The 57,671-nt window shown below is 36.5% G+C and carries 48 protein-coding genes and 1 other RNA gene (2 of these 49 only partly in view); 16 read left to right on the forward strand and 33 right to left on the reverse strand.

Annotated elements, in window-relative coordinates; translation table 11 throughout:
* From ESZ48_RS05530 to ESZ48_RS05595, 14 genes are all read right to left on the reverse strand, one after another.
* On the reverse strand, nt 1–182 hold the 5' portion of the coding sequence (locus ESZ48_RS05530; RefSeq protein WP_223266364.1) for a phosphatase PAP2 family protein. It extends 394 nt beyond the left edge of the window; only the first 182 of its 576 coding nucleotides appear in the window; its start codon is at nt 180–182; the stop codon falls past the left edge of the window.
* 323 nt (nt 183–505) lie between these two features.
* Nucleotides 506–1,387 (reverse strand): diacylglycerol/lipid kinase family protein, encoded by an 882-nt coding sequence (locus ESZ48_RS05535; RefSeq protein WP_129016330.1) that lies wholly within the window; start codon nt 1,385–1,387, stop codon nt 506–508.
* Between the two features lies 1 nt (nt 1,388).
* Nucleotides 1,389–3,365 carry an LTA synthase family protein gene (locus ESZ48_RS05540; protein WP_129016331.1) on the reverse strand — a complete coding sequence of 659 codons (1,977 nt, stop codon included), beginning with the start codon at nt 3,363–3,365 and terminating at the stop codon, nt 1,389–1,391.
* A 153-nt stretch (nt 3,366–3,518) separates the two neighbouring features.
* Entirely contained in the window at nt 3,519–4,775 is a 1,257-nt protein-coding gene (locus ESZ48_RS05545) for a sensor histidine kinase (RefSeq protein ID WP_129016332.1), read from the reverse strand.
* A 6-nt stretch (nt 4,776–4,781) separates the two neighbouring features.
* Complete coding sequence (locus tag ESZ48_RS05550; RefSeq protein WP_129016333.1) at nt 4,782–5,456, reverse strand: response regulator transcription factor; 675 nt, start codon at nt 5,454–5,456, stop codon at nt 4,782–4,784.
* A gap of 147 nt (nt 5,457–5,603) precedes the next feature.
* Nucleotides 5,604–8,603: an efflux RND transporter permease subunit gene (locus ESZ48_RS05555; RefSeq protein WP_129016334.1), complete on the reverse strand. Its 3,000-nt coding sequence runs from the start codon at nt 8,601–8,603 to the stop codon at nt 5,604–5,606.
* Entirely contained in the window at nt 8,600–9,520 is a 921-nt protein-coding gene (locus tag ESZ48_RS05560; protein WP_129016335.1) for an efflux RND transporter periplasmic adaptor subunit, read from the reverse strand. The genes ESZ48_RS05555 and ESZ48_RS05560 overlap by 4 nt, the downstream gene beginning before the upstream one ends.
* Before the next feature lie 6 nt (nt 9,521–9,526).
* Nucleotides 9,527–10,807: a TolC family protein gene (locus ESZ48_RS05565; RefSeq protein WP_129016336.1), complete on the reverse strand. Its 1,281-nt coding sequence runs from the start codon at nt 10,805–10,807 to the stop codon at nt 9,527–9,529.
* 787 nt (nt 10,808–11,594) lie between these two features.
* Nucleotides 11,595–12,143 carry a 1-acyl-sn-glycerol-3-phosphate acyltransferase gene (locus tag ESZ48_RS05570; RefSeq protein ID WP_129016337.1) on the reverse strand — a complete coding sequence of 183 codons (549 nt, stop codon included), beginning with the start codon at nt 12,141–12,143 and terminating at the stop codon, nt 11,595–11,597.
* 1 nt (nt 12,144) lies between these two features.
* A complete protein-coding gene (locus tag ESZ48_RS05575; RefSeq protein ID WP_223266365.1) occupies nt 12,145–13,227 on the reverse strand; it encodes an iron-containing alcohol dehydrogenase family protein in 1,083 nt (360 codons plus the stop codon).
* Nucleotides 13,224–13,955 (reverse strand): HAD family hydrolase, encoded by a 732-nt coding sequence (locus ESZ48_RS05580; RefSeq protein WP_129016338.1) that lies wholly within the window; start codon nt 13,953–13,955, stop codon nt 13,224–13,226. Before ESZ48_RS05580 ends, ESZ48_RS05575 begins: the two co-directional genes overlap by 4 nt.
* Nucleotides 13,946–14,674, reverse strand: a complete 729-nt coding sequence (gene kdsB, locus ESZ48_RS05585; RefSeq protein WP_129016339.1) for a 3-deoxy-manno-octulosonate cytidylyltransferase — start codon at nt 14,672–14,674, stop codon at nt 13,946–13,948. The genes ESZ48_RS05580 and kdsB overlap by 10 nt, the downstream gene beginning before the upstream one ends.
* A 46-nt stretch (nt 14,675–14,720) precedes the next feature.
* Complete coding sequence (locus ESZ48_RS05590; RefSeq protein ID WP_129016531.1) at nt 14,721–15,287, reverse strand: DUF4126 domain-containing protein; 567 nt, start codon at nt 15,285–15,287, stop codon at nt 14,721–14,723.
* A 115-nt stretch (nt 15,288–15,402) separates the two neighbouring features.
* Entirely contained in the window at nt 15,403–16,827 is a 1,425-nt protein-coding gene (locus ESZ48_RS05595) for an ATP-dependent DNA helicase (RefSeq protein WP_129016532.1), read from the reverse strand.
* 204 nt (nt 16,828–17,031) lie between these two features.
* On the opposite strand from ESZ48_RS05595, the gene ESZ48_RS05600 reads away from it, so the two are divergent.
* The 3 genes from ESZ48_RS05600 to ESZ48_RS05610 are packed head-to-tail and all read left to right on the forward strand — an operon-like array spanning nt 17,032 to nt 19,113.
* Entirely contained in the window at nt 17,032–17,757 is a 726-nt protein-coding gene (locus ESZ48_RS05600; RefSeq protein ID WP_129016340.1) for a hypothetical protein, read from the forward strand.
* Entirely contained in the window at nt 17,723–18,571 is an 849-nt protein-coding gene (locus ESZ48_RS05605) for a DUF3822 family protein (protein WP_129016341.1), read from the forward strand. The genes ESZ48_RS05600 and ESZ48_RS05605 overlap by 35 nt, the downstream gene beginning before the upstream one ends.
* Complete coding sequence (locus tag ESZ48_RS05610) at nt 18,571–19,113, forward strand: RsmD family RNA methyltransferase (RefSeq protein WP_129016342.1); 543 nt, start codon at nt 18,571–18,573, stop codon at nt 19,111–19,113. Before ESZ48_RS05605 ends, ESZ48_RS05610 begins: the two co-directional genes overlap by 1 nt.
* A gap of 270 nt (nt 19,114–19,383) precedes the next feature.
* On the opposite strand, the gene rnpB is transcribed toward ESZ48_RS05610, so the two are convergent.
* An RNA gene (gene rnpB / locus ESZ48_RS05615) (RNase P RNA component class A) lies at nt 19,384–19,719 on the reverse strand.
* 263 nt (nt 19,720–19,982) lie between these two features.
* On the opposite strand from rnpB, the gene dnaX reads away from it, so the two are divergent.
* From dnaX to miaE, 3 genes are all read left to right on the forward strand, one after another.
* The gene (gene dnaX, locus ESZ48_RS05620; RefSeq protein WP_129016343.1) at nt 19,983–21,713 is read left to right on the forward strand and encodes a DNA polymerase III subunit gamma/tau; all 1,731 of its coding nucleotides are present in this window, start codon (nt 19,983–19,985) and stop codon (nt 21,711–21,713) included.
* A 97-nt stretch (nt 21,714–21,810) separates the two neighbouring features.
* Nucleotides 21,811–22,371 carry a hypothetical protein gene (locus ESZ48_RS05625; protein WP_129016344.1) on the forward strand — a complete coding sequence of 187 codons (561 nt, stop codon included), beginning with the start codon at nt 21,811–21,813 and terminating at the stop codon, nt 22,369–22,371.
* Nucleotides 22,372–22,437: 66 nt separating this feature from the next.
* Nucleotides 22,438–23,019 carry a tRNA-(ms[2]io[6]A)-hydroxylase gene (gene miaE, locus ESZ48_RS05630; protein WP_129016345.1) on the forward strand — a complete coding sequence of 194 codons (582 nt, stop codon included), beginning with the start codon at nt 22,438–22,440 and terminating at the stop codon, nt 23,017–23,019.
* Nucleotides 23,020–23,118: 99 nt separating this feature from the next.
* Here the strand turns inward: miaE and ESZ48_RS05635 are convergent, their stop codons facing one another.
* The 4 genes from ESZ48_RS05635 to ESZ48_RS05650 form a co-directional block, all read right to left on the reverse strand.
* Complete coding sequence (locus tag ESZ48_RS05635; protein WP_129016346.1) at nt 23,119–23,646, reverse strand: outer membrane beta-barrel protein; 528 nt, start codon at nt 23,644–23,646, stop codon at nt 23,119–23,121.
* Between the two features lie 93 nt (nt 23,647–23,739).
* Nucleotides 23,740–24,648 (reverse strand): Ppx/GppA phosphatase family protein, encoded by a 909-nt coding sequence (locus ESZ48_RS05640; RefSeq protein ID WP_129016347.1) that lies wholly within the window; start codon nt 24,646–24,648, stop codon nt 23,740–23,742.
* Between the two features lie 3 nt (nt 24,649–24,651).
* Entirely contained in the window at nt 24,652–26,712 is a 2,061-nt protein-coding gene (ppk1, locus tag ESZ48_RS05645; RefSeq protein ID WP_129016348.1) for a polyphosphate kinase 1, read from the reverse strand.
* Between the two features lie 161 nt (nt 26,713–26,873).
* Nucleotides 26,874–27,359 (reverse strand): SixA phosphatase family protein, encoded by a 486-nt coding sequence (locus tag ESZ48_RS05650; protein ID WP_129016349.1) that lies wholly within the window; start codon nt 27,357–27,359, stop codon nt 26,874–26,876.
* A gap of 377 nt (nt 27,360–27,736) precedes the next feature.
* Between ESZ48_RS05650 and ESZ48_RS05655 the strand changes: the two genes are divergently transcribed.
* The 4 genes from ESZ48_RS05655 to ESZ48_RS05670 are packed head-to-tail and all read left to right on the forward strand — an operon-like array spanning nt 27,737 to nt 36,859.
* Nucleotides 27,737–28,228 carry a hypothetical protein gene (locus tag ESZ48_RS05655; RefSeq protein WP_129016350.1) on the forward strand — a complete coding sequence of 164 codons (492 nt, stop codon included), beginning with the start codon at nt 27,737–27,739 and terminating at the stop codon, nt 28,226–28,228.
* Between the two features lie 30 nt (nt 28,229–28,258).
* The gene (locus ESZ48_RS05660; protein ID WP_129016351.1) at nt 28,259–34,009 is read left to right on the forward strand and encodes an HYR-like domain-containing protein; all 5,751 of its coding nucleotides are present in this window, start codon (nt 28,259–28,261) and stop codon (nt 34,007–34,009) included.
* 10 nt (nt 34,010–34,019) lie between these two features.
* Complete coding sequence (locus ESZ48_RS05665) at nt 34,020–34,937, forward strand: PorP/SprF family type IX secretion system membrane protein (protein WP_129016352.1); 918 nt, start codon at nt 34,020–34,022, stop codon at nt 34,935–34,937.
* A gap of 11 nt (nt 34,938–34,948) precedes the next feature.
* Nucleotides 34,949–36,859, forward strand: coding sequence for an OmpA family protein (locus ESZ48_RS05670; RefSeq protein WP_129016353.1), 1,911 nt, complete (start codon nt 34,949–34,951; stop codon nt 36,857–36,859).
* A gap of 911 nt (nt 36,860–37,770) precedes the next feature.
* On the opposite strand, the gene ESZ48_RS05675 is transcribed toward ESZ48_RS05670, so the two are convergent.
* Complete coding sequence (locus ESZ48_RS05675) at nt 37,771–38,265, reverse strand: CAP domain-containing protein (RefSeq protein WP_129016354.1); 495 nt, start codon at nt 38,263–38,265, stop codon at nt 37,771–37,773.
* 384 nt (nt 38,266–38,649) lie between these two features.
* Entirely contained in the window at nt 38,650–39,297 is a 648-nt protein-coding gene (pdxH, locus tag ESZ48_RS05680) for a pyridoxamine 5'-phosphate oxidase (protein ID WP_129016355.1), read from the reverse strand.
* An 82-nt stretch (nt 39,298–39,379) separates the two neighbouring features.
* Here pdxH and ESZ48_RS05685 point away from each other — a divergent pair, with 82 nt between their 5' ends.
* Nucleotides 39,380–39,799: a hypothetical protein gene (locus ESZ48_RS05685; RefSeq protein ID WP_129016356.1), complete on the forward strand. Its 420-nt coding sequence runs from the start codon at nt 39,380–39,382 to the stop codon at nt 39,797–39,799.
* Here ESZ48_RS05685 and ESZ48_RS05690 read toward each other — a convergent pair.
* The 6 genes from ESZ48_RS05690 to rpsA all read right to left on the reverse strand — a co-directional run bounded on the left by ESZ48_RS05690 (nt 39,786) and on the right by rpsA (nt 45,101).
* Entirely contained in the window at nt 39,786–40,694 is a 909-nt protein-coding gene (locus ESZ48_RS05690; protein WP_129016357.1) for a ribonuclease Z, read from the reverse strand. The two genes, ESZ48_RS05685 and ESZ48_RS05690, sit on opposite strands and share 14 nt — an antisense overlap.
* A gap of 102 nt (nt 40,695–40,796) precedes the next feature.
* Nucleotides 40,797–41,129 carry a ribonuclease Z gene (locus ESZ48_RS05695; RefSeq protein WP_129016358.1) on the reverse strand — a complete coding sequence of 111 codons (333 nt, stop codon included), beginning with the start codon at nt 41,127–41,129 and terminating at the stop codon, nt 40,797–40,799.
* A 10-nt stretch (nt 41,130–41,139) separates the two neighbouring features.
* A complete protein-coding gene (locus ESZ48_RS05700; RefSeq protein WP_129016359.1) occupies nt 41,140–42,069 on the reverse strand; it encodes an aspartate carbamoyltransferase catalytic subunit in 930 nt (309 codons plus the stop codon).
* Nucleotides 42,070–42,195: 126 nt separating this feature from the next.
* Nucleotides 42,196–42,546: a hypothetical protein gene (locus ESZ48_RS05705; protein ID WP_129016360.1), complete on the reverse strand. Its 351-nt coding sequence runs from the start codon at nt 42,544–42,546 to the stop codon at nt 42,196–42,198.
* Nucleotides 42,547–42,548: 2 nt separating this feature from the next.
* The gene (pyrR, locus tag ESZ48_RS05710) at nt 42,549–43,088 is read right to left on the reverse strand and encodes a bifunctional pyr operon transcriptional regulator/uracil phosphoribosyltransferase PyrR (RefSeq protein ID WP_129016361.1); all 540 of its coding nucleotides are present in this window, start codon (nt 43,086–43,088) and stop codon (nt 42,549–42,551) included.
* Nucleotides 43,089–43,238: 150 nt separating this feature from the next.
* Entirely contained in the window at nt 43,239–45,101 is a 1,863-nt protein-coding gene (gene rpsA, locus ESZ48_RS05715; RefSeq protein WP_129016362.1) for a 30S ribosomal protein S1, read from the reverse strand.
* A gap of 293 nt (nt 45,102–45,394) precedes the next feature.
* Between rpsA and ESZ48_RS05720 the strand changes: the two genes are divergently transcribed.
* Entirely contained in the window at nt 45,395–45,772 is a 378-nt protein-coding gene (locus ESZ48_RS05720) for a LysM peptidoglycan-binding domain-containing protein (protein ID WP_190246202.1), read from the forward strand.
* 394 nt (nt 45,773–46,166) lie between these two features.
* On the opposite strand, the gene cmk is transcribed toward ESZ48_RS05720, so the two are convergent.
* The 3 genes from cmk to lon all read right to left on the reverse strand — a co-directional run bounded on the left by cmk (nt 46,167) and on the right by lon (nt 50,457).
* A complete protein-coding gene (gene cmk, locus ESZ48_RS05725) occupies nt 46,167–46,859 on the reverse strand; it encodes a (d)CMP kinase (protein ID WP_129016364.1) in 693 nt (230 codons plus the stop codon).
* Nucleotides 46,860–46,892: 33 nt separating this feature from the next.
* Nucleotides 46,893–47,912: a type IX secretion system protein PorQ gene (porQ, locus tag ESZ48_RS05730; protein WP_129016365.1), complete on the reverse strand. Its 1,020-nt coding sequence runs from the start codon at nt 47,910–47,912 to the stop codon at nt 46,893–46,895.
* A 94-nt stretch (nt 47,913–48,006) separates the two neighbouring features.
* A complete protein-coding gene (lon, locus tag ESZ48_RS05735; protein WP_129016366.1) occupies nt 48,007–50,457 on the reverse strand; it encodes an endopeptidase La in 2,451 nt (816 codons plus the stop codon).
* Between the two features lie 325 nt (nt 50,458–50,782).
* Between lon and ESZ48_RS05740 the strand changes: the two genes are divergently transcribed.
* From ESZ48_RS05740 to ESZ48_RS05755, 4 genes are read left to right on the forward strand one after another with little or no spacing between them, the layout of a single operon-like run.
* On the forward strand, nt 50,783–51,343 hold the full coding sequence (locus ESZ48_RS05740) for an RNA polymerase sigma factor (protein ID WP_129016367.1): 561 nt from the start codon (nt 50,783–50,785) through the stop codon (nt 51,341–51,343).
* 11 nt (nt 51,344–51,354) lie between these two features.
* Nucleotides 51,355–51,912, forward strand: a complete 558-nt coding sequence (locus ESZ48_RS05745) for a hypothetical protein (protein ID WP_129016368.1) — start codon at nt 51,355–51,357, stop codon at nt 51,910–51,912.
* Nucleotides 51,913–51,922: 10 nt separating this feature from the next.
* Nucleotides 51,923–53,005 carry a hypothetical protein gene (locus tag ESZ48_RS05750; protein ID WP_129016369.1) on the forward strand — a complete coding sequence of 361 codons (1,083 nt, stop codon included), beginning with the start codon at nt 51,923–51,925 and terminating at the stop codon, nt 53,003–53,005.
* A gap of 45 nt (nt 53,006–53,050) precedes the next feature.
* The gene (locus tag ESZ48_RS05755; RefSeq protein WP_129016370.1) at nt 53,051–53,764 is read left to right on the forward strand and encodes a head GIN domain-containing protein; all 714 of its coding nucleotides are present in this window, start codon (nt 53,051–53,053) and stop codon (nt 53,762–53,764) included.
* A gap of 64 nt (nt 53,765–53,828) precedes the next feature.
* Here ESZ48_RS05755 and ESZ48_RS05760 read toward each other — a convergent pair whose 3' ends face one another.
* From ESZ48_RS05760 to ESZ48_RS05770, 3 genes are all read right to left on the reverse strand, one after another.
* The gene (locus tag ESZ48_RS05760; protein WP_129016371.1) at nt 53,829–55,205 is read right to left on the reverse strand and encodes an MFS transporter; all 1,377 of its coding nucleotides are present in this window, start codon (nt 55,203–55,205) and stop codon (nt 53,829–53,831) included.
* Nucleotides 55,206–55,362: 157 nt separating this feature from the next.
* Nucleotides 55,363–56,181, reverse strand: coding sequence for a M48 family metallopeptidase (locus ESZ48_RS05765; protein WP_129016372.1), 819 nt, complete (start codon nt 56,179–56,181; stop codon nt 55,363–55,365).
* Nucleotides 56,182–56,285: 104 nt separating this feature from the next.
* Nucleotides 56,286–57,671: the 3' portion of a glycoside hydrolase family 31 protein gene (locus ESZ48_RS05770; RefSeq protein WP_129016373.1), read on the reverse strand. 1,020 nt of this gene lie beyond the right edge of the window; 1,386 of the gene's 2,406 nt are visible here — the last part of the coding sequence; the start codon falls outside the window, past its right edge — the gene reads right to left on this strand; its stop codon occupies nt 56,286–56,288.

Here is a 57,671-nt window from a genome sequence, read left to right on the forward strand (position 1 = left end):
CCTTTAATCAAAGTTATGGTAAGCGCTGCGGCAGGAACGACAATTAAGCCAATATCGCTAGTGGTTTCAATTCCTCGATTTTGTGCGTGGGATTCTTGAAAATTAAATAACAAGAAGAGGATTACAATTGGTAAACCAAACAAGTGCTTGAGCATGGTTTTAAGATCTAAAATTAATATCATTTTGAAGTGTTTCTCTAATTCGATAGCATTGTTGTCTTTTAAAAACTATTAAAAAACAATAAACGATTTTCAAGATACCGTCCCTATGGGACTTGGTTTTTATTAGTTATCCTTTGTTACAAAGACGTCATCCGTCTGGGATTTTATTAGCTCCAAAGAAGCGAAACATCTGTAAATCGGGCCATTCAGCTGATATATAGTTCCATCGGTGCAAAATCTAATCGGATAGGATTGACTCTATATACACCCTGCTTTTTTCTTATATCAAATATAGACTCGAAATCTAAAGTAAGTTTAAAGCGATTATATTACTTCGCAAATAATTAAACCAATACATTTAGAGAATCCTTTTTCAGAGACACTGTAATTGTAAACTCCTTTATTTTTGATAATTCGCCATCTATCTGCGATTCAAAAAAAGAACGATTTTTCTGAGTTAATGTCAATCTGTCTGTTTGATAGCATTTGACCTCCTTAAGCAGTTCCGGCCTTTTTAAAAGCATACAAAACCCAAAAAACGCCATTTTTAATCTGCTTATTCTTGGTACAATGATAACATCTAATAGCCCATCCTTTAATGATGCTTTTGGCGTAAGACTCATGGAATAGCCCATGACATTTGAGTTTGAAATAAAAATTAAAAAAGGATTAACCAGCTTAATGGTATCATCGATAGAAATGACAACTTCTTCCTTTCTATTATAGTCACGAAACGATTTGAAGCATGCCTGCACATAGTGCGGCAATGTTCTTTTTTGTGAAGCCTCGTAGTTTCCAATAACGCTGGCAGTGAATCCAAAACCTATATTACTAAAAAAGTAACGCTGATTCAAGCAGCCCACATCAATTTTTGTGCTTTGGTTGTTTTTGATGACAAACAGAGCCTTTTTTATGGATTTTGGAATGTTTAAATTAGATGCCAATCCATTTCCTGAACCGATAGGGACAATCCCCAAAGGTATGGTTGTACCAACTAAAGTAGAAGCCACTTCATTTATAGTTCCGTCTCCACCACAGGCCACAATAATATCCGCTTTTTGACGGATGGATTCTTCTGCGAGTTTGATGGCATGACCTTTATAGCCTGAAGATTTTATATTAATGTTATAATTTTCTGGTTCAAAATAATCCTGAAGATAGCATTCAGAAAAACTATGATGGCCAGAACCGGCGATTGGATTGAAAATGAAATGAATCTGTATCACCTTATTCAGTCTTAATTTTTAAGCCACCATTCCGATACAAATGATCGGCAACCTGATAGAATGAAATGCTTTCCTTTTCGAATTTTTCTTCGGAAGAAATTGTACTTAAACTATTATCTGAAGGATTCCAAGAATAGAAATTGGCATTCGCCTTTTCATCTAAAATCAAAATTTTATTATCCTTTAAATAACCTAGCTTTCTGTAGTTTCCAATAAACGCCCGTTCGTCTTCAGGTTGCATGGTTAAGATATCCTTTCCGAAGAGATTCGATTTATAATCCCAGCTCAAGATCGAAAACAAGGTTGGAAACATGTCAATTTGTGAAGCTAATTTGCCTAACTTCTCAGGCTTTTGATTTGGTAAATTGAAAATTAGCGCAGGAATATGATAGTTTTTAACATCCAAGTCCCATCGCCCTGCACTACTCGCACAATGGTCGCTCATAATCACAAAAACGGTGTTTTTGAACCATGGTTTTGCTTTTGCATTTTTTATAAATTCGTTAATGGCATCATCCGTATATTTTACAGCACCATTCCGTCCTGTTCCTGACGGAATATCAATATTGCCTTCTGGATAGGTATAAGGTTTGTGGTTTGAAGTGGTCATTATAAAGTCGAAAAACAGTTTTCCAGATTCGTGTGCTTTGTCTGCTTCCTTAATCACTTTATTATAAATATCCGTATCGCAAACGCCCCAAGCATTCTCAAAAGTCACCTCGTTATCTTCAATATTGGTGCGTGTGGTTGTGATGCTTTTATCCAATAAAAATCCTCGTCCCCTATCGATGATATTAAAACCGTTCCCACCAAAATAAGTGTTCATATTGTCAAAATAACCATCGCCTCCATAAAAGAAATTGCGCTCGTAACCTTGTTGTTTAAACACTTCACCAATAGTGAACAACCCTTGATTGTTTTTTCGTTTTACGATACTGCGTCCTGGTGTTGGCGGAATGGATAAGGTGATTGCTTCCATGCCTCTTACGGTTCGTGTTCCTGTGGCATATAGGTTTTCAAAAAACAAGCTATTATTGGCCAGAGAATCCAATGTTGGAGTGATGTTGTTCTCATTACCAAAAGTCTTTAAAAAATCACCACTTAAACTTTCGATACAAATAAAAATGACGTTCGGCTTCATCGGCTGAGAAACAGAATCTGAATTTACAATCGATCTATAAATAGCATCTTCAGTTGGATTTACAAATGTATTTTTCACATCGGATAAACTTGATTTAACAGTTTGAAAAGCCTCTTCTTTCGGAATAGATTTATAGAAGTCATTATAGGATAATTCATTGTTTCTGAAGGCTGAAAAGAAGGAATAGATGCCCGATTTCGCCAGTTCATTGTTGAATCGATTTTTTGAGAATTCAGCTTGGTTATTTGTAACAAAAAACATACTTAGCGCCACAATGACAGTCCAAGGCGTTGCTGCGAGTAATTTGGGTTTAAATGTCGTTTCACTTGTAAATACTTTCCGAAAAAAGCCTAATTTATAGATTACAAAAATACTTGTAAGCACTAATAAAACCATAGCAGAAAGAAGTACAGGCAAAGGATAAGATTCATTAATGTTCTTTACAACTTCATAGGAATAAATTAAATAATCTACAGCTATAAAATTATAACGTCTTTGAAACTCATCCCAAAATGTAAACTCCCCAAAAAATGAAAAGAACAGAATAAGAACGCCTATTGAGAATCCAAAATAGGTGATAATTCTATCGGCTATGGAGCCATAGAAATGCTTAGGGATAAGTAATAGATAGATAAGATATGGGATGGCAAAAAATGAAATGGTGGCCAAATCAAATAAAAAACCTATTAAGAAAGTATTTCCTAATACAAACAATCCTGTATCGACTTCAGGAAAATTCCAAATCAGGAAACTTAGTCTTACTATAAAAGAAAGAATTAAAAACAGGCCGATATAGGCTTTAAGTAACGCAAAACGCGTTGGAAAAATTTTAGACATTAATCAGTGAGTTCTATATTAATCTATCCCAAAATTAGTATGCGATTCTAAAGAAATCTTAAAGTCTAAAAGTGGCTGTTCTGAAAAAACAAAACTTCCAAATCTGAAACAGATTTGGACGCCTTCATCAAATATTAATCTATAACTAATATTTTAATTGCTGTTTTTAAAATCAATATTAAAAATATGCCGATGACCTTCAAAATGATAGGACATTTTAAATCCATAGAGGTCACATATTTTTCTTACGATTGCCAATCCCAAGCCAGTAGACCTATTGTTGGTATCTTCGCGATAAAACCTGAGATGTAGTTTCTCTGGATGGATTAGTGATGACTCACCCGAATTTGAAACTTTTAAGAACTGTTTTTCTGTGAGAATGGAAATACTACTGTTTTTAGAACTATGCTTGATGGCATTGGAGACTAAATTATTAATAAGAATATCTGCAAGAAATGGATCCATCTTTATAAAGAGTTCATCGTTTGAAATATGTGCGATGTTATGAAGATCCAATTCCTTATAATCTTCTATTTTTTCATCAATAAGCTCGGTTAAAGAAATAGTTTCCATTCTGACATATTGGTTGTTGTCAATTTTGGTAAGCGTCGTAATTTTCTTATTAAGTTGTTTTAATCGTTGGAGGTCTTTTTGAATGGAAGTAATTTGCTCAAACTGTAAATCGTTTATCGCATGCTCATTGATGATATTGTCAATTTTGGCTTGAATAATCGCGAGTGGTGTTTGAATTTCATGAGAAATGTTTTCTGTGAATTGTTTTAAGTTCTCATAATCAACCTTCACTTTACTTGTTAAAAATTCAATTTGATCTTTTAAATCAGAGAACTCCAACACATCACTGTCTGTTAATAACAAAGCCTCTTTTGAGGTTAATGAAAACTTTTTCATCGCTTCCAAATTATCGAAAAATGGTTGCCATATTTTAAGATTTCGAGCCGTATTGAAGTAGAAAAGAAAAATAAATGCCAATACAAAAAGACTGATATTTGAAATTACGATGGCCAATAAAATAGAGCCTGACTCAACAACTAAGGTTCTTATAGTAATATGATAGTAGTCATCATGTATTTTTTTATAAGTTGAGAGTTCACGAAAGAGTTCCATTTCGTCTTGAGAAGGGTCATAAATAAGGGTGTCTTTCAGGATTTCGGGCCTCAACTTTTTCACCTTTTTAATCTCACTAACAGGAGGCAGTGAATAGACTATTTTGTGATTTTCCAGTGCATCACTAACACGTGCTTCTGTAGAATACAACTCTTCTTCTATCTCCTCTTGAAGCAAATTTTTAGTGTAAAAATAAAGCACTATGGAACTAAAAATCGTGAGAATGAGCCCAGTTAAGAGAAAGTTCTTGGAGGTTTTGCTTATGAGTTTGGTCTTTTTTCTCACTTTTATTTAATCTTCAATAAATTTATATCCGCTGCCATAGGCCGTTTTTATATACTTGGCACCTTCCGCAGTTAACTTCTTTCGTAAATTATTGATATGAACGTAAATAAAATCAAAATTATCCAGCAAATCGCTATGATCACCCCACAGATGTTCTGCTATGATTTCCTTTGAGAGCACACGGCCTTTGTTTGAAATAAAAAACACCAATAAATCATATTCTTTTTTAGTAAGCAATATTGATTTACCATTAACATAAGCCGTTCTTGATTTGGTGTCAATGCTTATTTCATGGAATTCGATAAGATCTTTTCCACCAAATTTTCCGCGACGAAGCACAGCAGTTATCCGAGAATTAAGTTCTGCAAGATGAAATGGCTTTGTCATATAATCGTCTGCCCCTAAATCCAGGCCTTCTAACTTATCATTTAATGAATTATTTGCCGAAATAATAATTACACCAGCACTCTTCTTTTCTTTCTTTAGAATTTTTAAAATATCGAGACCACTACCTGAAATAAGGTTAATGTCTAAAATAATAATATCGTAGTCGTAAATATAAATTTTATCAGAAGCTTCGTGATAATCAGAAGCAACCTCACAAATATTTCCATCTCGAGTTAAATATTGGGCGATGGATTGCTGCAAATCAATTTCGTCTTCAGCTATTAAATATTTCATCTTTTAAATTTAAGCAATAAAATTAAATGGGGATTCTAAATTTAATCTAAAGTAGACTTATATCATGATAGCTGATCCGTCATTGAATCCAGAGTTTTCTAAGCGACATCATAACGATAAGACATTTCTCCACTTATTCACAGGTCATTATTCTTTTATAATTTTTAAAATTGTAGGCAAGACTATAAGCAATAATGGCAAAGCAAATACCAATCCGCCAATTACCGCAATCGCTAAAGGTTGATGTAATTGTGCGCCTGCACCAATGCCCAATGCTAACGGAGTTAATGCCATAATCGCGGCAAAAGCGGTCATTAATTTAGGCCTCAATCGTGCAGCAATCGCGTATTCAATTTTTTCAATATGTGATAAGGATGCATCACTTTCTTGATATTGTCTATAAGTGAAGATTGAGTTCTCACCAATAATCCCAACAATCATAATAATGCCCGTATAACTTCCAACATTCAAGGGTGTTCCTGTTAAAAAAAGACCCAATAAAGAGCCTGCACCCCCTAACACAGCAATCACGATGATGGCCAACGCGATTTTTATCTTTCTGAACAAAAACAATATGACAATAAATACAAGCAAAATTGCCGAAATTAAAATCATCATCAATTCTTTAAAAGCCTTCTGTTGCTCTTGATACGCCCCTCCATATTCAATAGTATACCCCACAGGAAGCGACAGGTTTTTTCCCAAATGACTTTGAATATCTTTTAGGGTAGAGCCCAAATCACGATTGTTCAATCGCGCTGTAATCACACCCATAGATTTTTGATTTTCTCTATTGATTTCGGCGACGCCTCTGCCCATTTCAATGGTTGCAACATTATTGATTGGCACACTGGAACCATTTGGCAGTAAAATGGCTGTATTTCTAATATTAGCAACAGAAGTATTAATTGCATTTGGATAAATAAGACGTATGTCTATTATTTGCTCTTTTTCAATCATTGAACTTACCACAGTGCCTTCAATTTGAGTTTGCAGCTGTAATTGAAAATCGGCTACGGTCAATCCTAATTGGGCAAGTATGGGAACATTGGGCATTATGGATAAACTTGGGCCAGCAACAATAATTCCATCGTTAACATCGGCAGTACCTGGCACCGTTTCTACTTCTTGGGCGATTTTTTTGGATAACTCTTCCAATTTGTTGATGTCAGTTCCAAACACCTTGATTTCTATGGGTTGCACAGAACTCATCAAATCACCCAGCATATCCCCTATCACCTGACCAAAATCAATGGTTAATTGTGGCAATTGATCTTCAATACGCTTTCTTATGTCGTCTGAAACCTCCGTTGTCGTCTTGTGACGCTTATCTTTAAGTTTTATTAAATAGTCACCACGGTTGGGTTCGGTTATAAAAAACCCCATTTGTGTTCCCAGTCGCGCTGAATAGGCTTCAACCTCAGGCTGTGTATCCAAAACACCATTGACAATTTGCAACATCCGATCGGTTTCCTCCAATGTGGTACCTGACGGACTGTTATAATCCAAAACGATGCTGCCTTCATCCATTTCCGGTAAAAATCCAGAAGGTAATTTGGAAGGAATAACTATAAGAATCACGACACAAACGAGCAAAAAGGAGATTCCAATAATCGGTTTGCTCAAAACACCATGAATCCATTTCGTTTTTGGCTCATGCTTCTTTGTAACCGATGTATTTCGAGAAAACAGAATTGATAGCACTGGTACAATTAACCATGTGACCAAAAAGGATGCAGATAAAGCAATAATCATACTAAATGCCATGACCTTAAAATAGGCTCCAGCAACACCTGTCATGAGGACAAAAGGAATAAAAATAACCAGCGTACTCAAAGATGAGCCAATCATGGCAGGAAAAAGAAGGGCAATGGCTTCGTGGGCAACCCAACCTATGGATTGCTCTGGATGTTCCTCCCTGATTTTATGAATTTGTTCTATGATAATCACCACATCATCGATCATTAAGCCAATGGCAGCAGCAACTGCACCCAAGGTCATAATATTAAAAGTGTAACCTACGGCATCAAGAACAATAAGCGTTAGGGATAAGGAGACTGGAATGGTAAACAAGACGACCATGCTTGCTGAAAAAGACCGCAGGAAAAACATAACCACCAAAAGTGCCAAAACCAACCCAATCCACAGCACGTCCTTGATACTTGCAATACTTGTATTTACAAAATCGGCTTGTTTGTAATAGGGTTTTAAAACGACGCCCCTAGGCAGCATTTTTGAGAGCTCGGCAACTTTTTGTTCAATGGTATTATTGACTTCAATAAGGTTTGCATTTGGTTGTTTTACAATGGCAATGATTGGAACATTTTTACCATTGGCAAGAATTTTCACATATTCCTTGACTTCGTTAACTTCAATGTTAGCCACATCTTTTAGGCGAATCAATCGGTTAGGACTATTGATTAATACTAGATTTTGCAAATCATCAATATCATCCACTGCGTTATCGGTAAGCGTGAGATACATTCTATTGTAGTCTGTGATATAGCCATTGGATTGCAATACATTAGAATTGACAATAGCACTTTGAATCGTTGAAATAGAAATTCCGAGAGATCTAATAATTTCTGGTTTTAGAACCACTTGCAATTCTTTGTCCTTGCCACCTATCACAACAATATCCGAAACACCTTGTGTTGCCGCTAAAAATGGTTTGACCTGATATTTCGCGATTTTCTTTAAATCTACTTGTGACATCCCTTCACCTTCTAAAGAATAGCCCATAACTGGCAAGATGGAGGGATTCATTTTTTCTACTAAAAATACCGTATTTGGCAAAATACTTCCTCGCGACTGATTGATATAGGACTCAATTTGTGCCTTGGCAGTGTTGATGTCCATATTCCAATCTAAAAAAACTGAAATCTCACAACTCCCTCGAGACGTTGTACTGCGTATGTATTGCAAGCCTTCCGTTTTACGAATGATATTTTCCAACGGAATGGTTACCGTAGTCATCATTTTATCCACAGGTTGCTGCCCTGCATCGGCAATCACCTTTATTTTTGGAAATGTAATATCTGGAAATAAGCCTGTTTTTAGATTCTGATAGGTGAAAAATCCACCAATGAGTATAAGAATACCAATGGCGAGTAGTGGGAATTTATAGTTGGAATGCAGATTCTTCATTGCTTCTTAGTGCTTACAATTGTCGAATCCTGCATTTGATAACTTCCCTCAGTAATGACCAGATCAGCTATGTTAAGCCCGTCAGACTTTACTTGAACCAAAGAATCATCCTTAAGTAAAGTCACTACTTTTTGTTTTACTGCAAGTGAATCGTTCACTATTTTCATGACCCAATATTCAGTCAATAACTCATTAGTCTGCAAGGCTGTTTTGGGGATGGTCATTGCTTTTGAATCTTCCTTGTAAATCGTTTTCACCTGAACATTCAAGTTTTCTGGTAGGTTTGCATCTGGCAAAGCAATTAAAAACACTTGTGATTGTGCTACTGGGTCTATTGTAGGTAAGGTTCCTGTAACTTTTGCAGTAAGCGATTCACCATTTTGTAGAATAATCTTGCACAAAGAACCTATTTGAATAGCATCTTCATATTCATAAGGTACATTTAATTGAACTACCAAGGATTTCGGCTGTACTACAGTGGCCAAAACATCGCCCTCAGCTACATAATCATTTGCATTAATATTTAGTGCTGTAATAACACCTGAGGCATTGCTTCGGATGGTAATTGGGCTGACAAATTTTGATAATGAGCTGTCTATTTTCACCGCTTCTTTAAGCGCATCCTGTTCTTTTGTTCTAACCGATGCAAAGGTTTGTCCGCTCCGAATGTTGTCCCCTATTTTATGGTTCATCCAAGAAATATACCCCGTAACATTAGAGCGGATATTTTCCTTTTTCTGATATTGCGTAACGCCGTTGAACGTCAGGTATTCCTTAATATCATTTTGCTGAACGGCAACAACGACAACGTTAATTGGCGCTTTTTTTCCTGAAGCCGTTTCTGCTTTTTTCTTACATGCGGAAAAATTGACAATCATTAATAAGGTGGCTATATATTTGAAGTAATGTTTTTTCATAATAAATTACCAGTTTATAAAATTATATTGGCTTTGTAGTAACCAATAATTGGTTTGCATTTGAAGTTTGGAATACACATTTTGTTTGTAATTCTGAATGACATTTAAGTAATCGACAATAGATACCTGACCCTGAACCAATTTGCCTTTATAGATTTCTAAAATACCTGCTTGTTTCTTCAATTGTTTTTCAAGCAATTGCATTGACGTTTCCAAGGCCTGAATTTGTTGTGAGATACTTTTTAGTTTGTTGTTTATCTGTATTTTTGAATGCGCTCTATAAAACTCTAAACTTTCTTCTTTCAGAAGGCTTTGTTGCGCATTATACTTCCGCTGCTTTCCATCATAAATCGGAATCGTTAAACGCAGTCCTGCACTTGTTCCAAACTTTCGATAGATATTTGGAATCTCTACGGCATTTAAACCTGAATTCGCATAGGCCGAGACTTGTGGTTTGTATTGATTTTCAAAAACAAGCTGATTGGCAACGATTTGCAAACTATCATTTTGAAATTTTTTCTCATAGAAAAACTCATTAGGATTTTGGTTATCATCAATATGAGGTGGTTCCAACTGGTCTATAGTTTGAATTGGAGCACCACATAAGATGTATAACTGAATAATTGCAACCTCGAGATTGCTTTGTATTTGTTGCAATTCCAATTTCTTGCCATCAATATCCAATTGCAACACTAAATGATCACTTTCCATCAAGACAGCACGCTTCACTAATAACTCAACAACTTGTAAACGAATTTCGAGGTCTTTAAGAATTTCCTTTGTGAACGCCTCTTGTAACTGTAATTGATAGGCCATGATATAGGCATCCGTAATATTCTTGACAACATTCTGTGAAATCTCCTCGGAAGAAAGCGAGATCGTTTGATTTTGAATCTTATTTTGAAACAATAAATTATCTGTTATGGCTTGATTAAACAGATTTTTGGTCACATTGATTTGTGCAGAATATAAGCCACCATTGGTGATACCCACATCGTAACCATAGGCTTTGGCCGATGGTGTTGTGGTTATATCTACAAACTTTCCATAATTATTAAAATATGGAGCAACTAAAATATCTGAAGTTCCATTGACTTGGAAAGAGTTGTTTTGAGCAGTTATAAGACGGCTTTGCAAATCGCCGATTTTTAAAAGATTTCCATTTTCGATTAAATTGGGCGAATTAGCTTTTGCCAACGCTATGAAAAAATCAAGTTTTCCATTATTTTGGGCAAAGCTTAAAGACCCGGCAAGACCTATAATGATTAAAAAAAAGATAGCTTTCAAAACAACAAATTAGAATTAAACTATAAAAATAGAAGTCAATTCTAAAGAAGGTCTTAAGTCAGGAAATTAGGTACGATGATCGAAGATGATATGGTTTAGAGAGCAAATTCGTTTAATGGATAAGAATCACATAAGACTCATTATTGACATGAAAATAACACTTGAAGCAATGAAACCCGATCGAAGGCGAGCAAAGCAAATCTAAGATGAAGCAAGATGGGGCTGAAGTAAAAATTTGGAATATGATAATTCCTGAAAATCCCATCCCCTTAAAACCTTATGAAAAAAAAGTAATCGGAAGCGACTCTAAAAATTACATTTTGATGTCATGTTCTTTTAATATCTGATATCAAGGCCCAAACCATACTATTTACCATTTTAGAAAGTCTTAACAATGCCATCCGCATTCCCTTTATCATTATCTTTAAATTGTTCTCTTAATCAGCGGATGAATCCAATAAACTAAAAAAACAAAAGGCAAATTTCTTGTTGGTCTTGCACTTTCTCATAGCAATGATTTCACAATCAAAAGAAAGTTAACACTTAAAAATTAATAGCTTTTACGTCAATAATCTTTACGTAAATTTTATAAAGATGGTTTTATATTGATAAAATAAAAAGCTACCTTTTGAAAAAGATAGCTTTTGGGACGCAAAATTAACTAATGTTTCTTTTTAGGGACAAAAAATGTTTACTGTATGTTTCACTAGTCAGATGCATTGACCTTTATTCAAATTGCATGCCAAATAGTATTGTTTGACGCTTTGGTACCAAAGTAGATCAACTATTAGGATAAAGCCGGAACTTTGCCTTTGACACCTTCAAAAAAACTACGCATATACTTAAAATCGGCTTCTAAATCTTCAGTCGGAAAAAAAGGTTCTGAAATCTTGTTTTGCTTATGTTCAAAATCAAAAGTGAACATAATAATGGGCACATTCGCTTTTTTAGCAATATAATAAAAACCCGTTTTCCACTCCACAACTTTCATTCTGGTACCTTCAGGTGACAATGCCAACCTGAACTCTTCCCGAGTTTCAAATAATTTTGCAATGGCCTCTACTTTGTTTTGTCCTGGACGCCTGTCCAACGGCGCGCCACCAATAGCTTTGAAATAATATTTAAAGGGCCATTTAAATAGTTCCTTTTTTGCTACAAAATTCGATTTTATTCCAATAACCTGTCGCATTAAAAGGGCAATGTAAAAATCGTGCCAACTGGTGTGTGGTGCCCCAATGATAACCGCCTTTTTAATGGTGTCTTTTGACATAGTGACATTACCTGCCAACTGCCAACCTAAAACTTTTTTATATATAAATTTTGATAACCACCCCATCTTACATTTTCGCGTATATACTTCTCAGTTTTTCTCTAGTAGCCGTTTGTTTCCAGTTTTTGCCCAGGGCGTTTTCCCATAAAGGCTCCAACCCTAAAGCCACATCAATCATAATGTCAAATTGATAATCTTCAAGTTGTGAACAAATACCCTGAGGAATCTTGATGCCATGAATGTCTTTCATCTTTTTAAATAAGGCCACGCCTTCAGGATAAAACTCCTCTAAGTGATCAAAAACAATACAGTTGCCTACACCGTGCTTCGTTCCTAAAAGATATCCAAGTCCATAACTCAATGCATGTGCAACGCCAACCTGTGAATAAGCTATACTCATTCCACCATGCCAGGAAGCCATCATCAGTTTATCTTGCATTTCTTCTTGCGTATAGTTACCATCAACAAAAATCTCTACACACAAATCATAAGCTTTCTCTCCATAACTCTTGCTAAAGGCATTTAAAAAAGTTCCGTTCAATGATTCCACACAATGGATGTAGCAGTCCATTCCTGTATAAAACCACTGATCTTTAGGAACGCCTTTTGTTAATTCTGGGTCTAAAATAACTTGATCAAACGGAGTATAGTCTGAATTGATGCCCAGTTTTCTTTCAGGTCCTGTCAGCACTGTAGTTCTGGACACTTCTGCTCCTGTACCTGAGATGGTGGGTACACCAACGTGATAGATGGCCGGTGTTTTTACCAAATCCCATCCTTGGTAATTTTTAGATTCGCCAGGATTGGTCAACATGATGGACACGGCTTTAGCCAAGTCTAAAATGGTCCCTCCCCCTATTCCAATGACACCTGATGGTCGGTCTATATGAGATAAAATAATTTGTTCAACCAATTCATCAACTTGAGATGTTTTTGGTTCTTCATCCACCGAAATAAAAATTAATTGGTCGTCATAGGCCAAAGAAATTCTTGAGATCAACCACGTATTACCTTTAAAAACGTCATCTACCAAATAAATAAAAGGTGCGTTGACATTTAATCGTTTTGGTGCTATAATCTCACTTAATTGGTTGAAACTGCCTCGTCCAAAAACCACTCTTGACACCATGGGAAAATTTTTATAAATCATCTTTTATGTTTATCATTTCTATTTTTGTTCAACATTGGAAGTAAATCTACTAAACTATTTATGGTTTCGAATTTCTTGTTGTCCGGCTTGTTGGGAACGACCTGTTCGTGTATCCAAGTAGTATGAAATGGTACATGAATTGCTCTTGCTTTAATGTTTATTAAAGGTAAAATATCGGATTTTAAAGAATTCCCGATCATTAAAAACTCAGAAGGCTTGATTTCCAAATGGTTCAACAATTTGGAGTAATTGGCTTCCTGTTTATCACTGACTACTTCAATATGATGGAAATAATCCAACAACCCAGATTTCTTTAACTTGCGTTCCTGATCCAAAAGATCACCTTTGGTCACAACTATCAATCGGTAATCCTGGGATAAAGTATGTAAAACCTCATTTACACCATCCAAAAGCTCAACAGGTTTATTGAGCATATCCTTTCCGATGTTCAGTATGGCGCCAATAGTTTCATTACTGACGGAATTATTGGATAATTCCAAGGCTATTTCAACCATTGACAAAATAAAGCCTTTAATTCCGTATCCGTAAAAAGGCAAGTTCTCTATTTGTCTTTTAAACAGCTCTTGATCCACCTTATTAGCAGTTTCATAAGCTGCCATCAATTTTGAGAACTCAAGCTCCGCATCCCTGAAATAAGTTTCATTGACCCAAAGCGTGTCATCAGCATCAAAACCAATCACCTTTATGTTGGTATAATCTATTTCCATAAACGTATTGCGCGTTCCAAATCTTCTGGTGTATCTATTTCGACACCTTCTACATGGGTTTCTACCATCTTAATGCGTTTTCCGTATTCTAAATAACGAATGCACTCTATCTTCTCTGTAGCTTCAATAAATTGCATGGGTAACTTATAAAAATCCAGAAGTGCCTGCTTTCTAAAGGCATAAATACCTTTGTGTTTGAAATAGCGCGCACCTGCTTCTTTATCTCTTGGATATGGAATTGGACTTCTGGAGAAATAAAGTGCAAAATTATTTTGATCTACAATTACCTTTACGGTATTCGGATTATTGATTTCTTCCCAATCGTGAATTTCAACCATTAATGATGCCAAATCAATTTCTTTTTGATGGTCGTCTTTAAAAGCATTTAAGACCTTTTCTAAACTTTCTCGTTCGGTAAAAGGCTCATCGCCTTGCACATTCACTACGATATCGACATCCAGAGCCTCAACAGCTTCTGCAATACGATCGCTTCCTGACTGATGCTCTTTTATGCTCATGATGGCTTTGCCACCATTGTTTACGATTTCGTCATAAATAATTTTGCTATCCGTTACCACAAACACATCATCAAAAAGGTTGGTATCAACAGTTGCTTCATAAGTTCGGAGAATAACGGTTTTCCCTGCTAAATCCTTCATCAATTTGCCTGGGAAACGTGTGGCACTGTAACGCGCCGGAATCATTGAAATTATCTTCATAGTTTGGTCAAGGATTTCCTTCCAAAAATAATCCTTTTTAAATAGTTTATAGTTTGGAATATTTAATCTTTTTATAAAGTTTGTATATGGCAAACAAAACAAAAATAACCAAGACAAAAGCAATTATAGGTAGAAATATGGAAAAGATGGCAATAACTAATGATGCACCTGTTTCAATGGTTGACACCAGCGGATTACCAAAACCTGCAGTGGAAACCGTTGAGGTCACTCGTGAAGCTCCTGCGGCACTTTTTATGGCGGCGGCTGTTCCTCCGCCGGCTATAATTGCCAATGCCCAAGTAATGAGAGGATTTAAATCGGCTACAGTAGAAACCATAACCGCTGTACCTGCAATGGTTGCTAATGGGATGGCAATAGTATCAAGCAAATTATCCACGAAGGGAATATAATATGCCAATATTTCAATGAGCGTGGCGACGCCTAATGTTATCACTGCAGTCAGGCTACCAATCCATAACCATGATGAATTGAGCTCCCAAACATCAAAATACGATGCCAAACTGAGCGCGAACAATGGTAGAAAGACCCTAAACCCAACTGATGCGGCCAAACCGATACCGAGACAAATACTAATGATGGTTTCTGTCATGATCACCTAAATCCCAAAAGGATCTTTTGTTTAGTTAATAATGCATAAAGTTATCAATTTCATCATGAAATTAACTTTTAAAAATCCCAGATATTTGAATAGTGGATCTAAAACTATCCTAAGAAACAAAAAATTCCTCAGGGAATCCAATTAAATATAATTTCTCTTTTGCTCTGGTTATCGCGGTGTAGAGCCATCTCAAATAATCTTTATCAATGCCGTTAGGTAGATAAGGTTGTTCCACAAAAACCGTATGCCATTGGCCACCTTGAGATTTATGACAGGTTATGGCATAAGAAAATTTGACCTGTAATGCGTTGAAATGTTTATTATTCTTAATTTTTAAAAACTTTTTATAATTGGAAGTTTCATCTTCATAATCCTTTTGAACCTCTTGATACAATCTATTTGATTCTTCGTACGGCAATGATGGCGATTCTGATTCGATGGTATCCAAAAGTAGGACCGTTTCAAAAGGCGCCATTTTTGGATAATCTACCATTTGGACTTTCACTTCTGCAAATCTGAATCCATATAAATCCTGCATGCTGAAAATCTCCAAAACCTGAATGATATCGCCATTAGCAATAAATCCAGCTTCAGAAGTAGGTTTGACCCAAAAATAATTATTTTTTACCACCATTAAAAAATCGCCGACGGTAAGTTCATTTTCGTTATTTAAAATGCGTTCCCTGATTTGCTTATTATACAAATTCGCACGTTTATTACTTCTTACAATAATGGCGGTCTCTTCATGGCCTTGATCTGAATAACCATCATTTATGGCATCCATAATTTCGTACCCATCAATTAATCTTACAATATCTGAATAACCTTTTAGATCAAATTTGAAAGATTCATAAAATTCGCCTTCCAATACTTCACGCAGGTTTGTGGCATTCATCAAAATTCCGGAATCCTGCTCTTGCCTTACAACCTCGTCCAATTCCATAGAAATGACGTTTTTGTTGTAATTGAGATTGAGTAGCACAGCATCTAATGCCGGACTTAAATCAGATTTTACAGGTGGCAGCTGCGCTTTGTCGCCAATAAGCAATAATTTACAGTTATGGCCAGAATAAACGTATTGCATCAAATCATCTAATAGGGATCCGCTTTCAAAGGAATTTGAATCTGATGGTGCATCAGGAATCATAGAAGCTTCATCAACTATAAATATCGTATTTCGATGTTTATTTGGTTGCATTACAAATTTAACGCCTCCTCCTTTATCTTTCTTTGGAAAATATATCTTTTTGTGAATGGTAAATGCTTCCTTTCCTGAATAATTGGAAATCACTTTTGCAGCTCTTCCGGTTGGGGCCATTAAAACTGCACTTTTTTTAATATGCCATAAATTGGAAACCAAGGTGCCGATAATACTCGTTTTTCCCGTACCAGCAAATCCTTTTAAAAGATATAATTGGTCAGTATTGGTGTCAAAAACAAAATTTGACAGCTGATCCAGGACAATATTTTGTTTTAATGTAGGTTCAAAAGGGAATTTTCGCTTTAAATGTTTATAAAATTCGGAGGCGTTCATGATGAGAGGAGTCATTTTCTAAAAACGGAAAGGTAAGGTTTATAAAGAATTGTTGTAACTTTATGACGGTATTTTTGACAAGTGGAAATAATTTATTTGAAATACATTTTTAAATTGTATCATTTTTATTAGGTTTGGTTTTCGTGAATTAAAAAAAATTGTAGATTTGCGTTAGACCATTTATAAAAAATAAACTCACAAACTATGCTAACAGTAATTCTTGCCATTGTAATTGTTATCCTTCTCACGATTGGAATCGTTTGGTTGATAGACAAATTTGTCCCTAAAAACTTTAAGCCAATTCTACATATTGTACTATGGGCTATTATTGCTTTTCTTGGCTACCAAACCTTCATGTCTGTTTATGGCGAGATCCAATTCAATGAACTTAAGGAAAAACGCTACCATGTTGTTATTGAAAAACTAAAAGACATTAGAGATGCTGAATTGGCATTCAAACAAGTTAACGGGAAGTTTACGGATAACTTTGATGAATTGGTTAAATTTATTGAAAACGGTAAATATACAATTGTACAACGCAGGGATTCCTCAATTGTCGACGTGGAAAAAACAAAACTTTTTGGTGGTGTAACGATTATGAAAGACATTGTCCTAATTGATACCTTAGGTACTGTTCCTGTAAAAGACTCTTTGTTTGGCGCAGATACAAGATATAGAACGATGATGAATGTACCAGTAGGAAAACCAGGAGCGAAATTTGAATTGAAGGCTGGGTTTTTAGATAACATTCCGGTGTTTGAAGCTAGTGTAGACAAAGCTATTCTTCTTGACGGTGAAGACAAAAATCTCATCGCAAAGGAAAAACAAGTTGTATCTGTTGATGGTGTTAACGGACCTAAACTTACTGTAGGATCTATGGAAGAAGTTAAAACCAATGGCAACTGGCCTAAAAACTACTCAACTGAATAATAACTTGGAATTAATAAATCTTAAAAAATTGTCCATTCAAATTAGTTTGAGTGGACTTTCTTTTTGTATCCTTAACAGTACCAACTCCGAAGTTGAGTATTTGAAACGTTTTGATTTTAAAAGCAAATTGACGCCAGAAGCTGTTTTGAAAGAGCTGCAAGGCATCTTTTTAGATGAACCCCTGCTCTCTCAGACTTTTGAGAGCGTTTTGGTGCTTTTTCAAAACGAGCTTTCTAATTTCGTGCCTGAAGAGTTTTTTGAAGAGCAAAATGCCGCAGATTATCTGAAGTTCAGTTCAAAAATAATCAAAACTGATTTTATTTCACACGATAAAATAGAAGCCAACGATAGCATTAATGTGTTTGTACCTTATATCAATATTAATAACTATTTGTTTGAGGTGTACGGTGAATTTGAATACAAACATGCGTCCACTATCTTTTTGGAACAAATTTTAAAGGAAGAAGTAGATTCTACCGATGATAAAATTTATATCAATGTAGAACCTTTCCATTTCGAAATGGTAGTGGTAAAAAAAGGACAATTTCATCTTTACAATACCTTTGAATATTACACAAAAGAGGATTTTATCTATTTTATTCTTTTCTCCATTGAGCAATTAAAATTGGATACTGAAACCGTCATTGTCAAATTATCGGGGAATATTGTTAAAGATGATGAGTTGTATCAAATGCTTTATACCTATATCAGATATGTGGAATTTGATGGTCCTTCAAAAAACTATACTTACAACAAATCTGATGAAACACATCCCAAGCATCAGCACACACTTATTTTAAATAGTTTTAACTAATGCGAATAATCTCAGGACAATTTAAAGGCAGACGTATCACGCCGCCAAAAAATCTACCAGTACGTCCTACTACTGATATGGCAAAGGAAGCCATTTTCAACATCCTGAATAATAACTTCTATTTTGACGAGATTTCGGTGTTGGATTTATTTGCTGGTACTGGAAGTATCAGTTTTGAATTTGCCTCTAGAGGTACGGGAAACATAACTTCTGTAGACGAAGATTTTGGATGTATCCAATTCATCAATAAAACTGTGGAAGAATTCAAAATGCCAATTACCACCATAAAAAGCGATGTTTTTAAATTCTTGGAAACGACAAAACTGAAATCAGATGTTATTTTTGCTGATCCGCCATATGCCTTTAGTTTGGAGGAATTTTCTAAAATTCCGGAATTGGTATTTCAAAATGACCTTTTGGAAGATGAAGGTCTTTTAATCGTGGAGCACGCCGAACAGATGAAACTCTCCCAATTGCCCTATTTTAGTTATTCCAAGAAATATGGCAGTGGTATGTTTAGTTTCTTTGAGAAAGCTGAATAGAGAATGTTAGGTTATATTAAACCTCATATGAGCGGGATTCCAACATATTCCATTGCGCCTTCGGCTTTTATGTTTTGAGTATAGATCCCTCCCAAAAGCGGGATTAGTTCAACCAACATATTCCAATGCGCCTTCAGCTTTTATGTTTCGAGTATAGATCCCGCCCAAAAGCGGGATTAGTTCAACCAATATATTCCAATGCGCCTTCGGCTTTTGGAATATGGGTTTCACTGAATAAACAAAGCTCTTTGAATGAACAAAGAGCTTGTTTAAGTAAGTAAATCTATAAGCCGAATTCTGTCCATTTTCTTATTCAAAAGTATATTCAAAAAAGAGAGATGGCCTTATCATTTATCTGAATGTACTGTTACCAGTACATTTTAGCTGTCTACCCTCCAACAATCGAGCGTGCCGCCCTCAAGCGTTGGTATACATGACATTGCACCACATAGAGTTTACCTGGTTTCACTACAGCTTGACCTGTACATACTTTCTGTTGCACTTTTCCTGATCTCACGACCGATGGTGATTAGCCATTATGTTGCACTATGGTGTTCGGACTTTCCTCCTCCCGATTTCTCAAGAAGCGATAAGGCGGTTTACTTGAGCACAAAGTTAGTGTAAAGTTTTAGGTCTATAGAATTATAAATACTTAAAGTTTGGGGTGCTTAAAGTTTACTAATTGCCCAAAACGCATCGTTGTTATCATCTTTAAGTACTTTAGGCACTTATAACTCTGACTTTTGATACCATTTGTTAATAACTAATGCTAAAATTACAAGATGTAATTCCTTTATTAGAACCGAATTTTTAACTTTGTTACTTCTAGTTTTTCATTCTGAAAAGCGCAACTGAATGCAGTATAAACAATGGAACATTTCGTAGTATCGGCACGCAAATACAGACCACAAACCTTTAAGGATGTTGTGGGCCAGCAGGCTATTACCAATACGTTGATGAATGCCATTGAAAATCATCACTTAGCACAAGCCTTGTTGTTTACGGGACCGCGGGGCGTTGGTAAGACCACCTGCGCACGCATTCTGGCCAAAATGATCAATAGCGACGGCACAGAAAAAGAAGATGAAGATTTCGCCTTCAATATCTTTGAACTGGATGCCGCCTCCAACAACTCTGTAGATGATATTAGAAACCTAACGGACCAAGTTAGAATTCCGCCGCAAGTTGGAAAATATAAAGTGTATATTATTGATGAGGTTCACATGTTGTCGCAAGCGGCTTTTAATGCGTTTTTAAAAACGTTGGAAGAGCCACCAAAACACTGTATTTTCATTCTGGCGACCACCGAAAAACATAAAATTATTCCGACAATCCTATCGCGGTGTCAAATTTTTGATTTTAAGCGCATCACTGTAAAGGACGCTAAAAACTATTTAAAATACATTGCCGAAGAACAAGGTATAGACGCTGAAGATGACGCACTTCACATCATTGCCCAAAAAGCGGATGGCGCCATGCGTGATGCACTTTCTATTTTTGACAGAGTAGTAAGTTTTTCTGGTAAGAACTTGACGCGACAGGCGGTTACGGAGAACCTGAACGTCCTCGATTACGAAACATACTTTACGAGCACCGACTTAATTTTAGAGAATAAAATTCCAGAACTGCTCCTTCAATTTAATGACACGTTATCCAAAGGATTTGATGGACATCATTATATTGCTGGTTTAGCGTCGCATTTTAGAGATTTGATGGTCTGTAAAAATGAACACACCGTTGAACTTCTCGAAGTTGGCGAGGATACCAAAGTGAAATATATGGAGCAGTGCAGAAAAGCATCCTATGAATTTCTCATGAAGGGCATTGAACTTGCCAACGACTGTGATCTCAAATTTAAAAGCAGTAAAAATCAACGTCTTCTCGTTGAACTTACTTTAATGCAACTTGCCTCTATCACTTTTGATGGAGAAAAAAAAAATAGCAGTCACTACATAATTCCGGCGTCCTATTTTAAGGCAAAAGGCATTACTCCAATTGCAGTTACACTTCCAAAAAAAGATACATCAATAAGCCACACTGTTGCGGAGCCTATAGCATCCAGTACGCAAACTATAATCAAGGAAAAACCAAGTGTTTTGGTCCAGCCGATGGTTCCTAAAATCGATTTGAAACCCGATCCAAAACGCACTTCCGGGCTTTCCTTAAAAAGTATTAGGGCTAAAAAAGAACATCTCATCAAACAAATGGAGGTGGTCATTGATCCCAATGATTTACCAAAAGAAGATTTTACACCTGAAGCCTTCCATAAAGCTTGGGAGGACTACGTCAAAACCTTAGATCAAAAAGGAGAGAAAATCATGGTATCTATTTTGGAAATGAGCAAGCCTAACTTAAGGGGTACAGAAATACATGTGGAATTCCCCAATGAGTCCCTTAAAATTGAGTTGGAACGTGCACAGTTTCCGTTGATGGAGCACCTCAGAAAAGCAGTTAAGAATTTTGATCTAACTTTGCATGTTGAAGTCAATGAGGAAGTCGCAAAACAATATGTCTTTACACCCTTGGACAAATACGAGAAATTAAAAGAGAAAAACCCGAATATTGAGCTTTTGAGAAAAACCTTTGGATTGGATATTTAACTTGAAAATTCATCTGCACAACGAGTATAAGCCCCAAACATTAGCGTCAAAACCGACATGGTTTTAGAATCTTTACAGGTTTAAAAAATAACGACATATGAAAAACTCACTTCTATTACTTGCTTTAATTTCAATTGTTTGTTTGAGTTGTGATGGTCGACAAACGAAAAAAGAGGCTTTAGACCGCGCGATTTCTGAATTCAATTTGAAACATACCGTATCGGAAATGGTCAACTATCATCCTGAAGCTTATGTTGAAATAGTGACGGATACTTTAATTTCAAACGGTATTCATGTTCATATCAAAAACTATTCACTTTTGGACGAACAAATTCTGATTTCGCATACAACAGATGTCACTTCCAAAGAAGTCAAATATCAACGTGTATTTGAATCGGAAATCATAGTTTCCAATGCTTCAAAAGATATTTTAAGCACCCACATTTCTGCAAAAGATTTTAAAAGTATGAATACTGATGTATTCTGGGATGATGCTACTTTGCAACATGTCTGGGTAAATCAAGATCTGTCAACGGAAGGCGATATTAAATTGGATATTTCTTTTATCAATCCTAAAAACAACGCTTACAAATTGTACAGAATGTCCATCGATGGTTATGGGCAACAAACGCTTAACTTAATTGAAGAACACAGTTAGATAAAATGAAAATCGTTAGTGATTGAAAAATAAATCTCACGGTTTTAAACTTTTAAATTAAAAATTATGCTCGGATTAAAATTACCCACTGACCCGCGTTGGGTGAATATTGTTGAAAAAAATATTGAAGACATATTAACAGATCACGCTTACTGTGAACAAAAAGCGACAAGTACCGCTATTTCTTTAATTGTGAGTTTTCCGGAATATACAGAGTTAGTGCAAGAAATGGTGGCTTTGGTCAAAGAAGAAATTAGTCATTTTAAAATGGTGCACGACAGAATCATCGAAAACGGTTGGACTCTCGGGAGAGATCGAAAGGATGACTATGTGGTTCAATTGCTGAAGTTTTTCCCAAAAGGAGGAAGTAGAACTACACAATTGGTCCATAGACTACTATATGCTGCATTAATTGAAGCCAGAAGCTGTGAGCGTTTCCGACTGCTTTCAGAAGAGCTGCAGGATAAAGAATTGGCTGAATTCTACAGAAAATTAATGGTGAGCGAAGCCAATCACTATACTATGTTTCTAGGATTTGCCAGACAGTATGGTGACCGCCAGGAAGTAGATAAGAAATGGAATGAACTTTTAGAGTATGAAGCGGAAATAATGAAAAACTTGAGTGTAGGCGAAACGATACATGGATAGGTCTTATAAAATATAGGGCCATTTATATATAAAACAAACACTAAAAAACAACAAAGCTCCATATTAATGGAGCTTTGTTCATATTATATTTAGATGGTATTAAAGTCTGTAAGTAAACCCAAATTGCATCACACCTTGTGTGGCTTTAAGATTTAATTCTTCATCAAATACGTTCGAAATCCCGTATATATAACGGAAATCGATACCAATTTCATCAGTAATCATATATTCGGTAAATCCCACACCAGAGAATACAAGATTCTTAAATCCGTCCTGATGTTTATGGATTTTCAAACCCAATTGTGGTCCAACACCAACCTTAAATCCGCCAAAAATATTGTAATTCAATATCACTGGTAAGTTAAGATAATCAGTTTTATAATACTGTAAATTGGCGCCTTCTGGAGAATATTGCAATTCTGTCATAACAGCCAAAGTTTCGGTCAATCCAAAATCTACAAATGCACCAAAAACAAAACCGTTTCTATGCGGATTGGCACGAATACCGTCAACTTCATAATCCATATTAGAGACATTGGTGGCAAAATGCACCCCGTAATTGATGTCTTGGGAGAATGAGACGGTTGTAATTCCTACAATAAGTAAAAGAGTAAATAGTTTTTTCATAATTCATGATTTGAGGCTGTGAATATATATTGAAAATAATTATTCCAATGAAATATTAGATATGTAACAATAAAAAGAAGATAAACGGCTAACTTATACCAAGTTTATACTTGATACCGTACCAAAGTAGACGCTTTTGATAATTCCATCAGAAAGTCCGATTTTTGGAACGTAAATATACTTGGCACCACTCCACTTCATGGCAGAAAGATAGATTCTGGTGGCGGGAATAATAACGTCCGCTCTATCTTGGTTAAGGTCTAATTCTGTAATACGCTCTTCATAACTGTAGGTTTGGAGCATGTTGTAATAGGAAGTTAAATAAAAATATGTTAGCGGTTTGCCCGCTGCTCTACCTGAGATTTTAAAGATTTTGTTAATGTTTCCACCAGACCCTAAAAGGTCAATTTTTTCATATCCTTTGGTGCTTTGTTTGATCCACGTTTCCAATTCCAACCAGACTTCTTTTTGCACAATATCATTTAACAACCTTACCGTTCCTATTTTAAACGATTTTGAAGCTGCAGTTTTACCCTCATGAATCACAGAAAACTCAGAGCTTCCACCACCTACATCCACATATAAATACGTTTTGCTCGGATCTATATAACTGTTCAAATCTGTAGCGGCAATAATGGCTGCTTCTTCTTCGCCATCAATAACATCGATCTTTATTTTGGCTTGTTTTTTAATAAGCTTTACAATATCATCGCCATTTTCAGCTTCACGCATCGCAGAGGTGGCACATGCTTTATAGGTCACAACTTTATGCGAGGCCATGAGCAATTTAAACGCGTTCATCGTGTCTACCAAGCGCAATTCATTTTCTTTAGAAATTCTCCGATTTAAAAAGACATCCGCCCCCAAACGTATTGGCACACGTACCAATGAGCTTTTTCTGAAAAGTGTTGGCTTTCCTTTTTGTTCAATTATATTTGAAATAAGCAAGCGTACCGCGTTGGAACCAATGTCAATAGCTGCATATTTTTTAATGTTTAACATAGTTTAATCTTGTAGTTTATTGGCATAATAATTATAGATCTCAAATTGTGACCTTACCTTTGGCAAATTATTACGTCTGTATTTATTTTCATGAGTACCACATAACAAACGAGCCTTTACATTGTCATTCCAAGCAATATGAAAAACATCCAAAAGCTCATTTTTAATGTCCTGATCGTAAATTGGACAGGTGACTTCTACCCTATTTTCAATATTTCTTGACATCCAATCGGCCGAAGAAATATAAATTTTTGGATCATCATTATTACAAAACACCAATAACCTGGTATGTTCCAAAAACTTATCAATAATACTGATCACCTCTATATTTTCACTCATCCCCTTAATTCCGGGAACCAAGCAACAAATACCTCTAACGATCATTTGAATTTTTACACCAGCTCTACTGGCCTCATACAACTTATCCACCATCATATAACTTGAAAGGCTGTTAAGTTTTAGTTTTATGTACGCGGGTTTGCCGTTTTTGACGTTTTCTATTTCGGTATCAATAAATTTAAACAATTTCGTTTTAGTGTAATGTGGCGAAACAATAATGTGCTTATATCTAAAAATTCGATAATTGGTTTCGAAAAAATCAAATACTTTGACCACATCTTTCAAAATTCTTTGGTCCGAAGTAAACAAGGTATAGTCTGTATAAAGCGTAGCGGTGGATTCGTTAAAGTTACCAGTACTCAAAAATCCGTAGCGTTTTATTTTATTGTTTTCCTCTCGCTCAATGACGCACATCTTGCTATGCACTTTGAGACCTTTGACGCCAAACAGAAGGTTGACACCATCTGTTTGCATTTGCTCCGCATAATCAATATTGGCCTGCTCATCAAAGCGTGCCTGCAACTCGATAGCTACAGTTACTTTTTTTCCGTTTTTAGCAGCATTGATCAAGGAACTGGCCACGTGCGAAATTTGTGCCAATCGATAAATGGTAATCTTTATGTTTTTTACTTTAGGATCTAAAGCTGCTTCCCTTAAGAATTTGACGATATATGAAAAAGTCTGATAAGGGGTGTGCAACAAATAATCTTTTTTAGCGATATTATGAAAGATACTCGTCTCTAAACTCAATCCTTTTATGGGTAGTGGCTCTATTTTTTCATACAGCAAATCGGTTCTTCCTAAACTTGGAAAGTCCATGTAGTCGCGTCTGTTATGGTAGCGTCCACCAGGAATAACGCTGTCTTTGGAATCTATGCCCATCATGTTCATGAGCAACAGCAACGTTTCATCATCGATGGTTTTATCGTAGACAAATCTGACCGGTTCTCCTATTTGTCGATGTTTAACGCTGTCTGATATCTTTTCGATAAAACTCTTGCTCAGATCACTCTCAAAATCCAATTCGCCATCACGTGTAATTTTAATCATGTGGGCTGACACGGATTCATATTTAAAAATATTAAAAATATCATTCAGACAATACCGTAATAAATCATCCATCAAAATGATATAATTGTCTGGACCTTTTTTTGGCAACACTACAAACCGATCCAATGTCTTAGGGATTTCAATAAGAGCAAATTGCTTTTTTTGATCGCTAAATACCATTTTGACGGCAAGGTACGCTGCACTATCTTTTAAGGTTGGCAGCTTTACCAATTCGCTCAAAATAATGATTACCAATGCAGGACTTACACGCTGAATGAAATAGTTTTTTATAAACCGGTGTTGTGACTCGTCAATTTGTGTTTCATTGACGATATGGATATTTTTATCTTCCAACCGCTTGTGTATGGTTGCTAAGATCTCGAGACTATCACTTTGTTGCTTGATGACGATTTGTGTGATAATTTCCAATAATTCGCCAGCGGAAATCCCTCCCAACTCGCTTTTACCGGTTTTTCCTGCTTCATCAATACGTTTGACTGTGGCGTATCGCACCTTAAAAAACTCATCTAAGTTGTTAGAGAAAATACCCAAAAAGCGAAGGCGTTCAATAAGCGGAACAGATTCGTCTTCTGCTTCCTGCAGAACACGTTCGTTAAACTGTAACCAACTTAATTCTCTATTGATGTATGTATTGGAATTGATATCTTTAACCATTAAGCGAGGACTGAATTTAATCTACCACAAATATATTCTATTTATACCTTAAAATAAAGGCGTTACTCAAGATATACTTTCAATTATTACTTCCACCGTAAATGAGAAGTACAGGCATTAACACAACACTCGTATTTCATCACAATGACAAATGAAGTGGTTTATTTAAAATCTTTCGGTTTTAGGATCATTTTGGTTTCACCTTGACTTACCTCTTGCCATTGATTTACATTAAACTCAATCATGACCAAACCTGAAGTTGGCAGATTGTCAATATCAGCATCTCCAAAACTATTGGCCAAAGATGTAAACGCATGGTTATGGCCAAATATCATGATCTTATCCAAATCGTCATCCAAAGATTTTATAAAACGTCTCACTTGATTTCCGCCAAAATCATAGAGTTCATGGTCTATGGTCAACAACTTCTTTTCCAAACCAATATTATCCATAAACAGCTGACAGGTAGTTAGTGCCCGGTTTGCAGGACTGCAGAAAATGGCCTCAGGATTAAAGTTATAAGCTCCAAATGCCTTGGATACCAAATTTGCATCAGTAAAACCTCGCTTACTCAAAGGACGGTTTAAATCACTGACATCGTGGTCCCAAGAGGATTTGGCGTGTCTTATTAGTACTATTGTTTTCATATCTTACTCGATTAAATGCGTATTTTATCGACAAAGTGTTGCATATGTCCTCCTTATCGATTATTTTCGTCCCTTCAACATTTATTTTTGTTTTAACTAATTGTTATATGTTGCTTTGTTCAAATAAATTAATGTAAATGACCCCAAATCAAAAACATGTTAATGAATCCATTCCCGCATTGGTTTGCAATGCAACTTCCCTCTACATATTTAAAGAATTTCATTTTTAGGCACATTTATTTTTAATAAGAATAGCTTAAAATGAAAACATATTACTTAGTGATCCTATCAAAAAAAGATCGCTAAGTCATGAAACAATTAGATTAAATAAACTATTTAGGACTATGAACTCCAAATTTAACACAAAGTTTTTAAGTATGATAATACTTATTGGACTTTTCTCGGGCACTTCTTTTTCTCAAGAAAATGCAATCCATAAATTATCTGATCGTGAACAGACGCTTGCACAAGGCACTACTGTTGGTAAAAGAAGCTCTACGATATCATCGGAGTTTCCTTATGATTTACTGTATGATTTAAAAGCTACCGTTTATGTAAAAGATAATGGTATTTTAAATGTTATAGGTGCTGGAGCTCCAGTAGTCTTGAAGTTTTTGGATACTAAATCCTTTAACTTTTTATCTGCAACAAATGCTCTTTATGATCAAATTCAACTCATCACTATCAACTTGAGTTCAGCAAATGATTTGAGAAACTCGTTTAACCTAGATGCCATTAAAGGTTTTAGCAATTTAAAATATATCCATTTGAAATGCGAATTTGAAATTTCCGAAAATCAGATTCGGTCATTCCTTCAAAATGCAGATCCTGAGATCGTTTTCTTTTACAATTCTTATAAACGTTCATAATACCTACTGACTTCTTTAAAAGTTATCACTATGAAAAAACTATACTCCGCAAAATCTAATAACTTAAAATCAATACTGCAGCTTGTATTGGTTATGGTTTTAGCATTATCTCCTACTTTGTTTACTTATGGACAGGTCAAAGTTCCTTTTACACCACGATCTTCCGTATTTACTCCTGGAAAAACCATCTATAATGTTAAAGGTGATTTTACCATGATAGGTAATACAAACCTAACCTTGGTCAATTATACTGATGATGGGAATAATGCTGACGATATGAAATATGTGGATGTGGACAATGATCCCAACACATTAAACTCTTCATCGGCAACTCTTACCTTTTCAGATGAGTTCGGTGCAACTCCAGAATGTTCCAATATTGTTTACGCAGGTTTATACTGGTCAGGAAGAGCCGGAGCTGAAAATACATTCACTGTATCGAAAGATGTTGTTATAAATAACCAAGTTGTTCCGGTTACAAAAACTTTCGACAAAAGAAAAGTTTCCATTAAAGGCCCTAGTGCAACAAGCTATACCCAATTAACGGCAAATGCCACTGACATCTATTATCCATCAGGAGTTGATGACAATATGTATTCAGCATATGTTGATGTTACCGATTACGTTAAAAACAATGGTCAATCCGGCGTCTATCATGTTGCCGATATGGCTCTTGTAGAAGGTGATGGTGATGATATTGGTTATTTTGGTGGATGGGGAATGGTAGTCGTTTATGAAAACTCACAAATGAAATGGAGAGACATTACCGTTTTTGATGGCCATGCTTATATAAAAGGTCATGCAACATTGAACCACACTTTAGATGTTGCTGGATTCAATTCAACGCAAAGTGGCCCTGTTAATTTGAGATTAGGCATTATGGCCGGCGAAGGTGACAGATCAATCGGTGGTGATTATTTTAAAATCCAAAAACAAAGTGATAACTCATACCAACCCTTAAGGCACGACGGGAATAGTATGACTAACTTCTTTAATTCTACCATCCGAACTGAAGGTGTGCGAAACCCAAATTTATTGAACAATACGGGATTAGATATTACCATGTTCGACCTTGATAATTTCAACAATTCCATTATAGGTAACAATCAAACCTCCACACGTTTCCAATATGGTTCTACACAGGACTCCTATATTATCTTCAATATTACGTTTGCGGTAGATGCCTATATTCCAGAATCTGAAGGATTATTGTCCATACATAACATTGCTGGCAATCCTGTAAATGCGCCTTATGTTGCGCTTCCAGGTGATGAAATTGAATATGGTTTGGAAATTAGAAACAAAGGTACAGAAGCTATACAAAACGCAAAATTAGTTATTCCAATTCCGTTTACTTCTGAATTTGTTCCTGGAAGTATCAGTTTCAATGAATATGATAATTTATTTAATGCTACTGCTCCGTATTTCGATCCAAATGAAGGTGCAACTGGTTCAATTGTGTGGGATATTGCCTATTTACCTCTAGATACCGATTTAACAAAGTTGCTTGCGGATATCCGTTTCAGATTAAAGACTACGGAAGATTGTACCATTTTAGTCAATAGCAATTGTTCAACCAAAGTAGTCATCTTAGGTGGCTATATTTCTGGAACAGGAGCTACCTCTGGAATTGATTATTCCTTACCCTTAATTCAAGGTTACCAACAAAATGGGGTTTGTGAGGGAGAACCAAATACAGATCCACTGACTGTAGATATCAATTCTGAGCAATTTATTCTTGACAATTGTAGTGATGTAACCGCTGAAAGAGCGTTCTACTACTGTAATGTAGAGAGCAGCACTATCCCTGTATCTGAAGTTCAGGCACAATTTCCTCAAGGTTCATTGTTTTATGACTCTTACCCTATTACCGGTAGCACTATTCAGTACAATGCCTCCAACCCTTTTCCAGCTACCCCGGGAATAAGTACTTATTATGCGATTCCTCCTGGAAGCTCGGCATGTAATTACATATTCACAATTGAAGTTACTGAGATTACAACCTCACCTTCCGTTACTGATGCTACGTATTGCTTAAACGAAACTGCTGGTGCTTTATCAGCCCAAGTAACCAATCCAGATTATTTACTGCTGTATTATACGGATAATGATCCAAATACTATTGGGCAAACTTCATTGGTTCCAGACACAAGCGTTGTTGGTGAATTTACTTATTACGTTTCAGAAGGACCTGCCACTAATTGTGTTGGTCCAAGAACACCAATAACCGTATCAGTTTATAATGCTTTAACAATTACTTTAGTAGATCAAATAAATAATTCTTGTGCAACTACAAATAATGGAAGTATCGATATTTCTGTTGAAGGTGGTTCAGGTAATTATATTTATAAATGGGAAGTTGATGGTGTGGCTGGTCCTACTACTGAAGATTTAACAAATTTGCCTGATGGCACATATACTGTTACCGTTTCAGAAGCAGACACTAATACCTGTACCGCTGCGGCAACTTTTATAATTACTACTGAAAACACTGGAGCTGTTGAGATTAATGCACCAGCTGATATTTCTGTAAGTGGATGTACGACAGGTGATATTACTAACGGTGGATTAACTTCATTGCCATATAGTGAAGCCATAGTAACGATAAGTAATGCTGAGTTTTTAGCTGAAGGCGGAACTTTTGTTGGTGACAATATTTCAAGTGTTACCTACAGTGATGCCTCTACAGGCACATGTCCGCTAGTTGTTACAAGAACATATACAGTTACAGATGGTTGTGACCAAACCGATACAAGTACTCAAATCATTACCATTGATATTGATTTGCAAGCCAACTTCATTGTTCCGCAAAATCAAACTGTCGAGTGTGGAAACTCAACTGATCCTACTTCTACGGGAACTGGGCTAGTCTCGCTAGCTTGTGGAACTGTGGACATTTCCTATACAGATGTATCTGTTGCAGAATGTGGCAACACTGAAACCATCACCAGAACTTGGACGGCAACCGATGCATGCGGAAATGTAGCCACTGGAATTCAAACCATAACCGTAGTTGACACGACTCCACCAGTTTTATCAATGCCTGATGACGTTACAATGGAATGTATCGGATATGCAAGAGGTCCAGAAGACTTGATTGGCGAAGCTACGGCTGTTGATGGTTGTGGAAGGGTAAGTCTTACTTTTGAAGATGTAGCCGTTCAAGGTTGTGGAAACACACAAGTGATTTCAAGAACTTGGACTGCAATGGATGAATGTGGCAATACAGTTTCTGACGTCCAAACAATTACCATTATCGATACTACACCTCCAACGCTTACTTTACCAGCAGATATCACTATTGAATGTAATGGTTCTACTGATCCTTCAGCTACAGGAACTGCAACTGCAATAGATAATTGTGGAGATGTCACCGTGACTTATACAGATTCAAGCACAGGAGAAGAAGGTGCACAGATTATTACTAGAACTTGGATTGCTACCGACGCTTGTGGTAATACAGCAGAAGGCACGCAAACAATTACTGTGATTGATACCGTCGCCCCTATTTTGACAGTTCCTGCAGATGTTTCAGTTGAATGTTCGACATCAACTGAACCTTCAGCGACAGGAAATGCAAGTGCCACAGATGCCTGTACTACGACAACACTAACTTTTACTGATAATAGCGTAGAAGGTTGTGGAAACACAGAAGTCATCACAAGAACTTGGATTGCCACTGATGCAGCTGGAAACACAGCTTCTGGTGATCAAATCATTACTGTAGTGGATACGACGCCACCGGTATTGACATTACCTGCCGACGTAACTATGGAATGTACAGGTCTTGCAAGAGGCACTGGAGATCCATTTGGTGAAGCTACGGCTACTGATGCTTGTGGAAATGTGAGTATTACTTTTGAAGATACTGCTGCTGCAGGTTGTGGAGTTTCTCAAGTTATTTCAAGAACTTGGACTGCTACTGATGAATGCGGAAACTCAGTCTCTGGTGTACAAACAATTTCAATTGTTGACATAACACCTCCATCAATTACAGTACCTGCAGATATCACTATTGAGTGTTCAGATTCAACAGATCCTTCAGTTACAGGAAATGCTTCTGCTTCTGACGAGTGTGGTGATGTGAACCTAACATTTAATGATGTGGTGGTTGACGGAAGTTGTGATAATATGAAAACGATTACAAGAACCTGGACGGCAATTGACGAATGTGGTAACACTGCTACAGAAATTCAAACTATTTCTGTTGTTGATACGACTGCACCTGTAATTGACACGCCAGCATCTGACATTACAATTGATTGTGATATAAATAATAATACATTGCAAGCTTGGTTAAACTCAAATGGAGGTGCCACCGCAACAGATAATTGTTCAACTAATTTGATCTGGACAAATAACTATAGTGGTTCAACTACAGATTGTTCTTCCTCTATAGAAGTCATCTTTACAGTTGATGATGGTTGTGGTAATACAACTTCAACTTTAGCAACTTATACAATACAAGATGTGACTGCTCCTGAAATTATCACACAAGCTACCAATTTAACTGTGGAATGTGATGGTTCAGGAAATACAAATGAATTGCAAAATTGGGTAGACGGAAATGCTGGCGCTTCAGCTGTTGACGAATGTTCATCAGTAACTTGGTCAAATGATTTCAATGGTCTTTCTGACGACTGTGGTGCTACAGGATCGGCTACCGTAACCTTTACGGCTACAGATGGCTGTGGAAACAGCTCAAGCACGACGGCTGTTTTCACCATTGTAGATACTGCAGGACCAATAATTTCGCCATTACCAGCTGAAACAACGATCGACTGTAATGAAACACCTGAATTCGCCCAAGTGACTGCAACAGACACATGTAGTTCTGACGTGACCTTAACTTTTGAAGATGTGACCACTGATGGTACTTGCGTAGGCGATTACACCGTGACCAGAACTTGGACTGCTACGGATGCTTGTGGAAATGTTTCAACTGCATCACAAATCATCCACGTTAAGGATATAACTGCACCAAATTTGGTAAACGAATACGATGCGGAAATAGCAATTACTTGTGATAATATCCCTAGTGTTCCAGAATTAGTTTTTGAAGATGCATGTTCTGAAGATATCCAGGTTGAATTTAATGAAACATCAACCGCAACTGAAGGAAGTCTGCAGTATGTGATCACCAGAACTTGGACAGTTTCTGATATTTGCGAAAATCAAGCTGTGTACACCCAAACAATTACGGTTGATAATACAGTTAATATAATTGTCGCCACAGGAACTGAACTATGTAACGATGACAATTTGAATTTTGATCTTTTTGATTTGTTGAGTGGAAGTTATGATACTAATGGCACTTGGAGTGTGGTTGCTGGTACTGCATCCTTAAATGGTAGCATATTCAATCCTTATAAATTGGATTTAGGAACCTACACGTTCATGTATGCTATAGCTGATGAATATTGCCCTTCCGAAACTCTTGTGAATATTACATTGAATGACGACTGTGTGGTACTCCCATGTGGCGCTGAAGATGTTATTATTTCAAAAGCAGTAACAACCTATGCTGATGGTAAGAATGATTTCTTTACGATCACTGGTGTTGAAAATTGCGGGTTCACTGTAGAACTTCAAATCTTCAACCGTTGGGGTGCTATGATCTATGAGTCTCATAATTACCAGAATGACTGGAATGGTGCCGCATCTAAGGCTTCTATCGGAAATTCAAACTTTGTACCAACAGGAACTTATTACTATGTCGTTAATCTAAAAAATAGTGGATTAAAACCTTTTGCAGGCCCAATCTACGTTGCAACCAAATAAATTTTAACCTATGAAATTTGTAAAGCTTAATATTATCGTTTTCGTACTGTTCACAAGCTGGGTGGGAGTTGCACAACAACTACCACAGTTTACGCAGTATATGTACAATACCATTTCCATTAACCCTGCCTATGCGGGAAGTAGGGAAACATTAAGTATTGTGGGATTGCACAGAAGCCAATGGGTTGGACTCGAAGGAGCACCAACTACCCAAACGCTATCCATACATACACCGCTTCGAAATGAAAAGATCGGATTGGGACTATCCTTTATAAATGATGAATTGGGATACCAAAATTTCCAATATGTCTATGGAGACTTTTCATATACCATTCAAACTGGCCAAAATACAAAGTTGGCATTTGGATTAAAAGCTGGGTTCACAGGATTTAGTTTAGACTCCGATTTTAGAGAAGCTGAATTTGATGACCCCGTAATCTACGGTTATGAAAACCGATGGAAACCCAATGTTGGTGCCGGTGCCTATTGGCATTCTGAAAGATGGTACTTAGGACTTTCTGCACCACGTTTATTGAACACAGATTACACTGGGGAGCAAGAATTTGAAGCCTTAGAACGTCTTAGCTACTATTTTACGGGAGGTTATGTGTTTGACTTAGGTGCAACCACCAAATTCAAACCAGCATTCTTGGTGAAAGCAACAAATGGAGCACCATTATCTATGGATTTAACCGCTAACTTCTTATTTAATGATGTGTTTTGGATTGGTGGCGCATATAGAAAAGATGAAAGAACATCCTCTTTGGGTGGGATTGTTGATTTTCAAGTGTCCAAACAATTACGCATTGGTTATGCCTATGAATATCCATTCTCTGATCTCAGACCTTATACAAGTGGAACTCATGAAATCTTACTAATGTTTGAAATCTTTAAAAGCAAACGTATTAAATCGCCTCGATACTTCTAAAACCTATAACTATGAAAACAAAATTATTTATATTCTTTTTTGCGCTTAGCAGCACGTTCATGGTTGCTCAAAGAAAATTGGCGGATAAGTTTTTCGAAAACTTTGCGTACGTAAAAGCCACTGAACTTTATGAAGAAGCGGTTAAAAAAGGCGATAGCAGTGAACATGTTCTAACCCGCTTGGGCGATTGTTATTACAACAACTCCAAATCTAAAGAAGCAGCTTTGTGGTATGGAAAAGCAGTCAACAAATACAACAAGGTCAATCCCGAATATATTTTTAAATACATTCAGAGTTTAAGAAGTATTGAAAATTATACAGAAGCTGACAAATGGTTGGTGAAATTTAAGGACATACAGGGAAACGACAGTCGTGTAAAAGACTTTGATGCCAACAATCTTGATCTCTATGAAGATTTAGCGTCCACTGAAGACGTTATTGTTAAGACTGAAAACATGCCTTTCAATACGGAATTCTCTGATTTTGGCGCGTATATTTCTGGTGACATACTCTATTTTGCATCTGCTAGAGATACTGACGTTAGAAAAAGATACGGATGGAATGCCGAACCTTTTCTAGATCTCTATTATGTGACCGTATCAAAAGATGAGACTGGTAAAAAAGAGTACTCAGAAGCTGACTTTATTAATTCCTCAAAAATAAATACTCCATATCACCAGGCATCTGTGGCCATTACCAACGACGGACTAACCATGTATTTCACTAGAGACAATGTCAACAAAAGAAATAAATTGGGCTATGACCGTAAAGGAACGTCACACTTAAAATTGTACAAAGCCTCTTTAGAGGATGGCGTTTGGAAAAATGTGGTTGAATTGCCTTTTAATAATGAGTATTATTCTAATGGCCACCCTACATTAAGTCCAGATAATACAAAATTATATTTTGTATCAGATCGTGAAGGCGGTTTTGGACAAACAGATATTTATTTCGTTAATATTTTAGAAGATGGAAATTATAGCGAACCAAAGAATTTAGGTCCAAAAGTGAATACGGAAGGCCGTGAGATGTTCCCTTTTGTTGCCAAAAATAATACCTTGTACTTCTCATCTGATGGTTACTTAAATTTAGGATTATTGGACATCTATAAGTCGGATATTTTAAAAAATGAAAATGCAGAACCTGAAAATCTTGGAGCCCCTTATAATAGTGGTTATGATGATTTCGCATTCTTTATAAATGATGACAGCAAAACAGGCTACTTCTCCTCTAACCGTCCAGGTGGAAAAGGAGGTGATGATATCTACGGATTTAACGCTGAGCCGTGCAAACAGAAAATTGAAGGTATTGCCAGAAATATTAAGACCAATGAAGTGCTTGCGAATGTTGAAGTGAAACTGATCAATAATACCGGTAAAATCATTGCAACGGTTATGACGTCGGAAACTGGAGCTTTTACTTTAGATGCCGATTGCGAAAAGACCTATACAGTTCTTGGAAGCAAAAAAGATTATAAAGATGGACGTAAAGAAGTTACGACCAACTTGGAAGATGGTAAAATTAATAATGCTGATCTTTATTTGACACCATTAATAGATGACAATCAAATTGTGATCAACCCTATCTTCTTTGATTTTGATAAATGGAACATCAGGACTGACGCAGAATACGAATTGGAAAACATCGTTGATGTGATGAGAGAACATCCAAACATGGTCATCAAAATTGAATCTCATACGGATAGTAGAGGAAGTGACAACTATAATATGAAATTGTCTGATAGAAGAGCTAAATCTACCAGAGATTATATTCTGTCTCGTGGAATTGCTTCAGAACGTATTGAGAGTGCTATTGGATATGGCGAAACCCAATTACTAAACAAGTGTTCTAACGGAGTTAAATGTACCTCAGAAGAGCACCAGTTAAACAGAAGATCATACTTCTATATATTGAAGGATTAATTTCTTCTAAATTTCAATAAAAAGAGCAGACCATGAGTCTGCTTTTTTTATGTCCTTTTTTCTAATGAGCGTGAATTGTATGACTTTTAAATTGTGGTGCTAGCATGATATTATTTGGATTAAAAGAGATTTTTAGTGTTATTAATCCTAAAGCAATCCGTTATTTTTATACCTTAAAATCGTCCAAAACCGATGCTCAGCTCCGATAACTTCAGATGGTAGATCCCCATCAAAATATTTAATAGAATAGCTTGAATATAAGCTGCAACCCCAAAGTAAGTATAATCCATTATGATTGGAAATCCATAGATTTATATTGGCTGACGGAAGTGTGCTTCGGGAAATAACTGGTAAAGATTTTGGGAAAACACAGTGTTAGCCGAGTTCCCAATTGTTATCTGGACATGGCTACAACATGTATTGAAATTAAAGTAGCTGCAATTAATCCGATAGCTATCCTTAACTAAATAATAAAAGAGATCATATTGTAGTCACTTTTTAAATAGATCATGTGCTGTATTTTATACCTGAAGAACCCTTCTTAAAACAGAAGTATATATTTAAAGTAACCGAATCAAGGATGCTTGGATCTAAAAGACAAGTGGATCACTTTAGGTCACCAAGTGATGGTGTTTAAATCCATTTTATGGAAGGGAAGTCTATAGGAAGAAAAGTCATTCACACTAGCCACTCAGAAAACTTTGAAACTTTGAATTTAGTCAAAAGTAAATTCCTTAGGAATACCATGGTACTAGTGAGAAGGCTTAAGATTGGTGTGACGGTTCAATCATGTAGAATTAGTGTAATGAACCGTTTTAGATGATCGTCATGACGCGCTATGCAAACAAAAAACCGCTCATATAGAGCGGTCCTTTCCACAATAACTAACACTCTTAAAATTTAATTTTGGACTAACGCTTAATAAATATATTTGTAAAATACCATTTGCCTTCTGAATTCTTCTCGGCAGAGATATCAAAATCAGTAAAATCGCCTTCTATAGTAGCTTTATGAGACGGGCTGTCTAACCATGCACTTACAACAGATTCAGCAGAACTATAGGCATATGCCACATTTTCTGAAACTTTCGTTGCTGATGCATTTTGAACCAAACTAGATTTACGCTGAAAAAAATTATTATGGCTCACCTGATTTACAGAAACCATATAATCCGTATGTGTGAATGCTACCGACTTGATAATACTCAAGTTGTTTAATGGAGCTAAGTCCAATCCTATTCTGTAACTATTGATCAATTCCAGAATTTCTAATTCAATGAGTTTAGCTGCTGGAGCATTTTTCAATTGAGCATGATCGATCTTGTCTTCTTGAAATTCTTCAGTAGAACAAGAGAAGGTTAGCATGGCCATTAAAGCCATCATTGGCAGGTAGGTAGAAATTTTCATAAGTAGGTTAATTCGATTTGGTTCAGCTAAATTAGAAGACTAATCTGAACTAACTGTTAAGAAAATGTTAAAATCGATGAAAAGCAGACAGTTAATCGCTTTTATATGCAAATCATCGATGAAGTGCAGGTTTCAAGAATAAATTTGAGTGTTACACCGATGAATTTGCACATTTTAACGAGAAAAGGAGGAATTGGAATTATTGGGTTGTTTTTCTATCTTTTAAAAACTTGCAATATCTTTCTAGATCAATGAAAGATGCTAATGCAATCTTATTTCAGGAATAAAGATAATCCTAGAAAACGCAATTTTATAGGACTAAAGACCCACGTTTTCGCTTTGTTTTTCACAATTTCTTAAACATGAATTTCTGAAAAACATCCATCATGGTGAAAGACGTTCCATTACCCAATCAAATTCCTCATTCAATGTAAACCGGATTCTATCGTGCAATCTATTTGGGCGGCCTTGCCAAAATTCAATTGAAATGGGTTTCACTATGAAACCTCCCCAATGCTCTGGTCTGGGAATTTCCTTGCCTTCAAATTTCGCTTCAAGTTGATGCAGTTCCTCTTCTAGTTCCTCCCTATTCTTTACAACTTCACTTTGATGGGAAACCAACGCACCTAATTGGCTTCCACGTGGTCGGGATTCAAAATAGCCATCACTCATGTTTGGAGATATTTTTTCTGCATTTCCTTTAATGATCACTTGACGTTCTGCCTGTGGCCAAAAAAATGACAGACAAACTTTGGGGTTGGCAAAAATGGCCTTTCCTTTTTCACTTTTGTAATTGGTATAGAAAATAAAGCCTTCATGTGTATATTTCTTAAGAAGGACTACCCTACTTTTAGGAAATCCATCCAACCCAATAGTAGAAATTGTCATGGCATTGGTCTCTGACTCATTAAAATTAGAATCTACTTCGTAAAACCATTTTTGAAAAACCTCCATAGGATTATCACTTATGTTAGCTTCTAACAAGGCCTGTTTCTCGTATGATCTTCTATAATTTCCTAAGTCTGCACCCATTACAAATTCCTTAACTGTTAAATTGTTGATTTTATTTTTTTGCTCATCAAATTCTTATAAATTTAAACAATATTTCCCCTAAATGCGATTTGAAGAAACTAAATATTTTAGTCTACTACCACATTCCAAAATAGAATTTACATTCGGAAAATTTTATTTTTTTGAAAATTTTGTCATTTCTGAAGTCCATGAAGGCGTGCACTTTGATTGGGACAAAATTTTGGAAGTTATTGGCGCGATGCAAGATTATTATGGTGAAGGAATAGAAATAGCCTATATCTCCAATAGGGTAGATTCCTATTCAATTGAGCCACAGTTATGGTATCGATTTCATAAGGAATTTGATTTTATTGTCGCAGTCGCCACAGTTGCTTACAACGATTTTGCATATATCAACGCCTCGATTGAAAAGCAGTTTGCAAATATCAGTCTGAAAAGGTGTGATGATTTAGATGCAGCACTTAGCTGGATCAAACACCTTAAGGAATTTAGTCAAAAATAAATTGTTTGCCATCTCTGGCCAATTTAACGGAACTGAAAATAGTCTGTGCTTCCAGTTTGAATTCATTCAAGTCATCATAACGTGTGGAATAATGACCTAGAATAAGGGTTTTCACATTCGCTTTCTTTGCTATAAGTGCGGCTTCCTTTGCTGTGGAGTGTTTTGTTTTTGGTGCTAAATGCGCATTTTTCTCTAAAAAAGTAGCCTCATGATATAACACATCAACATCTTTAATTATTGGGACGATATCTTCTTTATAAGCAGTATCACTACAAAAAGCATAGCTTTTAGGCGGTTTTGGTGGCAAGGTCACTTTTTTATGATCGATGAGTACGCCATCATTATTAAGCACATCATGGCCTTGTTTTAACTTATTGTAATACGCCATATCAATATTGGCTTCAATAACCGACGGCATGTGTAAATGGCGTTCACCTTCTTTTTCCTTAAACAAAAATCCATTGGTATAAATACGATGGTCTAAAGGAATAGTCCACACCTCTACTCTATCATCTTCAAAAATAAGTTCTGATGTATCGGAGGTCAATTCATGAAAAAAAAGTGGATAATTGGTCCATGAGTCGGCTAATTTCATCTGCAAGGTGATGACCTCTTTCAAACCTTTTGGACAATGGATGTGCAATTCAGTTTCCCTGGTCAACAGTCGGAATGTGGAAATCAATCCCACCAGCCCAAAATAATGATCACCATGTAAATGCGAAATAAAGATATGCTTGATACGGGCGAACTTAATTTTATTCCGACGCAATTCCACCTGAGTTCCTTCACCACAATCAATTAAAAAAAGATGGTTGTTAATCTCTAAAACCTGAGCAGTAGGATTGGTGTCTTTGCGTGGCGTTGCACTGAAGCAACCAAGGATGGTTAGTTTCATTTTTAAAGTTTAGAAGTTAGGAGTTTAAAAGTTTAGCACTAAAACGCCTTAAACAAATCAAATTTATGGTTTGTACCTAAACCTTGAACTCCTAAACTCATTTTAAATTCCAAGATCCCGTTCCATCTCCTCCATTTCAATCACGTCATAGGCTTCCTTCAGCGTAGGAACAACCATAATCTCGTCAGGCATCTCATCTAGATTGACTTGATCAGTTACGATAACAAAAGAATGCTTGGCACGACGATGTCTGTTTGAAATTTCTAAGAATTCGATAATGTCCTGTAAGCTGGTTTTTCTCAAGACTGATAAATTTATGATGACATTATCATTCTCAAATTTCGGATAGGTCGCTTGGAGTTTTTTCACCAATTCTATGATGGTACTTTTCTCTTGAGTTATAAGCGTGATGTTGTTTTCTTTATCAAAAATCATATGCGTCGATTTAATGTTTAATTTTTGAAGCTAATAAATAAATGACCGCCATCCTAATAGCCACGCCATTTTGAACTTGTTCCAAAATAATGGCTTGTTTGGAATCTGCCACGTCACTTGTTATTTCCACTCCCCGATTTATAGGTCCTGGATGCATAATGGTAATCTCCTTATCCAGAGAATTGAGCAATGCTCTATTTACGCCATATTGTTGTGTATACTCTCTTGTGGAAGGAAAGTAGGTCATATCCATACGTTCGTTCTGCACACGCAGCATGTTGGCAACGTCACACCATTCAAGAGCCTTTTTTAGATTAGTTTCCACTTTTACACCGAGTTTGTCGATGTATTTTGGCAATAAGGTTTTTGGCCCGCAAACCATGACGTTGGCACCTTGTAATTGAAGTGCAAAAATATTGGAAAGCGCCACGCGACTGTGCAAAATATCGCCCACAATAACCACGTTTTTACCTTGTACTTTACCCAAACGTTCTCTAATGGAATAACTGTCCAACAATGCTTGCGTAGGATGCTCATGTGCACCGTCTCCAGCGTTAATGATACTCGCATTGACATGTTGTGACAAGAACACGCAAGCTCCTGGATTGGGATGTCGCATGACCACCATATCCACTTTCATCGAGAGAATATTATTAACGGTGTCAATTAGGGTTTCTCCTTTTTTCACGGAAGATTGTGATGCCGAGAAGTTAATGACGTCTGCCGAAAGACGTTTTTCTGCCAATTCAAAAGATAACTTGGTACGTGTTGAATTCTCAAAAAACAAGTTGGCAATGGTAATATCCCTAAGCGAAGGTACCTTCTTGATGGGTCTATTGATGACTTCCTTAAAATGATCGGCTGTTTCAAAAATAAGTTGAATATCCCGAGAATTCAGATCTTTAATTCCCAATAAGTGATTGACACTTAATTCGCTCATTGTCGGTATTATTTATTGTTTATTCCTATTATTTATTCTTACTCGACTCTTTTTAATTTAAAAGTTCGAGGTCTCAACTTCGCACCTTCGCCAGTGCTATATTCAGGCAGGCAACTTCAGCTTATATTACTCAACTTGACTTAGATTAAACTCAAGTTCACTGTAGGTGCCGTCTTCTTTATTGAATCGTAAATATACCATCGCTTTATTTAAAAAATCGAATTGTTGCAACATGGGCTTCATCAACTTAAATAGTTCTTCTGCATTTCTTCCGTAGGCGAAAAGTCGTCCATCAGTGTCATCCATATTCACTTCATGCCCATCATATCTGCCAATGTCCTCAGGAATATTTTTGAACATCATGGCGTCTATACGATGGATTTCATCCAAGCCATCAAAGGATCCAAAAGAAACGATAACTTCATCCCCGTTCTCAGAGATTTTTTTATCGAGCATAAATAATTCTTCACTATTCATTCTTAATTATTAACTAGGTATACGGCATCTTCTCCTCCATGTTCCAACCAATTCACTTTTACCTTTTCTTTATTTATCGCATCTACCTGTCTGCCTCTATAATCTGGCTGAATAGGTAAATGACGACTAAATCGTCGGTCAATTAATGTGAGTAACTCAATTTCATTAGGTCTCCCAAAGGATTGAATGGCGGTTAAAGCCGCACGAATACTTCTTCCGGTATAAAGCACATCATCAATAAAGACAATGTTTTTATCTTCAACAAGAAAATTAATTTCAGTGGTATTAGCTTCCAATGGTTTTTCTCCTCTTCGGAAATCATCTCTAAAAAAAGTGATGTCCAAAAGTCCTAATTGGATGTGTTTGATATGATACTCGCTCTTTAAAATTTGAGCTAAACGATTCGCCAAGAATTTACCCCTGGGTTGGATTCCGATAAGTACTGTATTGGAAAAATCGTTATGTTTTTCAATGAGTTGACAAGCCAATCGATGAAGAATGATGTTGATCTCTTTGGCATTAAGTAACAGTTTTTGACTCATAGTTTTCCAAACGTATTTGGTTTACAAATTTAGGATAAAAATTCTTGTTTGCAATGGTTTTATGAACCTAAGACTTAAAGTGCGACCCCATAAAATAAAAAAAGCCCTCAACGGATGTTGAAGGCTTTGATTTACAAATGTTTTGAAAGATTATACCTTCCCGTCCATTTTATCTTTAAGAGCTTGTAAGGCATCATTGGCATCACCAAGAGTTGGTTTTGCTTCTGCTGCAGAAGCCTCTGCTTTAGCAACAGCTGCTTTTACGTTAGCCATTTCTTCTTCTTTAAAGATAGCAGTATGAGAAGCTACAACACGTTTGAATTCTTTATTGAACTCAATAATTTTGAATTCAGCAGTGTCACCTTTTTTCAATTTCTTACCATCTTCCATTTCTAAATGACGGGAAGGTACGAATGCAACGATATCTTCGTTAAATTCAACTGTTGCACCTTTATCAACCATTTCAGAAATTTCTGCTTTATGTGTAGTACCTAATGCGAATTCAGTTTCGTATTTGTCCCAAGGATTGTCAGTAGTTTGTTTATGACCTAAACTTAATTTACGTCCTTCAACATCCAATTCCAATACCACAACATCTAAATTGTCTCCAACATTACAGAACTCACTTGGATGTTTGATTTTCTTAGTCCAAGATAGATCAGAGATATAAATCAATCCGTCAATACCTTCTTCCAATTCTACAAACACACCAAAGTTTGTGAAGTTACGTACAATACCTGTGTGCTTAGAGCCTACTGGGTATTTTGTAGTAATATCAGTCCATGGGTCTGGCGTCAATTGCTTGATACCTAATGACATTTTACGGTCTTCTCTATCAAGAGTTAAAATAACCGCTTCAATTTCATCACCTACCTTTACGAAATCTTGAGCAGAACGTAAATGTGTTGACCATGACATTTCACTTACGTGAACTAAGCCTTCCACACCTTCTTCTACTTCAATGAATGCACCGTAATCAGCAATTACAACAACTTTTCCTTTCACTTTGTCGCCAACTTTAATAGTGTCGCCTAAAGCTTCCCAAGGATGTTTGCTCAATTGTTTTAAACCTAACTGGATTCTTGATTTATCTTCATCAAAATCAAGGATAACAACGTTAAGTTTCTGATCCAATTCAACTATTTCGTTTGGATGGTTGATACGTGACCAAGAAAGGTCAGTAATGTGAACCAATCCATCTACACCACCAAGATCGATAAAGACACCATAAGAAGTAATGTTTTTAACAACACCTTCCAATACTTGTCCTTTTTCTAACTGGCTAATGATTTCTTTTTTCTGCTCTTCAATATCCGCCTCAATAAGCGCTTTATGAGAAACAACAATGTTTTTGAATTCGTGGTTGATTTTCACAACTTTAAATTCCATTGTTTTATTAACGTACTGATCGTAATCTCTAATAGGTTTCACATCAATTTGAGAACCTGGCAAGAACGCTTCAATACCAAATACGTCAACGATCATACCACCTTTAGTACGACATTTAACAAAACCATTTACGATTTCGCCAGTGTCGTGCGCATTGTTTACACGATCCCACGCTTTGATTACTCTAGCCTTACGATGTGATAATACCAACTGTCCGTTAGCATCTTCACGTACATCAATTAATACTTCTACTTTGTCACCAACCTTTAAATTTGGGTTGTAACGGAACTCATTAAGAGAAATTACACCTTCCGATTTTGCGTTGATATCAATGATAGCATCACGATCAGTAATGTGGATGACTAAACCTTCAACAACTTCATCATCTAGGGTATCCACGAAATTTTCTGATACTAATTTCTCAAATTCCTGAAGTTTCTTGTCGTCTACTTGCTCAATACCTTCTTCGTAGTTGTGCCAGTTGAATTCTTCTAAAAACTTTTCAGGGTTTGATTGCGCTTCTGATACTTTAAAAGCTGCTTTTTCAGTAGTTTGAGTTTCTACTGCTGTTTCTGTTGCTTCGGTAGTTTCTACCTCTGCTGGATTTGTTTCTTTTTCAGACATTTGCTGAATACTATATTTGTATTCTGAGTGTTCTTGGAAGTTTTACGCGATCAACACACAGAAGTGTTATTTGCTTTTTTGTTTTATTCCTTTTATCTTCCACGGGTATCGCTAAAAGGAGTGCAAAAATACAATATATTTTTCTCTTTTACAAATTATTTAATGAACTTAGAATAAGCGATTAACATTCTCATTTGGATTCAGTAAACATTGGTCGCGATAGCGTTATTATTTTATATAATTATTCGATATATTTACGTTTACACTAATTTTAAATTTAAAAAATAACTATCATGGTAAAATCTAAGTATCAAAGTGTTTTAGATCTAGGACAGGAACTTAACATTGAAAATGGCGATGTTTCAGAAGAAAATGGCGTCTTAAAAATTAAAGGAACTGCAAAAAATCAATACGAAAAGAATCTTCTTTGGGATAAAATAAAGGCAGTTGGTGGTGAAAACCCTACGGATATCAATGCAGATATAAAAGTGGCAGATACTTCTGTTTTTGCGAGACATACCGTGAAGTCAGGAGAAACTCTAGGCAAAATAGCAAAACAATATTATGGTGATCCTTCCAAATACCAAAAAATCTTTGCTGCCAATTCTGATATTTTAAAGAATCCAGATTTGATCCATCCAAATCAGGAGCTTATCATTCCAAATTTATAAATCATAGTATACTTTCATTAAAAAAACGATCTTCTGGGTCGTTTTTTTTTATGGAAGAGGGTTTTTTGGGAATGGAACGCTGACCCGCCTGAACGGCCGGGCAGGCAACACTGATTTTTTGCAGATTTGCACTGATTTCTTAGGTGCCTGAAATTTCTTTAGATCTGTTGAGAATTAAAAGTTCTAAAAAATGGATTTAAATTCACTTTGCGTCTCCTGCGCCTCTGCGAGAGCATTGGAATTTGGCACTTAGCTTTTGGAGTGTATTAATTGAACGCTGAAAACGTTGATTTTGTAGCGTTAAAATTTCATTCGTTTGAAAATTGATTATTTATTTAATAAATATTCATTCGCCTATGCACCTCCTGCGCATGAGAGATAAGTCCGTCCTGACTTATTGGTTCTCAATTGTTTCTTGCGCTAAATCATAAAGTTTTTTAAACTGTGCCTTCAAGGATAGATTAGAGTTTTCGATTTCTATAGCATCTTTAGCCTTCATCAAGGGGGAATCTTCTCTTGTAGAATCGATTAAATCTCGAGATTCCACATTCTTCAAAACATCTTCATAACTCACATTTTCATTGCGATCAAGAAGTTCCTTGTAACGTCTTTTAGCTCTTGTTTCTGCGGAAGCAGTCATGAAAAATTTTAATTCGGCATCAGGGAAAACAACGGTTCCAATATCGCGACCATCCATAACCACGCCTTTCTCCTTCCCCATTTTCTGTTGCTGTAAAACCAACATTCTGCGGACTTCTGAAATTTCTGCCACTTGACTGACCCATTGTGAGACTTCTAAAGTTCGGATCTCGTTTTCCACGTTTTTACCGTTCAAATACATTTCAGCAAAACCTACATCTTCATTATATTTAAAATTAATTCTTAGACTGTCTAGATCGGAAATCAATTTTTCAATATCAAAATGATCTTTAGAGATGATACCATTTTGCATCGCATATAAAGCGACTGCTCTATACATGGCGCCAGAATCTACATAGACATAGCCCAAAGCTTTGGCTAATTGTTTTGCAACCGTACTCTTTCCTGTTGATGAAAAACCGTCAATGGCAATAGTAATCTTCTTCATATTAATTTTCCGTTGAGAAGGAATTTTTTTAATTTATCTTAAATCTATTTGTAATCCGAAAAAACTGGTGTTTGATGCCCCCGTATAACGAGCATGTGTATAACTGAAACGCATTTTGTTCATCTTGATGCCAATCCCGAAAGAGAGTCCCGAAAAGTTCCGCTGATCAACGATTCGAAGTTCTTCAGCACGCCTAAAGTTATAACCAAATCGCAGATTAAATCCTCTCTCAGGAAAAAGCTCAGCACCAATAATGGTGTGGCGCATCACTTCGTTTAAAAATCCCACCTTTTCTTGGGTCTGATTGCCATCTAAATCGGTGGTTGCCCTTGCAGGGTTCGAAAATCCGATGGGCCATTGCTGTAAGTTTTCAAAAGTAAGATGCCATCTTATTGGCACATGTTGCAAGGTTTGAGAGAGTCCTAAATTGACCTCCAAGGGTAATTTCTCGTGCAGATCAGCATAGGTTGTAAACTGGGTGCCAAAATTTCGCACGGTCAATGCAGCATGGAAATCAAGATCCTCATTGATATACATTACGCCAGCATCAATGGCACCACCAATAGAATTGTATTGCTCCAGTTGCGAAGTAATCAATTTTCCACTGGCACCAATATAGAAATCTGAATAGGGAATTTTGAACGCATAGCCAAAAGATAAAGCCGCTTCACTCCCTGAAAATGTACCGGTAGAGACGCCATTTTGATCGTACCCATCAAATTTGCCGTAATTAATATAGGTCATCCCAATATGAAATGTTTGCACACGTCTGTCCCAGGTATACGCATAAGCTCCCGTACCATAACTGATACCACCCAAATAACTTGAATAATTTAAGGCCAACTGGTTATCCATTTCAGGATTTATAGATGCAGGATTGTATAATCCTCCCGTAACGTCATAATCAAAATTAGTGATCACCTTACCGCCTAATGCGGCTTGACGAGGTGAGGATACCAAATTCAAGAATTGATAAGTAGATTCACCACCAAGTTGCGCGAAAACTGAGATGTTCGAAACAATACAGAATATAACAGTAATCCTCTTGATCATAGAACGACAAAAGTAGTATTTCTTACTTAAAACGCTGATATGTTTGATTTATTTTTAAATCAAAAAAAACGGCAACAAATTGTTGCCGTTCATATTATAGAGTTTTTGCGTTCTTCACTTTCTCGTCAGTGAGAGCTACTTTTAAAACATCTCTCATATCTGTTACATAATGAAACGTCAACCCTTTTAGATACTCAGGTTTTATCTCTTCTATATCGCGTCTATTATCTTCGCAAAGTAAAATTTCTTTTATCCGAGCACGTTTGGCTGCCAAGATTTTTTCTTTGATACCGCCAACTGGCAATACCTTTCCTCTTAAGGTAATCTCACCTGTCATGGCCAAGCTACTTTTCACTTTACGCTGAGTAAACAATGACACTAATGAGGTCAGCATTGTAGCCCCTGCACTAGGCCCGTCTTTTGGCGTTGCACCTTCTGGAACGTGGATATGCACATTATATTTTTCAAACACTTCTGGGTCAATGTCAAATTCTTCAGCATTTGATTTTATGAATTCCATGGCAATTGTGGCGGATTCTTTCATGACCGTTCCTAAATTACCAGTAATGGTCAACGTTCCCTTTCCTTTGGAGAGAATGGATTCGATAAATAAAATATCACCTCCTACCCTTGTCCAGGCCAATCCAGTAACTACACCAGCAACATTGTTGCTTTCATATTTGTCACGCTGCATTCTTGGAGATCCCAATACTTCCAAAATATCCTCATTGGTTACCTTGATATTATAGGACTCTTCCATAGCGATATTTTTTGCCGCAAAGCGAACCATTTTTGCCAATTGCTTTTCAAGTCCTCTTACTCCAGATTCTCTCGTATAACCCTCAACTATTTTTTCCAACTGTGGTTTGGCAATTTTCAAATGCTCATCCGTTAAACCATGCTCCTTAATCTGTTTTGGTAAGAGGTGACGTTTGGCAATTTCTACCTTTTCTTCAATGGTATACCCCGTAACATCAATAATTTCCATACGGTCCAACAATGCTGGTTGAATGGTACTCAAACTATTTGCTGTTGCAATAAACATCACCTTAGAAAGGTCAAAGCCCATTTCCAAAAAATTATCATGGAAATCGCTATTTTGCTCAGGATCCAAAACTTCCAACATCGCAGAAGACGGATCTCCTTGATGACTATTGGATAATTTATCAATCTCATCCAAAACGAAGACTGGGTTAGAAGTTCCAGCTTTTTTCAAACTTTGAAGGATTCGACCTGGCATGGCACCAATATATGTTTTTCTATGACCGCGGATTTCTGCTTCATCACGCAGTCCTCCTAATGACATTCGCACATATTCACGGCCTAAAGCTTCTGCTACCGATTTACCCAAAGACGTCTTCCCTACTCCAGGAGGTCCGTATAAACAAAGGATAGGCGATTTCATATCATTACGCAATTTTAAAACTGCCAAATATTCGATAATTCTTCTTTTGACATCATCCATTCCGTAATGGTCACGATCCAAAATGCGTTTGGCACGTTTTAAATCGAATTTATCCTTACTGAACTCATTCCAAGGCAATTCTAAAAACAGTTCCAAATAGTTTCTTTGAATGGAATATTCTGCAACTTGCGGATTCATCCGTTGCATTTTCATCAATTCCTTTTGAAAGTGTGCATCAACTTTCTCATCCCATTTTTTGGCTTTCGCCAGCACTTTCATCTCGTCAATCTCTTCATCATAAGAAACCCCACCCAATTCTTCTTGAATGGTTTTCATTTGTTGATGAAGGAAATATTCTCGTTGTTGTTGGTTCATGTCGCTCTGAACCTTGGACTGAATGACATTTTTAAGTTCCAATTTTTGGAATTCGACATTCATGAATTTCAAAGTTGCCAAGGCACGCTCCTTCAAATCGTTGATTTCCAATAATTTTTGTTTTTCCTCAACAGAAAGGTTCATGTTGGAAGACACGAAATTCACCAAAAACGAATTGCTTTCAATATTCTTAATCGCAAAACTTGCTTCTGATGGAATGTTGGGACTTTCACTTATAATTTGAAGCGCCAAATCTTTGATGGATTCAATAATGGCAGAGAACTCTTCATTATCTTCGGCTGGCTTAGCCTCCGCAACATCTTTAACTGTTGCCGTAATATAAGGTTCTTCCGTGATGACCTGATCAACTTCAAATCGTTTTTTTCCTTGAATAATGATGGTGGTATTACCATCTGGCATTTTCAGGACACGGAGTATACGGGCTACTGTACCTGTTTTGTAAATATCCTTCCCTTCAGGATCTTCTATACTTCCATCTCTTTGGGAAACAACTCCAATGACCTTGCTTCCTTTATTGGAGTCATTGATTAGTCTAATGGATTTATCTCTTCCGGCAGTGATTGGGATTACTACACCTGGAAATAATACCGTATTCCGTAAAGGTAAAATTGGTAAGGTGGCAGGTAATTCTTCGTTGTTTATTTGTTCTTCATCTTCTGGTGTCATCAACGGAATTAACTCAGAATTTTCGTCAAACTCCTGAAATGACAAACTGTCAAGACTTAAAAATTTAGATTCTTTCATATTATGTTTAAGGTCATTATGTCATAATAGTGACATAATTATATATTTTGCGTTAGTAAAAACTTTAAATCACTCGCTGAAAACCAGCAAGTTAACACATAATGTGTCAGTAATGAACTCATATGATTTCAATAGTTATGCCATAGTCGGTTTGTTGTACACCGTTTCCCTTTAGGCACTCATAGAATACACAGATTGGCGCCGAATTGGTTTTTTAAAATTGTGTGAGCAATCTTCGGTCATCGGTCATCGGTCATTAAAATATTTTTCAAAAAACTGTAACAAAGATTAAGTAACTTCATCTTTATAACAAAGCAATTGTTTTTTGACACAAACCAACCCTCATATTGAAGTTTTGCTTGAGCAATGTAAATCTGGTGACCAACGTGCGCAAATGGCCGTTTACAACAGCTATTATAAGGCCATGTACAACACAAGTTTTAGAATTGTAAAGGACAGTTTTAAGGCCGAGGACATTATGCAAGAATCTTTTTTAACGGCTTTTACAAAACTTGAGACACTTAAGGAGCATTCGATGTTTGGTTCTTGGTTGAAGAGAATTGTCATCAACAATAGCATTTCTGAATATCAAAAAAATAAAAAAGACAACAATGTTCCTTTAGAAAACGTCTTATATAAAGTAGAGGATGATCAAGGTGTTGTTGAAGATTATGAGTGGACTAACATCAAAGCGGCACGAATAGTACAGTGTATGAAAAGTTTAAAGGAAAACTATCAAATTGCCTTGACCTTGCTTTTAATTGAAGGTTATGATTACGAAGAAATTGGTGAGATTATGGATATAAGTTATGCTAACTGCCGAACCATGATCTCTCGAGCCAAAGACAGTTTGAGACAAAAGTTAAAACCTGTGGTGGGACTTTAAAAGTTGAAATTATGAAAACAGATGAAATAGAAGAACTTTTCAGGGATTTAAAACATGAATTTGACGTGGAAACACCCGAGCTTGGTCACCAACAACGGTTTTTAGATAAGTTAAATTCAATAAACACAAATGTTGTTGATAACGTTCCAAAAAGAAAGTCATACACAGTTATTCTTTCGATTGCTGCATCGATAATGATGTTTCTTGGACTGTTTATCTTTTTACAAAACAAAATGGAAGTTAATGATTTGGCAGGCGTATCTCCAGAATTGTCTCAAACCCAAGATTTTTTTACAACGGCAATTTCATCTGAGCTGAACAAAATAAAAGCACAGCGGAGTCCAGAAAATGAAATCCTTGTTTCAGATGCTTTAAAACAAATGGAATTGTTAGAAAAAAATTATGAAAGATTAAAACTTGACCTTAAGGAAAGTGGTAATGATAAACGCGTCATTTATGCCATGATCAGCAATTTCCAAAGCAGAATCGATATTTTGGAAAATGTTTTAAAATCTATTGAAAACCTTAAGGAATTCAAACAATTAGAACAAACTCAAATGACCCTTTAAATTAGCACCTATGAAAAGCAAACTATATTATCTCCTGATCTTATTGCTCACTTCCCAATTAACTTTTGCGGGAAATGAATGGAATGGCAGGCACACCAAAGAGAAAACCATAAAAAAAGAATATACAGTCAATCGCGACGCCTTGTTAAAAATCAGTAATAGTTATGGTAATATCAATATCATCACCTACTCCGGAAATACGGTCAGTATTGAGGTAAACATCAAAACTAATGGCAACAATCTGGAAAAAGTACAGGAAAAATTAGATGAGATTACTGTTGATTTTCAAGCCTCTTCATCAATCGTCTCTGCTAAAACCATCTTCGGAAAAAACAAATCTGGAAGCTGGTGGAGCTGGGGTAGAAACACCACTGTCAATATGGAAATCAATTATTTAGTAAAATTACCAATGAGTAATAGTGTGGATTTGAACAATGATTATGGAAGTATTAACCTTGACCGATTGGAGGGTCACGCCAAAATTAACTGCGATTATGGAAAAATAACCACCAAAGAGTTGATGGCCGACAATAATTTGATCTCGTTTGACTACACGAATAACAGCTATTTCGAATACATTAAAAGCGGAAAAATCAATGCAGATTATAGTAGTTTTACCGTAGCAAAAACTAAAAACCTCGATATAAATGCGGATTACACAAAGTCGATGGTGGAAATTGCGGAAGATGTTAGTTACACATGTGATTACGGATCTGTAACCGTTCAAAAAGCGAATAATGTGAAAGGTAATGGTGATTATCTGACCGCACGTTTTGGAGAAATCTATAAAAACATTCAAATCACGGCCGACTATGGCTCTATCAAAATTGATAAACTGACTAAAAATGCAGGCAACGTTTCCATAGATGCAGATTATACTGGTGTCACCATAGGATATGATTCCGGATACCAATTTAAGTTTGACATCAAACTGGAATATGCTTCGCTGAGAGGCGATGAAGACTTTCAATTCCTTAAGAAGAAAGTGGAATCAACCAATAAATATTACCAAGGGTATCATGGTGATGCCAATGCCAACAACCTCATTAAAATTACTTCTGATTACGGAAGTGTCACCTTTAAAAGAAATTAATTAACACGGTTTTCGCCATCGCGGAAATAATAACAATCAAAACTCATGAAAAAAACAATTCTATTTGTTGCAGCGCTACTCCTTGCAATCACAATTCAAGCCCAAAAGAAAATTAAAGGAAATGGCAACGTCACGACCATTAACAGAACGACTTCAGATTATGATGCCGTTACATTCGCGGGGTCTTTTGATTATATCCTGGTCTCTGGGGCGGAGGGCAAAATTAAAATTGAAGGTGAAGAAAACTTGCTGCAATATATTATTACAGAAGTAAAAAATGGCACATTAAGTGTCAGAACCGAAAATAGAATCAGTTTACAAACCTCAAAAAATAAAACTATCAAAATAACGGTTCCGTTCAAAGATATTAATGCCGTATCTCTAACCGGATCAGGAGATGTTTGGAATGAAAACACCATTTCAGCAACCCATTTCAAGACCTCGGTGACAGGTTCAGGAGACATCATATTAGATGTGGAATCAACATCGGTAGATGCCAGTGTTACAGGTTCTGGAGACTTGACCTTAAAGGGAAGAACAAACAATTTAAAAGTGAGCGTTACGGGCTCTGGAGATTATAAAGGTTTTAATCTTATAGCCAATAATGTGGACGTTTCGGTAAATGGTTCAGGAGATGCCAAAGTGGTATGCAACGGCAATTTAACAGCACGTGTATCTGGATCTGGTGATATAAAATATTCAGGAAATCCTAAAACTGAAGATACGAAAGTTGCCGGTTCAGGTAGTATTAGTAATTAATAGAAATAGGATATATTCTTTTTTTGATTACTCCTTATAATTATAACGATTAGAGCTAAAAAAATTATGCTTTTCTTGGAACTCTAAAAAGCAGCAAAATTCCGACCAAAAAGAATATAAACAGGAATAAAATGGCATTTCGCATACTGCCGGTAATTTGATCGATAGTAGCAAAGATGACCATCCCGATAACAATTCCGATTTTTTCTGCCACATCATAAAAGCTAAAGTATGAAGTGGTGTCTTTAGTTTCCGGTAGAAATTTGGAATAGGTTGAACGCGCCAAAGATTGGATCCCACCCATAACAAATCCGACGAAACCTGCAGCAATATAAAAATCCATTGGGGTGGTCATGAAATAGGCGTAAAAACATAAGCCCATCCAAATGAAATTCACAACAATCAAGGTGTTGATGTTGCCAAACTTAGCCGAGGCTCGAGATGTTAAAATCGCGCCCATTACGGCCACTAATTGAATAATTAAAATACTGAAAATTAAACCCATGGTTTTTCCGTCGCTATCCTTCCACGCTATTTCTTCTTCACCAAAATAAACAGCAACCAACATAATGGTCTGAACTGCCATACTGAAAACAAAGAAGGCTCCGAGATAACGTTTCAATCTTAAATTATTGGTCAAGGCTTTCCACACGGTTCTGAGCTCCTTAAAACCATTAAAAACAATCGATTTGGTGACTTCATGTCCATTTGAAACGCCTTTTGGTAACATATAAAAAGTGTACTGGCTGAACAGAATCCACCATAAACCTACCGTAATGAACGCTACTCGCATGGCTTCAATGGATGCGGCATTTCTCGCTGCTTCAGAAGCAACTTCAATTTCGATGGCAGAACCAGTCGCTAAAACATCTGGTGCAATAGCTATATTAAATCCAAAAGTTTCTGGGTACATCACCATGGCGAGATTGAGGATCAACAAAATCACGCTCCCAATATATCCCAACGAAAATCCTTTGGCGCTGATTTTATCTTGCTGTTCAGGAAAAGCGATATCAGGAAGATAGGAGTTGTAGAATACCAAGCTTCCCCAATAGCCTATCAAGCCCATAAAATAAAACAGTAAACTCAGATGGATCCGTTCCAAGCTAAACCAATACAAGCCAATGCACCCAAGTCCGCCAACATAACAGAAAAACTTCATGAAACTCTTCTTGTTGCCAACGTAATCTGCAATACCAGACAAAATGGGCGATAAGATTGCAACAATCAAAAATGTAAATGCAGTAACAAATGTAATCAGGGCTGTACTTTTAAATTCAAAACCAAAAGCACTGACCTTTTTGACCTCAGAAATAAACAATGCAGAATAAAATATGGGAAATATGGAAGACGCGATGGTCAACGTATAGACTGAATTTGCCCAATCATAAAATGCCCAGGCGTTCAGTAATTTCTTACTCCCTTTTTGATATTGCTCCATTGAAGGTTTATTAATTATTTTCTATTATTAGATATTTATTATTCTTGCTCGATCAAAAATGAATGCAACAGATTTTGAAAACAAAAAAGCTGTTCGCTCCAAATTTTGGGCATGAACAGCTTTTAAAAATAGTTATTTATTTTACAACAGCGATGGATTAACTTTTAAATGTAGTTACTCCAAATTTCTTGGCTTCTGCTCTGGCTTTTTCAGCATGAGCTTCAATGTTTTTAATACGTGTTTCATTGGCAGGGTGCGTGCTTAAAAATTCAGGTGGAGCTCCTCCTCCACTTTGAGCATTCATACGTCGCCATAAGTTGGCAGCTTCCATAGGTTCATAGCCTGCAATCGCCATTAAATACAAACCAATCTCATCTGCTTGGGTTTCATGGCTTCTGCTAAAAGGAAGCATCACGCCTACTTGAGACCCAACACCGTAAGCTTGGTTAAAAAGATTTAACGTTTGTGGATCGCTAATCACTACATTCCCGGCTACAGCACCCATTTGCTGTAACATTCCGGCACTCATACGTTGCTGACCATGATTGGCAAGTGCGTGAGAGACCTCATGCCCCATAATGGCTGCTAATCCAGCCTCATCTTGAGCAATTGGTAAAATACCCGTGTAAACCACAATTTTACCGCCCGGCATACACCATGCGTTCACCGTTTTATCTTCAACTAAATTGTATTCCCATTTGTAATCTTTCAAATAACCCTGATATCCATTGGCATCTAACCAGCGTTCAGCAGCTACTGCTATTTTTTGACCAACACGTCTCACCATATCGGCATCCTTCGTATTTCTAACCACCTTATGTTCCGTAAGAAACTCATCATACTGCGCAAAAGCAGTAGGAAAAAGTTGTGAATTTGGAACAAGGGCCAATGTCTTATTTCCCGTAAATGGATTCGTAGCGCAGGATAAAAATAGTGCCAACGCACCCATTGCTACAATTGAATTCTTATATCTCATCTGTTATTTTATTAAGATTTATTAAGCATAAAAATACAAAAACCATTCCCTTATTGATTAACTCAAAAAGAAATAGTTTTTGCTTTTGTGAAATCAAAGAAATTCTACTTCCCGAAAAGATGTAATTCGGTAAAACCTTTGTCGATGATCATTGAATTATTACCATTCATTTTAAGATCATTTAAAGATATTTCTTCGTTATCAATCTGAACTTTAGTGATGGTAAATGGAAGTCCATGGAATTCAATTTTAAACTTCTGGTATCCGGCATCAAATTTTCCTTCTTTGTGTTGTTGGATAATAAGTTCATCAGATTTTCCTGTCAACTTAAACGTTCTTAGACTATAACGTCCTTTTTTATAATCATACCCATCATGGGCATCATCAAATAAAATAGAGGATTCCTTTCCGTTTTTAAAATAAACTTCAAGTTTTACTTCATCAATATCGATCTCACCAACATATTGCTGCACAGGGAATTTTGGAATGATGGCTCCAGCTTTTACAAAAACCGGGATGGTTTCAATATCAGCATCCACCCACATTTCCTTTCCTCCTGAAACAATCTGATCCGTCCAAAAGTTGAACCATTCACCACGAGGAATAAACATGCGTCTTCCGCGGGCATTTGGTTCTAATATTGGACACACCAACATATGGTCTCCAAAGATAAACTCATCAGACCTGTAATGTGTATGTACATCTTCTTGATCAAATAATACTAAGGATTTCAACATCGGAATACCTTCTTCAACATATTTCCAAAAGGACGTGTATAGATAAGGTAATAATTGGTAACGCAATTCAATCCATTTACGGACAATATTGGTGACGTCTTCATCAAATGCCCAAGGCTCTTGATTCCCGTGATCACCTGAAGAGTGTACCCTAAAGAAGGGATGGAAAATTCCAAGTTGAATCCATCTGGTGAACAACTCACCACTTGGCTGTTCTGCAAATCCACCAATATCACTACCGGCAAAAGAGAATCCCGACATGGCCATACGTTGTGCCTGTATATTGGCAATCCATAAATGTTCCCATGTGGCTACATTATCTCCTGTCCATGTAGAACAATAGCGTTGTGTACCAGAGTAGGCAGCACGCGTAATCACAAATGGTCGTTTTGGATAGGCAAATTTCTTCACACCTTGGTAGGTTGCTCTTGCCATCTGCATACCATAAACATTATGCGCCTTTCTGTGACTACAACGGTTTCCATCATATTCGTGTCTCACATCGTCAGGAAAAGTCTTATTGGGAACTTCCATCACTGCAGGTTCGTTCATATCATTCCAAACGCCTCTAACACCAATGTTCTCAACCAAATCCCTGAATAAATCAGACCACCAGTCACGCACTTTAGCATTTGTAAAATCAGGGAAATAACATTCTCCTGGCCACACTTTACCCTTCATATACGGACCATCGGCACGCTTACAGAAGTAATCTTTGTCCAGTGCTTCCTTAAAAACCGTATACTCCATATC

Origin of the sequence: Gelidibacter gilvus, from assembly GCF_004115975.1 — a bacterium.
In the GTDB taxonomy this organism is placed as follows: domain Bacteria; phylum Bacteroidota; class Bacteroidia; order Flavobacteriales; family Flavobacteriaceae; genus Gelidibacter; species Gelidibacter gilvus.

Bases quoted from the DNA above. Each gene is read 5' to 3' on its own strand.
- ESZ48_RS05570 (WP_129016337.1), bottom strand. From the start codon at position 12,143: ATGGGGTGGTTATCAAAATTTATATATAAAAAAGTTTTAGGTTGGCAG.
- ESZ48_RS05690 (WP_129016357.1), bottom strand. From the start codon at position 40,694: ATGAAACTAACCATCCTTGGTTGCTTCAGTGCAACGCCACGCAAAGAC.
- ESZ48_RS05695 (WP_129016358.1), bottom strand. From the start codon at position 41,129: ATGATTTTTGATAAAGAAAACAACATCACGCTTATAACTCAAGAGAAA.
- ESZ48_RS05765 (WP_129016372.1), bottom strand. From the start codon at position 56,181: ATGAGATATAAGAATTCAATTGTAGCAATGGGTGCGTTGGCACTATTT.
- miaE (WP_129016345.1), top strand. From the start codon at position 22,438: ATGCTCGGATTAAAATTACCCACTGACCCGCGTTGGGTGAATATTGTT.
- cmk (WP_129016364.1), bottom strand. From the start codon at position 46,859: ATGAAGAAGATTACTATTGCCATTGACGGTTTTTCATCAACAGGAAAG.
- ESZ48_RS05650 (WP_129016349.1), bottom strand. From the start codon at position 27,359: ATGAAAACAATAGTACTAATAAGACACGCCAAATCCTCTTGGGACCAC.
- ESZ48_RS05700 (WP_129016359.1), bottom strand. From the start codon at position 42,069: ATGAGCGAATTAAGTGTCAATCACTTATTGGGAATTAAAGATCTGAAT.
- ESZ48_RS05575 (WP_223266365.1), bottom strand. From the start codon at position 13,227: ATGATTTATAAAAATTTTCCCATGGTGTCAAGAGTGGTTTTTGGACGA.
- porQ (WP_129016365.1), bottom strand. From the start codon at position 47,912: ATGATCAAGAGGATTACTGTTATATTCTGTATTGTTTCGAACATCTCA.
- ESZ48_RS05670 (WP_129016353.1), top strand. From the start codon at position 34,949: ATGAAAACAAAATTATTTATATTCTTTTTTGCGCTTAGCAGCACGTTC.
- lon (WP_129016366.1), bottom strand. From the start codon at position 50,457: ATGAAAGAATCTAAATTTTTAAGTCTTGACAGTTTGTCATTTCAGGAG.
- pyrR (WP_129016361.1), bottom strand. From the start codon at position 43,088: ATGAGTCAAAAACTGTTACTTAATGCCAAAGAGATCAACATCATTCTT.
- ESZ48_RS05595 (WP_129016532.1), bottom strand. From the start codon at position 16,827: ATGAACGCCTCCGAATTTTATAAACATTTAAAGCGAAAATTCCCTTTT.
- ESZ48_RS05580 (WP_129016338.1), bottom strand. From the start codon at position 13,955: ATGGAAATAGATTATACCAACATAAAGGTGATTGGTTTTGATGCTGAT.
- ESZ48_RS05550 (WP_129016333.1), bottom strand. From the start codon at position 5,456: ATGAAATATTTAATAGCTGAAGACGAAATTGATTTGCAGCAATCCATC.
- ESZ48_RS05720 (WP_190246202.1), top strand. From the start codon at position 45,395: ATGGTAAAATCTAAGTATCAAAGTGTTTTAGATCTAGGACAGGAACTT.
- ESZ48_RS05625 (WP_129016344.1), top strand. From the start codon at position 21,811: ATGAAAAACTCACTTCTATTACTTGCTTTAATTTCAATTGTTTGTTTG.
- ESZ48_RS05555 (WP_129016334.1), bottom strand. From the start codon at position 8,603: ATGAAGAATCTGCATTCCAACTATAAATTCCCACTACTCGCCATTGGT.
- ESZ48_RS05635 (WP_129016346.1), bottom strand. From the start codon at position 23,646: ATGAAAAAACTATTTACTCTTTTACTTATTGTAGGAATTACAACCGTC.
- ESZ48_RS05760 (WP_129016371.1), bottom strand. From the start codon at position 55,205: ATGGAGCAATATCAAAAAGGGAGTAAGAAATTACTGAACGCCTGGGCA.
- ESZ48_RS05665 (WP_129016352.1), top strand. From the start codon at position 34,020: ATGAAATTTGTAAAGCTTAATATTATCGTTTTCGTACTGTTCACAAGC.
- ESZ48_RS05675 (WP_129016354.1), bottom strand. From the start codon at position 38,265: ATGAAAATTTCTACCTACCTGCCAATGATGGCTTTAATGGCCATGCTA.
- kdsB (WP_129016339.1), bottom strand. From the start codon at position 14,674: ATGAAGATAATTTCAATGATTCCGGCGCGTTACAGTGCCACACGTTTC.
- ESZ48_RS05540 (WP_129016331.1), bottom strand. From the start codon at position 3,365: ATGTCTAAAATTTTTCCAACGCGTTTTGCGTTACTTAAAGCCTATATC.
- ESZ48_RS05655 (WP_129016350.1), top strand. From the start codon at position 27,737: ATGATAATACTTATTGGACTTTTCTCGGGCACTTCTTTTTCTCAAGAA.
- ESZ48_RS05660 (WP_129016351.1), top strand. From the start codon at position 28,259: ATGAAAAAACTATACTCCGCAAAATCTAATAACTTAAAATCAATACTG.
- ESZ48_RS05600 (WP_129016340.1), top strand. From the start codon at position 17,032: ATGCTAACAGTAATTCTTGCCATTGTAATTGTTATCCTTCTCACGATT.
- ppk1 (WP_129016348.1), bottom strand. From the start codon at position 26,712: ATGGTTAAAGATATCAATTCCAATACATACATCAATAGAGAATTAAGT.
- ESZ48_RS05755 (WP_129016370.1), top strand. From the start codon at position 53,051: ATGAAAAAAACAATTCTATTTGTTGCAGCGCTACTCCTTGCAATCACA.
- ESZ48_RS05610 (WP_129016342.1), top strand. From the start codon at position 18,571: ATGCGAATAATCTCAGGACAATTTAAAGGCAGACGTATCACGCCGCCA.
- ESZ48_RS05605 (WP_129016341.1), top strand. From the start codon at position 17,723: ATGGCAACTGGCCTAAAAACTACTCAACTGAATAATAACTTGGAATTA.
- ESZ48_RS05750 (WP_129016369.1), top strand. From the start codon at position 51,923: ATGAAAAGCAAACTATATTATCTCCTGATCTTATTGCTCACTTCCCAA.
- ESZ48_RS05705 (WP_129016360.1), bottom strand. From the start codon at position 42,546: ATGAATAGTGAAGAATTATTTATGCTCGATAAAAAAATCTCTGAGAAC.
- ESZ48_RS05560 (WP_129016335.1), bottom strand. From the start codon at position 9,520: ATGAAAAAACATTACTTCAAATATATAGCCACCTTATTAATGATTGTC.
- ESZ48_RS05640 (WP_129016347.1), bottom strand. From the start codon at position 24,648: ATGTTAAACATTAAAAAATATGCAGCTATTGACATTGGTTCCAACGCG.
- rpsA (WP_129016362.1), bottom strand. From the start codon at position 45,101: ATGTCTGAAAAAGAAACAAATCCAGCAGAGGTAGAAACTACCGAAGCA.
- ESZ48_RS05745 (WP_129016368.1), top strand. From the start codon at position 51,355: ATGAAAACAGATGAAATAGAAGAACTTTTCAGGGATTTAAAACATGAA.
- ESZ48_RS05685 (WP_129016356.1), top strand. From the start codon at position 39,380: ATGCGATTTGAAGAAACTAAATATTTTAGTCTACTACCACATTCCAAA.
- dnaX (WP_129016343.1), top strand. From the start codon at position 19,983: ATGGAACATTTCGTAGTATCGGCACGCAAATACAGACCACAAACCTTT.
- pdxH (WP_129016355.1), bottom strand. From the start codon at position 39,297: ATGGGTGCAGACTTAGGAAATTATAGAAGATCATACGAGAAACAGGCC.